This is a genomic window from uncultured Bacteroides sp., assembly GCF_949298305.1.
Lineage (GTDB): Bacteria > Bacteroidota > Bacteroidia > Bacteroidales > Bacteroidaceae > Bacteroides.
On sequence record NZ_CASFWU010000027.1, the window covers coordinates 1 to 44357 of the forward strand.

Below are 44357 nucleotides of genomic sequence, written 5' to 3' on the forward strand. Positions count from 1 at the left end.
ATACTAATAAACATTAATTTATTTACTAACAATTAAAAACTAAAATTATGGAAATGGAAAAGTTTTATGTAGCTCCGGAAGTGGAAGTTCTGGAGGTAGAAATTGAAAGGGGCTTCGCAGGAAGCAGCACCGATGGCTCGGTAGGTGATATTGAAATCCCTGATGACTTCTAAATAGTAATTATAAATTAAGCATTTATATGAAATCGAAAAAGTTACTTTTAGCGTTGGCTTTGCCTATGGCATTTGCCGCTTGCTCTAACGAAGAGCTTATTGAAAATGGAACAGCTCCTTCTAACAATAATTTAGTGGAGCTTGGTGATAATTTTGTTTTGAGTGTACAAGGCGCTGCTGGGACTACTAGAGGCGTTTGGGAAGTAGATGGAAACTTGAAATGGAGCTGGATTCCTGAAATACTTGCTGATGGAACTGGTGCCAATAGTATGTTAGGAAAATTGAATGTAGCGACTGACGAAATTGGTCTTTGCTGGACTGGTGAATTACCTGATGGAACAGGAAGCATTAGCAGTAACGTATATACCAATTATCAGTTCTTACATGACGGATGGTTGGCTGAAGGTGAGGATGCAGTAGAGTTTGACAATTGTACACAAGCATTAAAAAACGGTGCATTATATTCTAATATTAACGTTGGTTCGTTAAATAATAAATCTGCTTTGAGCGAGATTAAGGCTCAATTGAAAGATGCAAGCAATTATGTAAATGGTCAACCACTGAATTTGAACACTGGTATTTTTAAAACTAGCAACAAGGCTATTTTTGGTGGTAGCTATATAGCTTACTATCCATACAATGAAAACTTTGTTGATGCTGGTTCTTTGCCCGTTGTTTCAAAAGTTGTGTTTGACAATGTTAAAGAAGGAAATGTTTCAGCAGCGCATGTAGCTAAAAATTCAGTTTTAGTAGGTTACGCAAAAAATTTGATAGGTGGTAGCCAAGCTTCCAAATTCAGTATGGATCCTCTTTCTGGAATTATCAGTTTACAGATTAAAGGGACAAGCAAGGAGATTGAAAAAATAGCTTTGTGGAGTGAAGATGGATTTGTTACAAGTGTAAATCTGGATGCAAGTAAGATTAAGAATAATGGTGCTGCTGCAGGTGAAGCATTATATGTATCGGGAAGCAAACAAACAAACGCAACAATCGTTGCTGACCTTAAAGATAATGTAACCCTTTCAGATGCAGCCGTTAAAAGGTTCTATTTCCCCGTATTGCCTACAACAGTTAATAATCTGAAAGTTGTGCTTTATGCAAGTGATAATAGTGTTGCTGTAATTGAAGCAGGTAACTATACAATTGGTGCAGCTGAAGGTGTTAAAGTCGCTGTTAATGCAAAAGCAACAGATTTTGTAGCTAATGCAAAGGTTGCTGTTGATAATGATAGCTTTAATGCTGCTATTGCTAATGAGGGAACAGCAAAGGATCCGATAAAGGTAACAGTTATCGGCGATATAACATTAACTGCTGATGCAACAATTCCTGCATATGTTACAGTAGAAGGTGATAAAATCATCGTTCCGGAAGGTAAGACATTGACTTTGGCTGATAACTCTACTATTAAATCTGATGTAGTAGTGGAAGGTAAAGGATGCTGTAGCGCAGCTAGCGTAAAGGGTGGTATCCTTGCTGTAGAAGGTGCTACAATTGGTGGTAATGTAACTGTTGAAGCAGGTGAGGCTACTCCTGTTGCTGCTGGAACAATCAATTTCACCAAATCTGGGGCAATTGTTGCTAATACAGCAGTGATTGAAACTGTAGGACAAGTTAACTTTACAACTAATGCAAAAGATGTTGTTATCAATGGTACATTGACATTATCAGAGGATGCAGTTGCAGAGGTTGCTGAAGGTGCTGTTGTTGCTGTTAAAGGTGGTACAATCAACAATAATGGAACATTCGAAGTGAAAGGCGACTTCAGTATGCTTGATGCTTCAGGCTCTACTGTTGCTGAGGCTGGCGAGAACTTTGTAAACAATGGAACATTTATCGATAATGTAGGTGCTATCGTAGGTGGTGCTACTCAATATATGGTATTCGGTGAAAAGGGAGATTATATTTGTAAAGTAGATGGTGTTGAACGTATGAATGAAGCATATGAAAACAAAACTGCTTGTAGTACAATTGAAATCATTTCTAACTCTAGAATCACATATACATTTGATAAGATTAAACAACATCATGAGAAAGATGTAAATATTGTGGTTTCAGGTTCTAATGTAACTTTTGAGCCTGCAAAAGCAATTACTATCGGTAACTTAACAGTTAGTAAGAATAAGTACTATGAACTTTATATCAAAACATCTAATACGACTAACACTATCACAGTAAACGGTGATATTACAATCGGGGCTGTATTCTACACAGAAACAGATGTTCGTAATATGAAGGCTAAAAATTTGACTGTTGTTGAAGGCGGTAAGGCCACATTTAAGAATCGTGATAAATCTCAAGATAAGACTTTGGAAGTAAGTGGAACTATCGAAGTACAGAAAGGCGGTACTTTCACTATTAAACCTGCTGAAGTTGGTCAAAATACTGCTTATGTAACTTGTACAAAACTTATCGAGGGCGGTACCTTCAACGGTAAACCTATCGTTGTTAGAAACTAAATATTTGTGCTTTTAGGTTTCTTTTAAAAGTACTGAAATTAATAAATTATTCAGGCTTCCGATATAATCTTTATCGGGAGCCTGTTTTTATTCTAATAAAAGAGAGAATGTATAAAGTTGTTTTAAAATCAATTATTATTGTAAGTAGCTTGTGGATTACTTCTTGCAACTATCAAACTAAAAAGAAAGATCCCAATATATATAAAGGAGAAATACAATTTACAGATACGATCTGTCAATTAGGTACTTTTACACTAACTGCTGACTCTGTTTACACCAACGAATTTATTTTTCAAAACACTGGTCATGTACCTGTAGCCATCCTTAATGTAGTTCCATCTTGCAAATGTATAACAGTTCACTATACTCAAGGAGTAATACAGCCAGGGAAAACCGGAAAAATAAACGTAACATTTGATGGAAAGCAAGCTGCTCCTGGTTATTTCAATAAAAGTGTGAGAGTTAGAATAAATGCTAATCGCGTTTATACATTACGGATGACAGGAACTATAAGTAAATAAAGATCATGAAGGTTGACTATCATGAAATAAGCTAATATGGCTATTTAAAGTATAGGCGATTACTGGTATTCATAAGCTAAAACCATATATTCATTTTTCCAGTTAGCAAAAAACTTTTCCCCAGTTAGGAAAAAATCTTCGTCTAATCATCTAATTGAAAAACACTGTTTTCTGATTGATTCTCTACTCACTACCTTTTTATACTTTTGTTGCCGTATACCGCACATATGAGATGTTTCGACTCCGCTTTGCTCTGCTCAACATGACAAAAAAAGTGGTGTACTGGCCAATAATAAATTTTTGAATGGATGAGTACGGCTTTCTTCTTAAATAACCGCATTCTGCGGTTTCGTCTGTTCGGAGGACATCCGTATGGATGCACGTCAGGCAGCAGGTTACGACATTGCGCAGCAGGAATTGGGAATATTGTTTGCTGCGTTAATAATACGGAGGGCTGAAAACTTACGCTGAAACAAACAAAAAAACTGTACCGGAACCAGCCCCTTCTTCTTCCCTCTACTGGGGGAAGCGATCAGGGGACCTGTTCCGGTACAGTCTTTTATAGCAATGGCTGTGTGTCAGCGGTGGGGTGGGTTAGTCTACCCACTTGCCGTTCATCCAGTCGCAAGCCTTTTTGATGTCTTCCAGTGAAGCGTAAGACAGGTTGGCGTCTACCTTGTTGCCTGTGGCGGCAGCGAAGATGTCGTTGGTGTAGATGCCTTTTTCGCTGTTCACGTTGTTGCTGATGGTGGTGTTGGTGATGCTGGAAGTGCCGTTGACCAGTGCGTTTTCTGTTTCAGCGCTTTCTACCGTCAGTGCCTTGCCTTTGCCGCAGATCTGTGCGTTGTCTATTGTCACCTGAGTACCGCGACGCAGACGTACACCTTGTTTCGAACCGCCGTTACCTACCAGAATCAGGTTTTTCAGCGTGGGGTGAGCCACCGGAGTAGCTTCGTAATTGTTTTCGTTGTTGTCGGCTTCGATCAGGCAGTCGCAGTCGTAACCCAATGTGGCTTCGGCTTCCTGATAGGCTACGATGTCGGTAGCCGTACCGTTCCAGCCTTCAGTCCAGTCGAAAGAGTCGTCGCTGCAGCTGATGACTACCATGTTGCTGACGTTGACCGATCCGCCGAAGAACTCGAAACCGTCGTCCGAACCCTGATAGGCTACACAGTGGTCAACCGTTGTTCCGCTGCCTACACCGTAGAAGCTGATACCGTTGGCTTCGTGCTCTTCGTCGAAGGCATAACCGGTGTATTCCAGACGTACGTATTGCAGAACGCCCGAGTTGTCTTTGTCGTCGCTGCCACCGTATTCGGCACCGCCAATTTCAGAACTTCCTTTGCCGCCTTCAGCATTGGTATGAGCGCGTCCGCAGATGTGGATACCGCCCCATGCGCCGGCCGACTGTTTTTCGGCAGTCATTACGATCGGTGCGTCGGCTGTACCGGTAGCGTTGATTTTGGCTCCCTGCTTGATGAGGATGTAGTCTACGTTGTCATCGTATTTGGAGATGATCTTCACACCTGCCTGAATGTGCAGCGTAGCTCCGGCTTCTACCGTATAGGCACCGCTCAGGTAGTAAGTGTTGCCGGCTCCCAGCGTGATGTCGTTGGTGATGGTGCCTTGCAGGGTGCTTTCGTTGGCCAGTACGTTGTCGCTTAGGGACATTTGGCAATGATGTCTTCGTACGAAGTGTAGGGGTTGGCCTGATTGGCTTTGTTGCCGTCGGCTTCAAATTCGGCATTGGTATAGATGCCTTCTTTGCTGGTCAGGATGCCACTGATGCTTACGTTGCTCATGCTCGATGTTCCGTTGACCAATGCGTTTTCTGTTTCAGCGCTTTCTACGTAGATAGCGTTTTGCTTGCCGTAGATTTCGGCATTTTCGATGGTTACCTGAGTACCGCGGCGCAGGTGTACACCTTTACCGGCTGCACCGTTACCTACAAGGATGAGGTTCTTCAGCGTAGGATGAGCTACGGGAGTGGCGCTGTAGTTGTTTTCGTTGTTGTCGGCTTCGATCAGGCAGTCGCAGGCATAGCCCAGTGTTTCTTCGGCTTCCTGAATGGCGATGAGGTCGGTAGCCGTACCGTTCCAGCCTTCGGTCCAGTCGAAAGAGTCGTCGCTACAGCTGGTGACAACCATGTTGCTGACGTTGACCGATCCGCCGAAGAACTCGAAACCGTCGTCCGATCCTTGGTAAGCCTGGCAGTGGTCAACCGTTGTTCCGCTACCCACGCCGTAGAAGCTGATACCGTTGGCTTCGTGCTCCTCGTCGAAAGCATAGCCGGTGTATTCCAGACGTACGTATTGCAGAACACCCGAGTTGTCTTTGTCGTCGTTGCCACCGTATTCGGCACCTCCAATTTCAGAGCTTCCCTTGCCGCCTTCGGCATTGGTGTGGGCGCGTCCGCAGATGTGGATACCGCCCCAGGCACCCGATTCTTCTTTTTCGGAAGTCATGATGATGGGAGCCGATGCCGTACCTTTGGCGTTGATTTTGGCTCCTTGCTTTATCAGGATGTAGTCTACATTGTCATCGTAAACGGCTACAATCTTTACACCCGGTTCGATGTTCAGGGTAGCGCCTTCTTCTACGGTGTAGGCACCGCTCAGCTTGTAGGTGTTGCCCGACTTCAGGGTTACGTCTTCGGTGATTGTACCGCTCAGCGTAGTGCCGTCGGCTATTCCGCCGTCGTTGTTTGTTGTTTCGTCATCGCTGCATGATGCACCGAGAAGTGCCATGCCGGCCAAAAGGGCCATTGAAAACAATTTTCTGCTCATAATTTAAGTTTTAAGTTTAGTGTTTTGCTGACAAGGAACAAGGCTTCAGACCACGAGGCTTACCCTGTCCTCTTGTCAACTATTGGATTATTACTCTTTATTTTATTGGGTTTACTTTAAACAAGTCTGTTTCCTATGAGTTTCTTTATAGTTACTATCACTTTGGTTTGTCATCCTGAACGAAGTGAAGGGTCTGTTATCACATAGCCTTCGAAAGAGATCCTTCACTACGTTCAGGATGACAGAATGATAACTATGTTATGTACTAAGACAAAAAGTGTACTTTTTAAAGCGGACTCAGTTATTTTCTTATTAACTTGTCCCCTCGTCAACTTGTCAACTTGTTAACTCAAAAATTATAGCTGACGCCCACTTCGAAACCCGTACCTTCCTTGAAGCGTTCCACTTCGATGTATTCGCCCGTCTTGGGCACTTCCTGCTTGAAGACTACGGCGCGGTTCAGCAGGTCGGTCACCTGAAGCTTGGCGCTGAAGTGGCGGCTGAAGCTGTAGCTGGCGTTGAAGTTCAGCGTGTGGACAGCCATCTGGTCGATGTCGCCCAGCTGTGACACGCCGACGGCATGGATGCGCTTGCCCTGCAGGTTGTAGAGGAGCGACAGGTTGAGCTGGCGTTCTTCGCCGAAGCGGGGCGAGTAGGTGAGGTCGGCATTCAGCAGGATGGGCGAGGCGCCTTGCAGCGAACGGTCCTTGTTGGTGTAGGCGCCGCCTTCGGGCAGCTTCACGTTGGTGTACATGTAGGAGACGTTGGCTCCCAGCCGCAGGTCGCGTACCAGCTGTTTGCGCAGTTCCACTTCCACACCGGCAGCCATGCCCTGGTCGGCATTCTGGAAGGAGTGCATCGTGGCACCGCCTTGCAGCTTCTGGATGCGTTCGATGGGTTTGTCGAGGAACTTATAGTAGACCGTTGCCGAAAGCATGTCGCCGTTTTGTGCAAAGCGTTCGTAGCGCAGGTCGAAGTTGTAGTTGTAGCCGTTCTGCAACTCTTCGTTACCGCGTATCTGGGCCGAGCCATAGGATTCCTGGTAGAGGAAGGGAGCCATTTCGATGAACGAGGGGCGCGTCACGGTGCGCGACAGCGACATGCGCAGGTTGTTCCGCTCGTCCATGGAGTATTTCAGGTTGACGGTGGGGAAGAGGTCGTTCTTGTTCAGGTCGCGGCGGCGCTGGTACTTCTGGTCGCCCTCGATGGCATATTCTACCCACTGCCGGGTCATTTCGTAGCGCAGGCCGACGTTGACAAGCAGCGAGCTGAGCGGATAGAAGTCCGTCTGTGCGTAGGCGGCGTAGATGTCCATTCCGGCACGGTAGGTGTCGTGGGGTTGCATCTTGCGTTCGATGACGATGCTGCCGTTCTCCACGTTCGCCTGGTTGAGGAAGCTGTCGGTGTCGTAGATATTGTCGATGACGGGGTTCAGCTTGTTGACGTTGTAGTAAAAGCGGGTACCCATGTAGTCGCGGTCCTTGTTCTTGTAGGCCAGACCCATTTGGACGGAGTTCTGTTCCGCCCAGTTGTAGCGCAGGTCGAGGTTGCCCACCCATTCCTGTTCGTTCAGTTCGCCGAAGTAGCGCATGGTTTCCTGCCGGTTCAGCTTGAAGAGTTGCAGGTTGCCGGCATCGTCCTTGGTGAACATCACCTGGCGGCGGTCGGGTTCTTCGCTGCCTGTCTTGCCGTAGGAGCCTGCCCAGTTCAGCTGCCAGCGGGTGCCGAACTCATGGTGTCCGTTCAGCTGGTGGTTTTGCAGGGTGTAGATGTGGGTGATGTCGTTGCTGCCCCACAGGTTGTGCCCTTCGGCATCCACACCCGCGCGGCTCTGGTAGGAGTCGCTGGCGTTGCGGGCATAGAAGAAGGTGTAGCCGATGCGGTCGTGCCGACGCAGGGTGTAGCCTACGGAGGCCAGGGCAGCCATCTTCAGCGTGGCGGTATATTCGTCGTAGGTGAAGTCGTTCTGTACGTTGCCCGTGGCTTCGAGCGTCTTATAGAAGGCGTCGTCCATGCGTTGCGTCTCGTTGCTGAGGCTCAGCGAGGCCAGCAGGCTCAGCGTCTGGTCGCCGATGCCGAAGTTGCGTCCGAAGCCCAGGTTGCCGCCGAATTCGGGCAGGGCCGTGCGCTTGTCCACGTCGAAGGTGGTGTGGAAGATGTTGTTCTTGGTGACGTACTCGTCGAAGTCCAGCAGCGGCATGTCGTATATCTTTTCGTCCAGCGAAGGAGTCTTGAACAGGGTTCCGTCGCGGTCCATCTGGTAGAAGTCGCGTCCCAGTGTGTTCAGTTGTCCGCCTACGTTGAAGCTGACGTTCAGGAACTCGTCCGTCACGTTCTCCTTGGTGCTGATGTCGATGTGCGCGCCGCTATAGTCGGCAAAGGCACTGGCGTCGTACACCTTGCTGACGGTGATGTTCTGCACCGTGCTCGAAGGGAAGAGGTCGAGCGGGATGAGTTTGTTGTCCGGGTTGGGCGAGGCGATGGGCAGTCCGTTCAGCGTGGTACTGCTGTATCGGTCGCCCAGTCCGCGCACGATGAGCTGGCCGGACTCGGCGATGGAGATGCCCGTTATCTGCTTCACGCCTTCCTGAACGTTGCCGATGCCTTTCAGGCTCATCTCTTTGGCGCCCAGGTTCTCGATGGCCAGTGTGGCCTTCTGGCGTTCTACCTGCAGGGCGCGTTCGCCTTCCAGGTTCTTCCTGGCTACCACCGATACTTCGCCCAGTGTCTGCGCGTCGGTTTCCATCTCGAAGTTCAGCACGGTTTCTCCGCTCACCTTCACCCGGCGGGCGTTGATGTCCACATAGCCCACGTAGCGCACCGTGAGGTCGTACGTGCCGTCGGGTACGTTGAGCGTGTAGCGGCCGTCCACGTCGGCCACGGCTCCGGTCGTGCTGCCTGCCACCTGCACGGTGGCTCCGGTCAGTGGTTCTTTGGTCTGTTTGTCGGTAACTGTTCCCTTGATAGTGCCTGCCAGGGCGGTCATGGCAGATAGGGTAAGGAATAAAATAAGGAAGAGGATTTTTCCCAAGTCAGCTTTCATACTCATCTTTTATTCGTTTCTTTTTTCCGCTGCAAAGGTGGGGAACCCGTGTTACAGGATTGATGCACAGCCGGTACATTCCTTTCTCAATTCTGTTACGAAGATGTTGCAGCCGGGACGGGCTTCTTTTTCTTCCCGCCGGGCCTGCATTTTCGGCTTCGGAAGGTTGGGCGGATGGAGGCAATTCGTTACATTTGCCGATGTCTAACCATCTGTTGATGTCCTATGCCTGTCCTGTATAATGAATTTCCCCTGTTCCTGAAACGGTACTTCCCCTATAAGGTGCAGAAGATTTCGCTCAATGCCGGCTTCACCTGTCCCAACCGCGACGGGACGAAGGGGTACGGCGGCTGTACCTATTGCAACAACCAGACGTTCAACCCCGACTACTGCCGCACGGAGAAGTCCGTGGCGCAGCAGCTGGCCGAAGGGAAACGCTTCTTCGCCCACAAATATCCCGAGATGAAGTATCTGGCCTACTTCCAGGCCTATACCAACACTTACGGCGGACTGGACGAACTGAAACGGAAGTACGAGGAGGCACTGGCGGTGGACGACGTGGTGGGGCTGGTCATCGGAACCCGCCCCGACTGCATGCCCGAACCGCTGCTCCGCTACCTGGAGGAGCTGAACCGCCGGACGTTCCTGCTGGTGGAGTACGGCATAGAGAGCACGGACGATGCCACCCTGCGCCGCATCAACCGCGGGCACACCTTCGGCGAGGCGGCCGAGGCCGTGGAGCGCACGGCGGCCTGCGGCATCCTGACGGGCGGCCACGTCATCCTGGGCCTGCCGGGCGAGACGCACGAGCACATTGTACGCCAGGCGGCCGCCGTCTCGTCACTGCCCCTGACCACGCTGAAGATGCACCAGCTGCAACTCATACGCGGCACGCGCATGGCCGCCGAGTACGAACAGCACCCCGAGGACTTCCACCTGTTCGACGTGGACGAGTACGTGGAACTGGTGGCGGACTACGTGCAGCACCTGCGCCCCGACCTCGTGCTGGAACGTTTTGTATCCCAGTCGCCCAAGGAACTGCTCATTGCGCCTGACTGGGGGCTGAAGAACTATGAATTCAACCACCGTTTGCAAAAAAGAATGAAAGAACTGGGCGCTTATCAGGGGAAGTTGTATGTAAATTAATAAAAATAACGTATTTTTGCGTCACGTATCACTAAATACATCGAAATGAATCAGAAAACATTGATTAAAGGAAAAGTACACTACGTGGGTGTGAACGACCGCAACAAGCACCTCTTTGAAGGCATGTGGCCTTTGCCATACGGCGTATCTTACAATTCTTACCTGATTGACGACGACATTGTGGCGCTGGTCGATACGGTGGATGCCTGCTTCTTCGAAAGCTATCTGCGCAAAATCCGCTGCGTCATCGGCGACCGCCCCATCCAATACCTCATCATCAACCACATGGAGCCCGACCACTCCGGTTCCATCCGACTCATCAAGCAATACTATCCTGACATCGTCATCGTGGGCAACAAGCAGACCTTCGGCATGATTGAAGGCTACTACGGCGTGACGGGCGACCGCTACGAGGTGAAGGACGAGTCTTTCCTCGACCTGGGCCACCACAAGCTGCGCTTCTACCTGACCCCCATGGTACACTGGCCCGAGACGATGATGACCTTCGACGAGACCGACGGCATCCTCTTCTCTGGCGACGCCTTCGGATGCTTCGGCACGCTGGACGGCGGCTTCCTCGACACACGCATCAACCTGGACCGCTACTGGGACGAGATGACGCGCTACTATGCCAACATCGTGGGCAAGTACGGAAACCCCGTGCAGAAGGCGCTGGCCAAGCTGGGCCATCTGCCCATTAACACCATCTGCTCCACGCACGGCCCCGTGTGGACCGAAAACATCCCCCGTGTGGTAGGCATCTACGACCGCCTGAGCCGCTACGAGGCCGAGGAGGGCGTGGTCATTGCCTACGGCAGCATGTACGGCAACACGGAGCAGATGGCCGAAGCCATTGCCGCCGAGCTGTCCGCACAGGGCATCCGCAACATCGTGATGCACAACGTCAGCAAGAGCCATCCGTCCTACATCCTGATGGACATCTTCAAATACCGCGGCCTCATTGTCGGCAGCCCCACCTACAGCAACCAGATTTATCCCGAAGTGGAGTCGCTCCTTTCCAAGATACTGGTGCGCGAGGTCAAGGGACGCTACCTGGGCTGGTTCGGCTCCTTCACCTGGGCCGGTGCAGCCGTGAAGCGCATGGCCGAGTTCGCCGAGAAGAGCAAACTGGAAATCGTGGGCGACCCCGTGGAGATGAAGCAGGCCATGAAGGACATCACCTACGAACAGTGCGAAAACCTGGCACGCGCCATGGCCGAACGGCTGAAGAAAGACAGGCAATAAGCGGCGCGTCTTTAGCGGTTAACGGTTAGTGGTTAGCGGCGTATATAGCGGTTAACGGTTAGTGGTTAGCGGTTAGTAACCGTCCGGATGGATATCAACCATTAACCATTAATCATTAATCATTAACCATTAACCATTATCCATTATCCATTAACCATTATTACTAACCTTATAAATTAATCAGACATGAGACTAATCATCCAGCCGGATTACCAATCCGTATCCAAGTGGGCAGCTCACTACGTAGCCGCCAAAATCAAGGCCGCCAACCCCACGGCCGAGAAACCGTTTGTACTGGGATGCCCCACAGGCTCATCGCCCCTGGGCATGTACAAGGAACTGATAGACCTGAACAAGAAGGGAATCGTCTCCTTCCAGAACGTTGTCACCTTCAACATGGACGAATACGTAGGCCTGCCCAAGGAACACCCCGAAAGCTACTATTCCTTCATGTGGAACAACTTCTTCAGCCACATTGACATCAAGCCGGAGAACACCAACATCCTCAACGGCAACGCTGCCGACCTCGATGCCGAGTGCGCCCGCTACGAGGAGAAAATCAAGTCATACGGAGGCATTGACCTCTTCATGGGAGGCATCGGTCCCGACGGACACATCGCCTTCAACGAGCCGGGTTCGTCGCTCTCCTCGCGCACCCGCCAGAAGACGCTGACTACGGACACCATCATTGCCAACTCGCGCTTCTTCGACAACGACGTGAACAAGGTGCCCAAGACGGCCCTCACCGTAGGTGTAGGCACCGTGCTCAGCGCACGCGAGGTGATGATTATCGTCAACGGACACAACAAGGCGCGCGCCCTCTACCACGCCGTCGAGGGACCCGTGATGCAGATGTGGACCATCAGCGCCCTGCAGATGCACGAGAAGGGCATCATCATTTGTGACGATGCCGCTACCGACGAACTGAAGGTAGGCACCTACCGCTACTTCAAGGACATCGAGGCCGACCACCTCGACCCGCAGTCGTTGCTGAAGTAAGTTCCTTGAACCATTGGAGGAGTTAAGGGAAGCTGTCGTTTCGCCTTGCTCCGTTCAGAAAGTGAAAGGCCGATACTCTTGCAGATGTGGATTTCCGAATCCGTACATCGGTAAGGGTGTCGGTCTTTCACTTTTTGCCTGTTTCTGCGGGTGACGGTTCCGAATCTGTCTGAAAAAGCATAGAGGAATGCCCGATGGGATATCTGCATTCCTGTTGGGGTGGATGCTTGCATTGTCCGCATTGGGTGTTTGCATTGTCCGCGCCCGATGCCTGCATGGCCTTTGCTCGATGCCTGCATGGCTCAATGGGAGTCGCCTGTGTCTGCATCCGGTCGGCAAGGCGGGACGGAAGTGCCGGAATTGGAAAAGAAAAGCCTTCACTCCTTCTTAAATTCGGTTCTTTTGAATCATCCTTCACCGTTTCACAAGTAGCTTTTGCCGTTGATACGCAGGGAGTTGCTGTGAACCTTTATGTTTCACCGTCTTGTGGGAGCGGATGCTCTGCATGGCTTTCGGACCGGGCTGTGAAAGGAACCGCCATGTAACATGGGGAAAAGTGAAATGTAACATGGAGAAAAGTGGAACCGCCCGACAGAAGAGGCATAGTATGTTTCACGCCGGTGCAGGACGGGAAGAAGCGAGGCGCAGGCGAAAGGAACGGATGACAGCGGGCGTGAAATGGATGTTTCACGGAAAACTGCTGACAACTAACGGCTTGCGTCGTTGTGAAGGCGTGAAGGGCTTATCCCTCATCCAGCCATCCTGCGCCCTGGCGTACGATTTCGGCTTCGCCTTGTGTGCAGTCTACGACGGTGGACTTCTCCGTGCCGCCGATGCCGCCGTCTATAATCAGGTCCACCGTGTCGCCCCACTTCTCGTCCATCAGTTCGGGGTCTGTGCCGTACTCCAGGTCTTCGTCCTCGTCCAGGGGCAGGGTGGTGGTCATGATGGGGGCGTCCAGCAGGCGGGCAATCTCCTGGATGATGGGGTTGTCAGGCATACGGATGCCCACCTCCTTGCGGTTGCGGAAGATTTTGGGCAGGCGGGTGGTTCCGTTCAGGATGAAGGTGAAGGGGCCGGGCAGGTTGCGCTTCATCAGCTTGAAGGTGGTGTTGTCCACCTTGGCATACTCGCTGATGCTGCTCAGGTCGTAGCAGATGATGGAGAGGTTGTTCTTGCGCGGGTCGATGCCTTTCAACTGGCAGATGCGCTCGATGGCGCGTTCCTTCAGGCCGTGGCAGCCGATGGCGTACATGGTGTCGGTGGGGTAGATGAGGAGGCCGCCGTCGTTCAGCAGGTCGATCACCCGTTGCAGGTCGGCGGGGCTGTTGTTCTTGTTGTAGAGTTTCAGGAGCATGGCAATGGTATTAGTTCCTGCAAATGTAGTAAAAAATGTCCGCTTCCGTTTTATTCCTTCCGCATTTCCTTCTCCAGTTTCTTGATTTTCTTCCACGCTTCCTTGAACTTGGGGCAGAGGGTGACGGCTTTCTCGTAGTTGCGCATGGCGGCCTCGCACATGTCGTGCTTCAGGCATTCGTCGCCCATGGTGATGTATTCGCGGGCGTACTTCACCAGGGCCTTCTCCTTCTGCTGCGCGGCGGCGCGGAGGGCGCGGTTCTCGTCGCGCAGGCGGTTGATGACGTTCAGCTTGCGGCGGATGAGGCGCTGGGCGGCGGGGCGCTCGATGTCGTAGCGGGAGTGGATGGCCTTGAAGAACTCGCTGAGGAAGGTGTCGAAGTCGCCCTGGTCGAAGGCGCGGGCGGCCGCCGCATACTGCACGTCGGCCTGTGCCTGCTTCAGGGCGCGGTCTATGGACTGGCGGTTGTTGAAGCGTTGGGCGAACTGGACGATTTCGGGCCGTACGAAGATGTCGGCGCGGCCGATGGGCTTCTTCAGGCTGATGCCTTCCAGCGAGGTGCAGCGGCTCAGGGCTACGTAGGCTTGTCCGCCGGCAAAGACGCCGCCGGTGAAGTCGATGACCACGCGGCTGAAGGTCAGTCCCTGGCTCTTGTGGACGGTGATGGCCCAGGCCAGGCGCACGGGGAACTGGGTGAAGGTGCCCAGCTCTTCCTCTTCAATCTCTTTCTTTTCTTCGTTGTAGGTGTAGCGGATGTTGCGCCACGACTCGCGCTTCACGTCGCAGGCGCGGCCGTCGTCGGTGGTGATGTAGAGCGTCTCGCCGTCCAGGTCGAAGCCGCTCACCACGCCGATGGTGCCGTTCACCCAGCGTCGTTCGTAATCGTTCTTGATGAAGATGACCTGTGCGCCGGGCTTCAGCACCAGCTCCTGCGGGGTGGGCAGGCTGCTTTCGGGGAAATCGCCCCGTATCTCGCCGCGGAAGGTCTCGGGCTCGCCGGGCAGTTCCCTGAGGCGGCGCTCATTGATGTAGTCCACGTTGTCGCGGCGGGTGGCCAGGGTGATGTAGAGGTCATCGCCGTCTGTCTTCTCCATGCCGGTGCCGTAGCGGGTGTTGAGCAGTTGCAGGTCGGCGGCTCCGGCGGTGTTGTTGCGGATGTGGTCCAGCACGCCGATGAACTTCGGGTCGCTCTGCCGGTAGACCTTCTGCAACTCGACGGACACCAGCTCTATCTGGCTGAACACGCGGGCCGAGAAGAAGTAGGGGCTGGGGTAGAAGCGGTTCAGAATCTCGCGCTCGTCGCTCTTCACCACCGGTTCCAGCTGGAATACGTCGCCCACCAGCAGCACCTGCTTGCCGCCGAAGGGCTCGCGCAGGTTGTGGCTGTAGACGCGCAGGATGCGGTCGACGGCGTCGATGATGTCGGCCCGGACCATGGAAATCTCGTCGATGATGACCAGCTCCAGCTTCTCCAGCAGCTTGCGGTGGGGCTTGGTGTACTTGAAGAACTCGTGGATGCGTCCCTTCTGGAGGCTCAGGTTGGGGTCATCGGGCAGCAGGGGATGGAAGGGCAGCTTGAAGAAGCTGTGCAGGGTGCTTCCGCCGGCGTTGATGGCGGCGATGCCCGTGGGTGCCAGTACCACGTGCTTCTTGCGCACGTTGTCGCAGACGTAGCGCAGGAAGGTCGACTTGCCCGTGCCGGCCTTCCCCGTCAGGAAGAGCGACTGGCGGGTGTACTTCACGAGGTTCAGTGCGTCCTGAAACTCACGGTTGCTGGTGTCGGGGATGAAGGAGGGCAAGTTGTTAATGGTGAATGATTAATGGTTAATGGTGAATGGTAAATGGTGAATGATTAATGGGTTGCTAATGGTTAGTGGTCGGTGGTGAATGATTAAAGATTGGCAGTCAGTGGCCACTATCCATCCGGATGGGCATTCACCATTCACCATTTACCATTCACCATTAACCATTGTTGAATTCCTTCCGCCACCCCGTCCTCGTCCACCGAGGTGGTGACGTAGTCGGCGGCGGCTTTTACGTGGTCGGCGGCGTTGCCCATGGCGATGCCGATGCCGGCGTGGCGCAGCATGGGGATGTCGTTGCCGCCGTCGCCGAAGGCCAGGGTGTCTTCCAGGCGGATGCCGAAGTGGCGGATGATTTCATCCATGCCCCGCTGCTTGGTGTTGCCCAAGGCGGTGACGTCGGTGAAGGCGGGATGCCAACGGCCTATCTCGCAGTGGGGGATGTGCGGCCGCACTTCCGCCTCCTGTGCCTCGTCGATGAAGGGTGTCAGTTGGAAGACCTCCTTTCCACGGATGGCCTCTTCGGTCGTCAGGGTGGGGATGGGGGTGGTCACCTTCAGGTGCTGGTGGAAGATGGCGTCCACCCGCTCGTCCGGCTGGCAGGCGCAGATGTCATGCTCGCCTACTACGATGCAGGGAATGCTCCGCGTGGTGCAGTAGGCGGTCAGGGTGCGCACGTCTGTCTCGGGGATGGGGCTCTTGTAGATGACCTCGTCGCCCACGAAGCAGTAGGCGCCGTTCATGGTGATGTAGCCGTCTATCAGTCCCCGCTCCTGCAAGGCACCGAGGTTATTGATGATGATGCGCGGCCGTCCCGTGGCGATGAAGATGCGGTGTCCCGCAGCCTTGGCGGCCGTGAGCGCACGGACAGCCGAGGCGGGTATTTCGTGGGTGTGGAAGCTGACCAGCGTTCCGTCAATATCGAAAAACAGGGCTTTCGTCATAGTGTATGTCTTAGTTCGGGGCACAAATGTAGCGATTTTGGATGGAATAAGCTAATTCAAGTTTCGGGTTTACCGAAACTTGCAGAAATTAAAGGAGTTAAAAGGAGTTATCGCCCACCAGGGTGGGCTCAGGAGTTAAAGGCCAATAGACGAGATAATGAAGAATGAGGAATGAAGAATGAGGAATGAAGAATGAAGAATTAAAAATGAAAAATGAAAAATTAAGAATGAGGAATGAAGAACTTCTGCGCTCCATTAACCGTTCATCATTAACCATTAACCATTACCAAACTATCGGCTTTAATTTCTAACAAAGCACAGCGAAGTGGTAACTTCTATGACTTCTTAACTTCCAAAGGAATATTAAACCCGAAACTTAGGTTAGGAAAGAGTACTGTGATTGGCCGGGGATACTTGCGGGTGAAACCGGGAAAGGGTTATAGCAGTCCTAATCTGAACGATACTCGGAAGTTCTACTTGTTTTATCCGATTTGTCAGACATCGTCTGACAAATTGAGTCGGTCGCATATCTGTGAGCTGATAACCATTGACGGATCTTGGAGAAGAAACGGCATAACGGGTTCGACTCGGGATGCACTGAAGCGTTTGGTTGATGGGATATTGGCGGGGGACAGGTGAATAGGAAACGGGTCGTCCGCCAGTAGTTTTCCCTCCCTCCCCCTCTATGCAATGGCAAAGATATTTCGTACCTTTGCCGTCCCTAACCATAAAACTAGTTATTGTATGAACAGACATTCTTTGAAAGACTGGCTGGTGGCCGTGAGGCCCTGGTCGTTTCCCGCTTCGGCCATGCCTGTGGCGGTGACGTTGGCCTACCTCTACTGGGCCGGCAGTGATGTGAATTGGGTGAACGGTGTGTGGGCGCTGCTCAACATCGTGGTGTTTCATGCCGCAGGCAATACGTGGAGCGACTACTTCGACTACAAGCACCGGGTGGACCGCGAGGACACCCACGGCGTGCGCACGCTGACGGGCGGCCAGTTCCGTCCCGAGGAGATATACCGCCTGTCGCTCTCGCTGCTCGTGGTGGCGGTGCTGGGCGGCGTGGGGCTGCTGCTGCGCACGGGACTTCCTTTGTTATACATCGGCATCGGCGGGGCGGCCTGCACGCTGCTCTATCCGACGCTGAAGTATCGCGCCCTGGGCGATGTGGTCATCTTCCTGGCCTACGCCCTGCTGCCCATGCTGGGCACGGCCTATGTGGCCACGGGCGTGGTGGACTGGGAGACGATGTGGGCGGGCGTGCCCGTGGGGCTCATCACGGTGGCCATCCTGCACGCCAACAATACGCGCGACATGCAGACCGACGTGCGTGCCGACATCCGTACCCTGGCCATGACCCTGGGCGGACGGGCTTCCATGTACCTCTACTGCGCCGAGGTGCTCTTCCCCTTCGGCTGGGTGGCCGGCTGTGCGGCGGGCGGCGTGTTCCCCTGGTGGACGCTGCTGGTGCTGGTGGCACTGGCGCCTGCCTTGGGCAATGTGCGCCTCATGGCCCGTTATCCCGTTGTGGGCATGGAGGGCATCTCCCGCCTGGACGAGCTGACGGCCAAGCTCCAGCTGATGTTCAGCCTGCTCCTTGTAGTGTCGTTCGTAGTGGCCCGTCTGTTGTCATGAAGCGGCTGGTGTTTACCCTCGTGCTGGCCGCCGTGCTGTGGACGGTGATGTTCTCGCCCCTGACGGCGCCTCACGTCAGCTTCTGGTGGATGATGACCGCCTCGGCCCTGACGCTCTCCCTCCTGTCCACGTGGTTCAACCCCGGCTGGTGGAGGCAGGTGCGCTGGAGCGCGGGCGACGTCTGCCTGGGCGTGGCTATTGCCGCCGCCCTGTGGGGCGTGTTCTGGACGGGCGACAAGGTCTCTTCCTGGCTCTTCGACTTCGCCCGTCCGCAGGTCAACCTGATATACGGCATGAAGGAGGGCGAGTCGCCCTGGCTGCTTTCCGTCCTGATGCTGTTTCTGATAGGCCCGGCCGAGGAAATCTACTGGCGCGGCTACGTGCAGCGCACGCTCTCCGCCCGCTGGGGAGCCAATGCGGGCTTCGTGGTGGCCACGGCGCTCTATGCGCTGGTGCATGCCGGTTCGTGCAACTTCATGCTCGTGATGGCGGCGCTGGTGGCGGGTGTGGTGTGGGGCGGCCTCTACCGCTTCTTCCCCCAGCACATGGCGGCCATCATCGTGTCCCATGCCGTGTGGGACGTGGCGGTGTTCGTCTGGTTCCCCATCTGAACTATGAGCTACAAGCTGCGTGTGACGAGCTACGAGTTGCCTTACTCCTTGATTACAACCTATGAATCAACTTGCGAAACTTAAATCCATAAAGATATGACTTACAATTTTGACGAACTGATTGACCGCCGCGGCACCGACTCGGTGAAGTGGGACGGTATGAAGAATGTGTGGGGGCGGAACGACCTGACGGCCCTGTGGGTGGCCGACATGGACTTCCGCACACCGCCCTTTGTGATGGAGGCCCTGCGCCGCCGGCTGGAGCACGAGGTGCTGGGCTATACGATGGCCTGCGAGGGCTGGGACACGGCCATCTGTAGCTGGTTGCAGAAACGCCATCGGTGGAACGTGAAGACTGACTGGCTGACCTTCGTGCCGGGCATTGTGCGGGCACAGGCCTTCGCCCTGCTCTGCTTCACGCAGCCGGGCGACCGCGTGCTGGTGATGCCCCCCGTCTACCATCCCTTCTTCCTTGTCACCGAGCGGCTGAAGCGCCGGGTGGTGCGCTCGCCCCTCGACCTGCGCGACGGGCACTATCACATCGACTTCGACCGCCTGCGCCGCGACGTGCAGGGCTGCCGGGCACTCATCCTCTGCAATCCGCACAACCCCGGCGGACGTGTCTGGACGGAGGACGAACTGCGCCGCGTGGCCGACATCTGCCGGGAGAGCGGCACGCTGGTCATCTCCGACGAGATACATGCCGACCTCACCCTGCCGCCCTACCGCCATCGTCCCTTTGCCACGGTGAGCGAGGCGGCTGCCGCGAACTCCATCACCTTCATGGCACCCAGCAAGACATTCAACATGCCCGGCCTGCAAAGCTCCTTCGCCATCGTGCCGGACGACGGCCTGCGTGCCCGCTTCCGGGAGTTCATGGAGGCCGGCGAGTTCTGCGAAGGGCATCTCCTGGCCTACATCGGCTGCAAGGCCGCCTATGAACAGGGCGAGGAGTGGCTGGAGCAACTGCTGGCCTACATCGGGGGCAACATCGACTTCACCGAGGCCTACTTGCGCGAGCACATCCCCTCCATCGGCATGATACGCCCGCAGGCTTCCTACCTCATCTTCCTCGACTGCCGTCGCCTGGGCCTGTCGCAGGACGGGCTGGAACATCTCTTTGCCGACCGTGCCCGCCTGGCCCTGAACACCGGCACCACCTTCGGCGAACCCGGACGGGGCTTCATGCGGCTCAACGTGGGCTGTCCCCGTGCGCAGCTGGAGCAGGCGCTGAAGCAGCTGGCCGAGGCTGTGAACAGCCGCTGAAGAGGCATTCCGTAGCGTTCTGCAAGGGGACGGACTGACGAGTACACAAGGCATCTGCCCGTGTCTCCGTCGGCCCGTCCCCTTGTTTTGGGGGATGCTTGTACGGTCCGCGCAGGATGCTTGCACGGTCCGCGCAGGATGCTTGCATGGTCCGCGCGGGATGCTTGCATGGTCCAGGCGGGATGCAAGCGCCCTTCACGGGCCGTACAGATACCTACTTCCTGCCATCTTCCTTCCCATTATACCCTCTTTTGGGTATTGTTACCTTTTTTAACTACCTCTACCTTTGCGGCATCAGAAATTTATAAAAAATAAACGAAATGATACGAAAGGTTGGAGCAATGTCCCTCGGCCTGATGCTCTGTGCAGGAGCACTTTACGGCGGAAACGGGACGGAACCGGAACAGGAGGCCGCACGCACGGCCCGGCTGAAAAGCATCGAGAAAGTGGAGCACACCCCCGAGGCGGCTCCGAAGAAGAGCAGGCTGACCCTCGGCGGATATGGCGAGGCGGTCTACAGCCGCAACTTCTACAGTGACAACTACCTGCGCTACGACAGTCCGCAGAACTACAAGAACGACACGCACGGCCGCTTCGACCTTCCCCATGTGGTCATCATGCTGGGCTACGACTTCGGCAAGGGCTGGACCATGGGCACCGAAATAGAGTTTGAGCACGGCGGCACGGAGAGCGCCGTCGAGATTGAGGAACACGAGGGCGGCGAGTACGAGGCCGAAGTGGAGCGCGGCGGCGAAGTGGCCCTCGAGCAGTTCTGGATTCAGAAGTCCTTCTGTCCGCAGTTCAACATCAAGCTGGGGCACATGGTGGTGCCTGTCGGCATGACCAACGCCCACCACCTGCCCACCGAGTTCTTCGGCGTCTACCGCCCCGAGGGCGAGAACACCATTCTGCCCTGCACGTGGCACGAGACGGGCGTCAGCCTCTGGGGACGTGCCGGCCAGTGGCGCTACGAGGTCATGCTGCTGCCCGGTCTGGACTCCGACCGCTTCGGCAGCAAGGACTGGGTGAAGGGCGGAGCGGGCAGCCCCTACGAGTTCAAGATAGCCAACGCCATGGCCGGCGCCTTCCGTGTGGACAACTACTCGGTGAAGGGGTTGCGCCTCTCGCTCAGCGGCTATGCGGGCAACTCCTTCAGCAACACCCTGAAGCAGGCCACCAATGCCGTCTACGATGACGTGAAGGGTACGGTGCTCATCGGTTCGTTCGACTTCTGCTACGATGCCCACAACTGGGTGGCGCGCGGCAACTTCGACTACGGCCACCTGTCCGATGCCGACCTCATCACCCGCTACAACCAGAGCTTCTCCAAAGACTCCCCATCGCCCAAGCAGCCGGTGGCCTCGGACGCCATTGCCACGGGTGTGGAGGCAGGCTATGACTTCCTCTCCCTCTTCCGCAAGGGGGGCGACAAGGAGCAGCGCCTCTACCTCTTCGGCCGCTACGAGTACTACGACTCCATGTACAAGACCGCCAAGGCCGTGACCCACTATACGGAGTATGGCCGCCAGCGCCTGGCCGTGGGTCTGAACTACTATCCCATGAAAGAGATTGTGGTCAAGGGCGAATATTCCATCGGCCTGCTCAAGAGCCGGTTCAACAACGAACCCGCCATCTCGCTGGGCGTGGCCTATGCGGGGTTCTTCAACCTGTGATGCAGGTCTTTCCCCCGCTTATTGCTTGATAGTTTGAATACATTCTATAATAACCCCAAAACATAAGACACAATGAAAACGTATCTGAAATTTCCGCTCTATCTGGCTCTGGGAGCCATGATGGGCATGAACCTGGCGGCTTGCAGCGATGACGACGAGCCGGAAGTAGAAACCGGACTGACCGCCCAGGAAGAGGCACTGAAGGCTGTTGTTTCCGACTTTGCAGACAAGACCGTCATCCCCACTTATCAGGGCATGGCCGATGCCGCCATGCAGCTGCACGGCCTGTGCATCGACATCCGCTCGAAGAAGCAGGCGGGTACGCTGACCACCGCCGACGTGGAGGCCGCCTGCCAGGCCTGGAAGCTGGCACGCGACTATTGGGAGAAGAGCGAGGCTTGGCTGTTCGGCCCTGCGGGCGACTATAACGTAGACCCCCACATCGACTCCTGGCCGTTGGACAAAACGGGCATGGACGCCCTGCTGAACAACCCCGCCCAGATGGCGCAGATGGACGACGAAGGCAACTATGTGGGCAACTACCTGGGCTATGCCCTCCAGGGCTTCCACGCCATCGAGTACCTGCTTTTCGAACTGACCAACACCAATGCCAGCGGAAACGCTACAGCCAGTTCGACCAGCGTGGCTCATAACCTGAACTATACCACCGAGCAGCTGAACTACCTCGTCGGGCTGGCAGGCGACCTGCGCAACCAGTGCATCCTGCTGGAGGCCTGCTGGGCAGGAACGGAGAACGTTTCGGCCGAGAAGCAGCAGATTCTGACCGACACCGAGCTGGACAAGGGCAAGAACTTCGGCCAGAACATCAAGAACGCCGGGGCGGCGGGCAGCGAGTACAAGAACTACCTGGACGTGGTTTACGACATGATAACCTCCGGCATACAGAACATAGCCAACGAGGTGGGCAACATCAAGATTGGCAACCCCACGGGCAAGGGCCTGCCTTCGGGCGGCATGGAGTACGACCCCAGCTACATCGAGTCACCCTACAGCCTGAACTCCATCCGCGACTTCCAGGGCAACGTCATCAGCATCCGCAACGCCTACCAGGGCTCGCCTTCGGTAGACGGCACCATCCAGACGGCTACCCACACCCTGAGCTCGTACATCGCCACGGTCAACGCCGACCTGGACAAGCGGGTGAAGGCAGCCATTCAGGACGCCTACGACAAGATAAGCCTGATGGGCGAGCCCTTTGCCTACACCTGCGGAGCAAAGGAGTATGACCCAATCAACCAGGATGCCATCAACGCCTGCAACGTGATGAACGACATCTTCAACGAGGTGAAGACGGTGTTGCAGGCCAACCATTGATTATTCTTGCGAGTTAGTGTCGAGGCACACAGACGGCACAGACGGGGAAAGATGCCCACAGATAGAAAAGACGTCCTTCCGATGGGATAAGAAAGATAACTGTGACAATCTGTACTCTCTGCGTTATCTGTGTGCCCTATCTGCTTACTTAATTCATATATTTTACGCTATGATGAAAAAGACCTATTTCTATGCAGCTGCATTGCTGGCCATGAGCCTGACGGCTTGTAGCGACGACGACGTGAAGGGCGGTGAACCCACGCCCGGAATGCCCGCCGAGCTGCCCGACTGGTACTACACGGGCGGCGAACTTGGCACCACCTCCAACACCACTTCCACGGCCTTCGAGGACCCCACACCCGTGGTCGAGGCCAGCGCCACCATGAACGCCGCCTTCAACCGCGGCGAACAGTTCTTTGAGAAACCCTTCACGGCCAACTTTGACGGCATGCGTCACGGCCTGGGGCCGCTCTACATCCGCTCTTCGTGCATCCACTGCCATCCCGGCTACGGACACGGCAAGAGTCAGAACAACGGCACGTTCAACACCAACGAGATAGGCAACGGCTACCTGCTCGTGGTCTATAATCCCGAGACCGAGGCCTATGTCTCCTGGCTGGCGGGCATGCCGCAGACCCAGGCCGTGGCTCCCTTCAAGGCCCCGCTGGACGAGACGCAGATCCGCATCACCTGGCACGAATACACCGACGCCTTCGGCAACAAGTTCCCCGACGGCGAGACCTACCGCCTCCGCTATCCCGAAGTGGACATTCCCAAGAGCGCCATCTACGTGGCCAACCGTGGCTACGACGTGGGCGAGTACGAAGTGCGCCTGGAGTCCACCATCGGCATCTACGGTACGGGCCTGCTCGATGCCATCAGCGACGCCGACCTCAAGGCCGAGTATGCCAAGCAGGAGCAGGACGGCTACTTCAAGCTGAACGAGACTATTTTCAAGAACGGCGAGTGGGTGAAGCAGTATGCCAATACCGCCCAGGGAGGCGACGGCACCCTCTATCCCCTGCGCTACACCTACGCCCTGAGCCGTGGCCCCCTGCAGGACGCGGCGGGTGCCAACGCCTTCTGGAACATTACCAACGTCACCCGCAGCGACCGCCGCTTCCACTACCTCGACGCGGCAGGCTCGTACGCCCTGTATGCCTCGCAGGACCCTGACATCCAGGCGGGCTTCCCCGACTACATTGCCCGGGTGTCCACGCCCGAGGAACATCCCGAATGGTTCACGGACAATGTGGAGGACAACATCTACAACTACCTGACGTCGAAGAACCTGCCCGTTGAGGTGAGCGACCAGGACTACATCGACCTCATGGTGTGGCACCGCGGTCTGGCCGTGCCTGCCGCCCGCAACGTGGACGATGAGGCCGTGCTTCGCGGCAAGGAACTCTTCGCGGAGATGGGCTGCACGTACTGCCACAAGCCCACGTGGACAACGGGCGACGACGAGATACGCGACCCCGCCCGCTTCTTCACAGGCGACAAGGCCGCACAGCTGCCCCGCTATCCGCACCAGAAGATTTGGCCCTACACCGACATGGTGCAGCACAAACTGCACATGGTGAACGACATCCGCACGGGCTGGTGCCGCACCACGCCGCTCTGGGGACGCGGCCTGCACCAGCGCTGCACGGGGGCCGAGTATGCCGACCGCCTGCACGACTGCCGCGCACGCACTACGCTGGAAGCCATTATGTGGCACGGCACGAGCGAGCAGAGTGATGCCTACTACACCATCAAGAAATTCCGCGAACTCTCGAAGGAGGACCGCGATGCGGTGGTGAAGTTCCTCGACTCCATCTGATTGCCTGCCGGATGTAGGTATGGCACACGGATGACACCGATTGGACAGATAACCACAGATAAGAATTCTTTCCGGAGAAATAATCTGTGTGCATCTGTCCAATCTGTGTCATCTGTGTGCCATGCTTCGTTTTCTGATTTTATCCCAAACATTCTTTTTGGTTATGAAAAGTAACTTTTTACGAAACCTTTCTTTCGGCCTGCTGGGCCTGCTTATTCTTGTATTGATGGCCGCCACGTGTGTGGAGAAGGTATGGGGCACTTCCTTTGTTGTGCGCCACGTCTATGGCTCGGTCTGGTTTGCCGCCTGTTGGGCAGTGGTGGCCGTTGCGGGTGTGTCCTGGCTGCTGCGCTGTCGGGTACAGCACCGGTGGAGGGTCTTTCTGCTTCACGCCGCCCTGGTGATCATCCTGCTGGGGGCGTTGGTCACCCACGTCTGGGGCGTGCAGGGTAGCGTACATTTGCGTCAGGGCGAGGCAGCCGAGGCCTTCACCACGACCGACGGACGTACGGTGTCCCTTCCTTTCAGCCTCATGCTGGAGGAGTTCCGGGTGGAGTACTATGCCGGCACGTCGGCACCCAGCGATTTCGTGAGCCGCATTGTCCTGGACGGTGAGCACCGGGCCGAGGTATCCATGAACCACATTGCCAGCTACGGTTCCTACCGCTTCTACCAGTCGCGCTACGATGCCGACGGGCAGGGCTCTACCTTGTCCGTGGCTTGTGACCCCTGGGGCATCGGCATCACCTACACGGGCTATGGTCTGCTGCTCGTCTCCTGCCTGCTCTTCGTGGCCGACCGCCGCGGCACTTTCCGCCGGTTGCTCAACCATCCTTCGCTGCGGGCGGCCGGGGTGGCGGCCCTGCTGCTGTCCGCTTCCTCCGTGCAGGCGGAGGAAGGGCTGCCCCGGACGCTTCCCCGCGGCACGGCCGATGCCTTCGGACGCCTCTACGTCTACTACAACGACCGTGTCTGTCCTCTCCAGACGCTGGCCAAGGACTTCACCGTGAAGCTCTGCGGCAAACCCACGTACCGGGGGCTTACGGCCGAGCAGGTACTGACGGGCTGGTTCTTCTACTACGACGACTGGAAGACGGTGCCGTGCATCCGGGTGAAGGGCGCCGGTGTGCAGCGCCTGCTGGGCATCGGGGGCGGGTACGCCTCGTTGCAGGACTTCTTTGGCCCCGATGGCTACAAGCTCGATGCCGATGTCCTGTCCGGCATGGCAACGGCCGATGCCAAGGGGGTGAGTGAGGCGAACGAGAAGTTCAGTCTGGTGAGTGCCGTGGCTACGGGAGCCTTGTGGCGCATCTTTCCCTGTCCGTTGGCGGATGACAGCCTCCGCCTGTCGTGGTACTCGCTGGCCGACCGTCTGCCGAAGGGACTTCCCCGCGAACAGGAGGCTCTGATGAGGAGCGGCATGAACTACGTGGCCGAGCAGGTGGCGCGCAAGGACTATGTCCGGGTGGAGGAACTGGTGGAGAAGATACGCCGCTACCAACGGCGCGAGGGTGGGGCACTGCTGCCCACCGACCTGCGCTTCGCTGCCGAGCGGTGGTACAACCGCCTGAACGACAGCCTGCCCCTGGCTGTGGCTTTCGTTGTGCTGGGACTCCTGTCCTTTGTTTATTGTGTGCGCTGCCTCCTGCTTCGCCGGCGGGTTGCGGGATGGGTGGAACGGGGGCTGTCCGTCCTGATGGGGGCGGGCCTGCTCTGGGTGCTGGGGCTGATGGTACTGCGCGGCGTGGTGAGCGGCCATCTGCCCATGTCCAACGGACACGAGACCATGCAGCTGCTGGCCCTCTGTGCCGCCGTGCTCACCCTCGTCTTCCGCCGCCGTCTGCCGCTGGCCCTGCCTTTCGGTTTTCTGGTGTGTGGGCTGGCCCTGATGGTGTCCATGCTGGGCGAGCGCAATCCGCAGGTGGGGCCGCTGATGCCCGTGCTGGCCTCGCCCCTGCTTTGCGTGCATGTGGCGGTGATTATGCTGGCCTATTCCCTGCTGGCCTTCCTGATGCTGAACGGTGTGGCCGCCCTCGTCCTGCAGGCTTCGCGAAGGGATTGCACCGCGCAGGTGGAGCGGTTGCACACGGTAGGCCGCCTGCTGCTCTATCCGGCTGTGTTCCTGCTGGCGGCGGGCATCTTTGTGGGAGCGGTGTGGGCCAATGTGTCGTGGGGACGCTATTGGGGCTGGGACCCCAAGGAGGTGTGGGCGCTGGTCACGCTGCTGGTCTATGCCCTGGCACTGCATCCCGCCTCACTGCCCTGCTTCCGCCGTCCGTTGTTCTTCCATGCCTACGTGGCCGGCGCCTTCTGCTGCGTGCTGATTACCTACTTCGGTGTCAACTTCCTGTTGGGGGGAATGCACAGCTATGCTTAGAAACTCAAGGAAAATCCGAGACTTGATCGATTTTTAATTTGACAAAATAATTTTATATACGATGGCGAAGCTTTCCAATCTTCGTGCTGAATGTTGCCTACTATCGTGTCGAATGTTGCCTACCTTCAGTCCGAATGTTGCCTACTATCGGAAGTTTTCTTATGAATGATGATGGTTTGAATGTTTAATGCATTGAAATTCAGATTACTGTATAATTTTGGCTGGAAGGATGTCGTTTGTGTGATTTTTTCTTAGCATAACGGACATGTCGGAATGTATTCCTGCACCTGATTTGCATGAATCATTCACTCCTTAACATCCTGATTGCCGACGCAGAATTTGCTTTTGCGACTTGAGTTGGAGAGTACCTATATCCGGCAAGGGAACTGCTTATTATACCTAATTTATGCGATTGTGGCATCCGTTCCGAAGCCGTATCTTTGCACCATCAGATTTAAAAATGAATTAGTTAGTCATAATTACGTAACCACTTTTATTAAGGTAAAACGAATCCCCGCTTCCCGATGTGATATCGCGAGGCGGGGATTTCCTTGTTTGTCCACTGCGGTCACGGAATGAACGGACGCGGATTCACGCAGACAGCCGCAGATGATGAATGGTATAATCTGCGCAAATCTGCGTGAATCCGCGTTCTATTCCTTTTTCCCGCCTGTTCTCCGGTTACAGCTTCTCCTTGATGTCGCTCAGCTCCACCAGCTTGTTGACGATGGCATAGATGGTGAGGCCTGCCGACGAATGAATTTGCAGCTTGCGGGCGATGTTGCGGCGGTGGGTGATGACGGTGTGGATACTGAGGAAGAGCTGTTCGGCGATGGCCTTATTCGTCATGCCTTTCACGATGCAGGTCACTATCTCCTTTTCGCGCTGGCTCAGGGTGTCGGCCTCGCTTTCCTTCTCCTCGTCGCTCTCCTCGTCGGTGCGCATCAGGCCGTTCAGCTTGGCGGCTATGATGTCCAGGTCGTCGCAGATGGAGAAGCGCTCGTCGTATTCCTTCAGCACGTTGTTGTTGGTCACCGACGAGAGCAGGGCCACGTACTTTACCCCCTCCAGCCGCGGATGTTGCCCTTTGAAGGCGGGCAGGTTGAACCATCCGTCGAAGGCGGGGTTGATGATGACCATGTCCGGGCGGTGCAGGTTGGCGTAGTTGCCCAGCGCTTCGGTCGAGGTCACTTCCACCGGATGCACGTCCAGGTTGGGGATGCGCTTCAGCACGGCCGACACGCCGCTGCGGATGATGACCGACGTGTCGGCAACCACTATTTTCAGCGACAGCTTATTGTTCATCTTTCAGTCTCCTTTCTATTTGGGCTACGGCGGGCACAAACAGGTAGTCTTCCACCATGCAGTGGGACGCAAGGTCTTGCTCGCAGTTGAATATGTCGAACAGAACGGCGTTCAGCAGGTTGTTGTTCTCCTTTTCGGGATAATATTTGATGATGATGTTCTTCAGTTCCGTCAGCTTGCGGTCTATCTGGTTGTGGTGGCTGGCGAAGGTGGCGATGTTGTAGTCTGTCGAGAGTTTGCCCTCCATCAGCTCCTCCACGTAAGTGAACACGGAGCTGTTCTCGTACTCCATGTGGCGGCGCACTTCCCTGGCATACTCGTCGAAGTACTTCAGGATGGCGAAGGCTACGCCGTTGGCTTCCGAACAGTCGATGGCCTCGATGAGCTTGCGGCGGATGGCGGGCAGGTTGAAGTCGAGGAAATACGTGTGCGCCCGCTTCAGGTAGTCCATCAGTGCAGCCACCGAGAAGTCCTCCTCGGGCGTGCAGTAGCCATACTGCTCTTCGCTGATGAAGTTGGCCACAGCCAGAAACGTCTTGTAGTCCACCCCCTGCGCCTGGCAGACGTCCTTCACCGTCCGGTCGCCGAAGCCCAGCGACAGGCCGAAGCGGCTCATCACCATCAGCAGGGAGTAGTTGTCACAGATGAGGTCGCTCATCTTGTCTGTGGCGCGGTATTTATGCGGTTCGTTCATAGGCGTAAATGCTTGTTTTAGTGTATCGCTGCCATCTGGCAGACATCATGTTATACTCGGGCGCAAATTAACGGTTTTTTGGCAGACGGTGCAATCCCTATTTGTAGGTATTTTGTGGAGAATATAAGAAGTCAGAGAGAATTGGTAGCCCAAATATTGGCTACTTAAAACCTAAATTCTCATACAGTTATTCATCACAGAGTTCCACGGAGTAATTCGCATGCACACCGTAGAGACGCAAAATTTTGCGTCTCTACACATCGCTGTCATCTCCACCGAATACATAGAGTATCACAGATTAAGGAGATTGTAAATCCGTGTTAGTGTCTGAATGATTCTGCTTGTCCAACCTCTTTCCCTAAGCAAACTAAATCTTTTAGTTCTTATTAACGAGAAAAATTAGTTTATGAACTATTTTATTTCGTTATTTGCGGATGAAAGAGCAATGAGCTACAAGCTACAAGTTACGAGCTACAAGTTACGAGCTACAAGTTACGAGCTACAAGTTACGAGCTACAAGTTACGAGCTACAAGTTACGAGCTACAAGCTACGAGCTACAAGCTACGATGCGAGTTTGCAGCCCGTCACTTACTCGTAGCTCGTAGCTAAAAACTAAAAGATATGAAAGCACTGACCACAAAAGAAGAAGAAATCATGGGCTTTTTCTGGGAGAAGGGCCCGCTGTTCGTGAAGGAGATGCTGGCTTTCTACGACGAGCCGAAGCCACACTTCAATACCTTGTCTACCATTGTGCGCGGGCTGGAGGAGAAAGGCTATCTGGCGCACAAGGCATACGGCAACACCTATCAGTATTACGCCACCGTGAGCCGCGACGACTTCAGCCGCCGCACGCTGCGCAGCGTCATCAGCAAGTACTTCAACAACTCCTACCTGGGCGCCGTCTCCTCGCTGGTGAAGGAGGAGGACATCTCGCTGAAAGAGCTGAAGGAACTGATTGCCGAGGTGGAAAGAGGGGGAGGCAGTGGACAAGTTGACAAGTAAACGAGGCTACGAGGCATGTACCTTGCCTCCCTTGTCCACTATCCCTTGTCAACTTGTCCATTCGCTTCCTTGTCTACTCGTTCACTCGTTTACTCGTCAACTAACATAAAAATATGGGAACCTTTTTAGTCTACATACTCAAGTCCGCTGCCTGTCTGGCGGTATTCTACCTGTTCTACAAACTGCTGATGAGTCGCGACACGTTTCATCGGTTCAACCGCTTTGCCCTGTTGGGGTTGCTGGTGCTCTCGTCCGTGCTGCCGCTGGTGGAGGTCAGTGTGAACGAGCCGGTGGGAGTGCAGGAAACGATGCTTACGCTGGAACAGCTGCTTCTGCTGGCCGATGTGGAGGAAGGGCAGGAGACAGTCGTGGCACAGCCTGCCACGGCACTGTGGGTACGTGTGGCGTTGCTGGTCTATCTGGCAGGGATTGTTTTCTTTGCCGTACGCAATTTGTGGTCGCTCGGCAGGCTGGGCGCGTTGTTGCGCCGGGGCCGGTTGGAGCGGGTGTCGGACTACCTGCCGGGTCGTGGGGAGCAGGTAAGGCTGGTGGTACACGACCGCGACATCGCCCCTTTCAGTTGGATGCGCTACATCGTCCTGTCGCGCAAGGACCTCGAAGAGAACGGCCGCGAGATATTGATTCACGAGCTGGCACACATCCGCAACCGCCACTCGTGGGACCTGCTGCTGGCCGACCTCTGCATCTTCGTGCAATGGTTCAACCCCGCCGCGTGGCTGCTGAAGCAGGAACTGCAGACCATCCACGAGTACGAGGCGGACGACACCGTGCTGCGCGAGGGCGTGAATGCCAAAGATTATCAGATGTTATTAATAAAAAAAGCTGTCGGCACAAGGCTCTACTCTATGGCCAACAGCTTTAATCACAGTTCACTTAAAAAACGTATCACTATGATGTTAAAAGAAAAGGGGTGAAGTACCTCTACGTACTCCCGCTGGCGGCACTGGCTGTGTCGGCCTTTGCCCGTCCCGAAGTGTCGGCCGTGGCCGACGAGCTTTCAAGCGCCAAAGTTAATGATTTGGCCGAAATGGTGAAAACAAATCTGCCGGAAAGTGTGGTCGAAGCAGTGAAAGACACGCTGCCGCCGGGCGTAACCCATGTGCCTCAGGAAGTGAAAGACGACCTGAAAGGTTCGCCCGTCTTTGAAGTGGTGGAGCAGATGCCCGAGTTCCCCGACGGAGGCATGGCCGGGCTGATGGAGTATTTCAAGAAGAACATGCGTTATCCCGAAGCGGCCAGGAAGGCAGGTACGCAGGGACGCGTTACGGTTCAGTTTATAGTGGATAAAGACGGAAGCATCAGCGGCGCGAGGGTGTTGCGCGGCGTCGACCCGGCACTCGATGCCGAAGCCATTCGCCTGGTGAACGCCATGCCCAAGTGGAAGCCGGGCATGCAGAAGGGGAAGGCGGTGACGGTGAAATATACCGTTCCTGTACTATTCAGGCTGGATGAGCTCGATGAGAAAGTCCGCCAAAAGAACCTGACCCTTATTATGAAAGGGACAAGTGCTGCCGACTATGCGGACGTGCTGATACTGGTGGACGGACGGGAGGTAACTCCTGAAATACTTCAGGCTCTCAATCCCGAGCGCATCCAGTCCTTCAGCGTACTGAAGGAGCCCTCCGATATTATAGCGAAGTACACGACGGACAAGAGCAAGAAGAGCGTCATGCTGGTCACGTTGAAGAAGGACGAGTCGAAACCCTTGGCAGGCACAGTGTCCACCATCCGCGTGTCGGACAGCGCCCGGAAGGCGCAGGTGGTGATTGACGGCAAAATGGCAGACGAGGCTACCTTTAAGTCCTTGTCGTCTGACCAGATTGAATCCATTATTGTGTTGAAGCCTGAGACGGCTACGGCTCTCTTTGGCGAGGAGGGCAAAGACGGCATTCTCTACATCTTCACCAAATCTGCTGCCGGCGTGAAGGACGGCGAAGTGAAAGTCCGTGGCCTGGTATTGGACCCGCAGGGCGAGCCCGTCATCGGCGCTTCGATTCTGATTGAAGGGACGGACAAAGGCACCGTGACCGATGTGGACGGCATGTTCTCGTTGCCTGCTCCCGGCGATGCCACATTCAAGGTGACCTATATCGGCATGAAGGAGGCCAGCGTGAAGGTTCAGCCCATCGTGCTGGTGCGGCTGGAGGCGGAGTGATGACAGCGGTAAGTGGTAAGCGGTAAGTGGTAAGCGGTAAGTGGTTAGCGGTAAGTGGTTAGCGGTTAGCTATTAGCGGTAAGTGGTTAACGGTTAGCAAGACTATCGGCTTAACTCCTTAACTTCTTAACTCCTCATCTCCTCATCTCCTTAATTCCTTAATTCCCAATGAAACTACACTCTCTCTTATTGACTCTGACACTGATGCTTGTCGGGGCGGGGCTGGTCTCCGCCCAGACGGCACAGCGGACTACGTGGTACGTGGTGGACGGCCTCTTCTTCGAGGGCATGCCGCCTACGATGGGCTACGGAAAGGCCGCCGGCATCTATGTACATACGGATGAGGCCGGGCACGAGGCTATCGAGCTCCGGTTGCGCCGCGGCGCCTCGCTGCCGGCCGACGTGAAACCTTATGCCACCCCCTCTGACTCCGTGCCGGGCTACGAAGCCTTGCAGATGAGCATCCGCGGCGGCGAGGGAAAACGTCTGCCCCTGTCGGCCTTGGAGACCCTGAAGCCCGACGAGTGGATAGGCAAACCCTTCCCCGAATTCTGCGTGAGGGACACCACGGGGCGCGAGTGGACGCGCGCCGACATCGCAGGCCGTCCGCTGGTCTTGAACTTCTGGTACACGGGCTGCGGGCCCTGCCTGCGCGAGATGCCCGTACTGGCCTCGTGGACGGTGAAGCATCCGCAGGCCCTTTACCTGGCCACGACGTTCGACCCTCTGCGCTCCGTCTCGCGCGTGGTGCAGAAGCGCGGCTTCACCTTCGTCCACATCGTCGACGAGATGTTCTTCTTCAAGCTGTTCGGCGTCAACGGCATGCCCGTCACCATCCTGGTGGACAGCCGCGGCGTCATCCGCTGCATGGAGCAGGGCAGCAGCCCCGTGAAGCTTCGGTATCTGGAGGACAGGCTGGCGGAGCTGTGTCTGTCAAAGTGACACTTTGATTTCCCAAGCCCGCGAGAATCGCTTGTTTCGGACGCGAGGCGGGCTTGGTGGAAAAAAACGGAGCGCAAACGACCTATCCATCTTACACATAGCAGGATAGCGAAATCCTTACATTTGAAATAGAACGGAAACCGCCTCCGGAAGCGGCAAAAACGGAGGCGGAAGCTTCCCGACAGGCTCTTCGGAATGGATTTTTGTCTGCTTTCTTTACCTGACAAGCCTTTTTGCACCTTCCCGCAAGCAATCCGGAGGCGGGAAACAAGCATTGTCCGCACTCGGAGCAAGCATTGTCCGCGTTCGGAACAAGCATTCCGGAACCGTAATGCAAGCGTCCCGCCCCCGTTTTCCTTCCTTTTTTCCCTCTTTCTCCTTCCCGTTTGGCGATTATGCAGAAAGTGTGTGTCGGCGGAATGTGGTAATTGCTTTCATTATGTTCTTCTATTTTGTTTTCGGCTGACACTCTGTAAGGTACTGCCTGTCGTTCACATGGTATTCTGATGAATTGCTTGTCGGCATCAGACAAAGAAGGGGGCGTGTCAGCCTTTACATGTTCCGCCTATTCTCCAACCGGCGTTTCATTCTTTACTTAAGTTTCGGATTTAATATTTCTCTGGTAGTTAAGTAGTTAAGAAGTTAAGGAGTTAAGCCAATACATTGTGAGCTGTTTGTTTTTCTATTGGCTTTGGCGATAACTCCTTCTAAGTCCTTTAACTCCTGCAAGTTTGGCTTCGCCGATTTTCAATTCGGTAAAACCGAAACTTAAATTCTTCATCGCAGATTACATACCTTGTAGAGGGTGTGTCAAAACAAAGGCATCTGCAACTCTCCTCCTTCAGGAAGGAGGAGTACCCGAAGGGGGAGGTGGCAGGGAAAATATAAAGTGTTGGTATACAGTATGCCGTAAGGCCTACCACCCCGCCCGTTGGGCACCCCTCCTTCCTGAAGGAGGGGAGTCAGATACCTTCACTTAGTTTCTGCACGCCCTCCCGTCGTTTCTTCGTATATGTATATAAGGCGGACGCACCGTGGTGCGTCCCTACGACGTAAATCGAGAAACAAAGCTGTGTGGTTGTTGGTACGTGGATTGTGCGGATTCATGCGGACTGTTATCGTTTACGTTTGTTCACGTGGGCGTAGTCCGTGTAGGGGCGGGGTCGGCCCGCCCTGTGTGCGACAAGGGAGAATGATGTATGCGGATTGTAGGGACGCACCACGGTGCGTCCGCTCTCATCCACCCGCTTTGTTTTTTGGCAGGAATTACGTGGATAACACGAAGAATACCAATAACTCAAGTTTCGAGTTTGCCGGATTGAAAATCGGCGAAGCCAAACTTGCAGAGGTTAAAGGAGTTATCGCCCATCAGGATGGGCTTAGGAGTTAAAGTCCAATAGAAGGCGGGGCAGATTTTCATCTAATCCTCCTTAAGACCGTATTTCGCGCCGTAAATCCGCAGCGCTTCATGGACTTCCTTCTCTCCTAATACTTCTATCATCTCCTGAAGCTCGTATTCCCGGTTGTTCCCTTCAAGTGCGGCAAGGCACATGACGCGCGACTCCATATCGCGGTATTCGGGCAAATCGAGGAAGATACCCCTCGTAAGCTGACCACGCAGCTTCCATGCCGTTACAGGCTGCCGGAACGAGGTTGCGCCGTAGAACATGCAGGTCATGTCTTTGACCTTCGACACGTCCCAGCGGTCGAGCGGCTGGTTGAAACTCGTCGCGTCGTCGAACATCTGCACCATATTCTCCACGCTCGATACGTTCCAATCGTTCAACGACTGGTTGAAGCCCGCGGCTTTGCAGAACATCTTGTTCATGTCCTTCACCTTCGAGACGTTCCAGCGTTCAATCGGCTGGTTGAAACTGTACGCCCAGGCGAACATGGAATCCATGCAACGGACGTTCGAGACATCCCAAAGCTCAAGCGGCTGGTTGAAGGCAGGGGCTTCGCAAAACATGTACGACATATCCTCCACCTTTGAGACGTCCCAGTCTCCTATGGGATGGTTGAAGTATTTCGCCACGCAAAACATGCCCTTCATTGTGGTCACGTTCGAGGTGTCCCACGTTTCAAGGCCGTCGAAGTTTTTGCGCGTTGAGTCTTTAAAAAGCTCCGTCATGTCCGTTATCAGCGAAGTGTCGATGTCGCCGAGGTGAATGCTCTTGTCGCTCACCAGTTCCTTCAGTTCCTGCAATGAACAGGGCTTGTATGTTTTAGCCATAATTGCTTATTAATATTTTGTCAATGCCAATTTGGGACAGTGCACCATCGGTTAACTGAACAGTGTACCCATAAAGAGATGTCCAAAGGAATAAAAGAAAGCCGAATATATCAACAGAATGAACTGCATTTTGAGTTACTTTAACTCGAAAGGACTGTCCGTGTCTAAAGGTAAACGATTCCTTCATTTGACACATTCCCGTCTCTCTGGTGCAGAAGCCTGAAAACTCCGTTTCCCGCTTTGCGCTTCTCCCGATTTGCATTATCTTTTGATAAGATAGGATGCGGTTCGGCATAGCCAATCCGGAAAACTTTGTTTTCCATTTGTCTCTACACTCACCTTGTATTATCTTTGTCCTCCATGAACATAAACAATCGTTTGAACATGAAAAACATCCTGCTATTGACTGCTCTGCTGGCCGCCTGGCTGACGCCCGCGCTGGCTTGCACCTCGGCCGTGGCCGACGAACTTTCAGACGCTAACGTCAACGATTGGGTGGCAAGTCTGAAAACAAATCGGCCGGGAACTGCCTTCGTAGCGGCGGAGGACACGTTGCCGCCGGGCAAAGCCCGTGTTCCTCGGGAAGTGACGAACGGCCCGGACGGTTCGCCCGCCTTCGAGGTGGTGGAGCAGATGCCCGAATATTCAGACGGTGGTATGGAGGGGCTGATGAGGTATTTCAAGGAGGGCTTTGTATATCCCGTCGAATTGGATGGAATGGCTCTGGTGGGGCATATCGCTGTCCGGTTTGTTGTCCGGGAGGACGGTAGCATCAGCGATGCCAGGGTGTTGCACGGAGTCCATCCCTTGCTCGATGCCGAGGCTCTGCGCCTGGTGAACGCCATGCCCAAGTGGAAGCCGGGTATGCAGGATGGAAAGCCGGTGGCGGTGAGGTACACTGCGCCTGTCGTCTGGCAACATAGCAGGAATTATAAGTATTCTTCTGCCTACGTTCGGCTCGTCATTTCTGATACGGCTTCCTATTCGAAGGACCTGTTGATATTGGTGGACGGCAAGGACGTGTCTCCCGAAATCCTTCGGACCCTCAATCCCGACCGCATTCAGACTGTCTACGTACTGAATGAACCGTCCGCAGTGGCGAGGTACACGACGGACAAGAGCAAGAGAGGGGTGATGCTGGTCACGTTGAAGAAGTGAAACGGCTTCCCCGTCGGTTATTCGTATCTGTGTATGCAAGGCGGACGCACCGTGGTGCGTCCCTACGACGTTACCGGGGCAACCAATCTGTGCGGTTGTCGGTCGCGTTTGTTCACGGGGCGTAGTCCGTGTAGGGGCGGGGTCGGCCCGCCCGAAAGCATCCACACGTAGGGACGCACCACGGTGCGTCCGCCGGGTTGAGAGCGATGTCCCACAGTTGGCATCGTTTGAACGGACAATCGCGGTATATTATTGGAGGGGCGATGTGAAGCCGGTTGCTGAGCCTGCGAGTGTCAAGGCTGAAAGAGATTGGCCTCTTGTTAATTTTAGGCACGGAACTACATCCAATGTTTTTTTAGAGACATCAATGCCGACAAACCATTTCTTTTCCATATTTTTGCACCATTAAATATCTATAGGTTAACCATAAGTTGAACTCTCTAAATCCTTTATTAGGCCATCGACCTACAATTCTACTTGGGACGGTTCAACTGAAAAGAAAAGGAGGACTAGTTCCGCGCATAGGGCTTCTGCCTGGATTACACGTTAGGTCACCTCCTTTTCTTGGTTAACTTTTATTCACTACAAAGATAATATTTCAGCCTTTATTGTTCATAGTGCAAATCTAAAGGATTACGCGGAAATTCGTAGTCTAATCTTTTGATAAGATAGGATGCGGTTCGACATAGCCAATCCGGAAAACTTTGCTTTCCATTTGTCTCTACACTCACCTTGTACTATCTTTGTCCTCCATGAACATAAACAACCGTTTGAACATGAAAAATATCCTGCTATTGACTGCCCTGCTGGCCGCCTGGCTGACGCCCGCGCTGGCCTGTACTTCGGCCGTGGTGTCGGGCCGGGCCACTCCCGACGGCCGCCCCCTGTTGTGGAAACACCGCGATACGGACTTCCTGAAGAACCATGTAGAGTACGTCCGCGGCGAGCGGTACGACTTCATCGCCGTGGTGAACAGCGACGACTTCCGCCTGAAGCGCGAGGCTTGGATAGGCGCCAACGCGGCGGGTTTCGCGCTGATGAACACGCAGAGCTATAACCTGGTGGACGTGAAGGACGGCGAGGAGCGCGGCGAGGCCAACGGGCGCGCCATCTACCGTGCGCTGGAACTCTGTGCCACGGTGGACGACTTCCGCCATTACCTCGACACCCTCAGCAAGCCGAGCGGGATTGAGGCCAACTTCGGCGTGATAGACGCGCAGGGTGGGGCGGTGATGTTCGAGGTGGATTACTATACGTATAAGGAATTCGACGCCAACGACCCGGCGGTGGCGCCCGCGGGCTATGTGGCGCGTACCAATTTCTCTGTGTCGGGACAGTACGGGCCGGGCGCGGGCGTGGTACGCTACCAGGAGGCCGTGCGCGTGCTCGACGGGCTGGCCGGAGAGCAGGCCGTCACGCCCCGGAGCATCTTCAACGGCCTGTCCCGCTCGTTCCACAACTGTCTGCTGGGCATCGACTTGCGCCAACCGCCCTTCACGGGGCCGGAGGCTTCGGGCTGGTTTGCCGACCAGGACTTCATTCCCCGCAGCAGTACCTCCTGCTCCGTCGTGGTGCAGGGCGTCAAACCGGGCGAGGCTGCCGGGCTGACCACAATGTGGACCCTGCTGGGCTATCCGCCTACGGGCGTGGCTGTCCCCCTGTGGGTGGACGAGGCGTTGCCCCGCATGGTGGCGATGGACAAGACGCTGGGCACGTCGCCCCTCTCCGCCGCTTCCCTGCGGCTGAAGGACCGGGTGTTTTCACTGGACTGGGGTATGGGCAGTGAGCGTTACATGCACTGGTCTATCCTCTATAATGCCGAGGGCAACGGCTACATGCAGCGCCTGGCACCCGTAGAGGAAGAGAACTTCCGCCTGACGGAGCCTGTATTGGAAGGCTGGCGGCGCAAAGGGCAGACGGACAGGGAAGAGATGCAGGCACTGTACCGCAGGTTGGACAGGCCGGTGTTGTGGGAGAGTTGCGGAGATTAGGTCGGCCGTCAGTTCCTGTAATATCTTTCGTGCTAATAACGTTGTTAGTAATAAAGATATTTTCCCTGACGGATGATGTCAGCCTATTTGTGAACGGAGGTACGCCAGTATCTCCGTTTCCTGTTCGGGGTGGAACCAGCGGATGTCGGTGTCGCGTTTGAACCAGGTCATCTGCTTGCGGGAGTAGATACGGGAGTTTTGCTTGATTTTCTCCACGGCGAAGTCCAGTGTCCATTCGCCGTCCAGGTACTTGAAGAGTTCCTTGTAGCCCACGGTGTTCAGTGAATTGTAGTCCTTGTGCGGATAGACGCGGCGGGCTTCTTCCAGCAGGCCGTCGGCCATCATCTGGTCCACGCGGCGGTTGATGCGGTCGTAGAGTTCCTCACGGTCGCGGGTCAGGCCCACCTTGACGATGCGGAAGGGGCGCGGCTTGGTCTGCCGGGTGCGGAAGGAGGTGTAGGTTCGGCCCGTCATGTAACAGATTTCGAGGGCGTGGATGACGCGTTTGGGGTTTTTCGGGTCTACTATCTGATAGTATTCGGGGTCGAGCAGGCGGAGTTCGGCGCAGAGGCGGTCGAGGCCTTCTTCCTCGTAGCGGCGGAGCATGAGCGAGCGCGTCTCGTTGTCCACGGTGGGGATGTCGTCGATGCCCTTGCACACGGCATCCACGTACATCATGGAGCCGCCTGTCAGCACAACGACTTGCTTTTCCTTGAACAATTCGTCCAGCAGTTTCAGAACCTCGGCCTCGTACTGGGCGGCGCTGTAGTAGTCGGTCAGGCCCAATGTGCCCACCATGTAGTGCTTCACCCGCTGTAGCTGTTCGGGCGTGGGTGCTGCGGTACCAATCTTCAGGTCGGCATAGAGCTGGCGTGAGTCGGCCGACACGATGCACGTGTCGAATGCTTCGGCCAGTCGCAGGCTGAGTTCTGTCTTGCCTACGCCGGTGGGGCCTATGAGAACGAGGAGAGTCAATGGAAATGAAGAATGAAGAATGAAGAATGAAGAGTGAATAATGAAGAATTTGAGGCTATGGGACGAATTCTTCATTCATCCGCAAAGCGGAAATTCTTCATTCTTCATTTATTTAGTATCTGTCTTCGTCGTAGGGATTGCCGCCGCTGCCTTCGTCAAAGCCTTCGAAGCCGTCTTTGTCGAAGTCTTCCATGTCGAAGTCCTGGTCGCCGTAGAAGTTCTCGTCCAGGTCGAGGGCGGCGCTGTTCTTGGCCTCGAACTCATTGAAGTCAACAGTCTGTTTGGGCGCTTCGCCTTCGCTCTTGGTGCATTTGGCTCCCTTCATGTTCTTGCCGGTGATGATTTCGCTGAGTTCGATGAAGAAGCAGCGTTCGGTCATGTAGTCGAATACGTAGAGCAGCTTCTGCTTTTCGTCCTCCACCAGTTCGCTGATGGGTGTTTCCTTCATCACCCAGCTGTCTATTTCCGGATTGTCGTCCATCTCTTCCAGGGTTACTTCCTTCTCTTTTTCCCAGTCTTCGTCGCAGATGAAGAACGAGGTCATCTGGTCGTCGGTATATCCGGTAGCCTTCAGGATTGCTTCGTGGAAGTCGTAGAAGGTGGCTTCCGGGTCTATCTGTATTTCTCTGACGAAGTCGTCCGCCTCGTCGGAGATGATGGTAAATCTGTATATCATGGTTGCTTGTTATTTTCCTCCGGGGATGATGCCTCGGGTTGAGTTCTTGATGAATTCTACGATGTAAGTTATCTCAGGGGTCATTTCCATCTCCTCTTCAATCTTCTTCAGGGCGTCCGTGGTGTTCAGGCCGCTCTGGTAGATGATGCGGTAGGCGTTGTGGATGGACTCGATGGTTTCGTTGGAGAAACCGCGGCGGCGCAGGCCCACAATGTTGAGGCCGGCGTAGCAGATGGGCTCGCGTCCGGCAATGATGTAAGGAGGTATGTCTTTGCTGAAGCGGCATCCGCCCTGTATCATGCCATATCCGCCCACGCGGCAGAACTGGTGCATCAGTACGTTGGCGCTGATGATGGAGTTGTCGTCGATGACGATTTCACCGGCCATCTTGGTGGAGTTGCCTATGATGCATCCGTTGCCGATGGTAGCGTCATGTGCCACGTGTACCCCTTCCATCAGCAGGTTGTTGCTGCCCACGATGGTACGGCCTTTGGCGGCTGTGCCACGGTTGATGGTTACATTCTCGCGGATGGTGTTGTTGTCGCCAATTTCGGCAGTTGACTCTTCGCCCCTGAACTTCAGGTCCTGGGGAATGGCACCGATGACTGCGCCGGGGAAGATGGTGTTTCCGTTGCCGATGCGGCTGCCGTACAGAATGTTGGCATTGGCCATAATCCTGTTGTTGTCGCCGATGACCACATTCTTGTCAATGAAGACAAAGGGGGCAATTTCCACATTCTCGCCTATTTTCGCTTCGGGATGGATGTATGCTAAGGGACTGATCATAATATGAATGAAGAATTAAGAATGAAGAATGAAGAATTCAGAGGCTGCGCAGCGGAATGCGTCCCAAGGAAATTCTTCATTCTTCATTCTTCATTATTAATTTATTTGTTCTTTACTATCTGTGCCATGAACTCGGCTTCGCACACCACCTTTTCGCCGACGAAGATATAGCCTTTCATGGTGGATACACCGCGGCGGATGGGGGCCATCAGCTCTACGCGGAATATCAGCGTGTCGCCGGGCACCACTTTTTGGCGGAACTTTACGCCGTCTATCTTCATGAAATAGGTGGAGTAGCGTTCGGGCTCGTCGACGGAGTTGAGTACCAGCAGGCCGCCCGTCTGGGCCATGGCTTCTATCTGCAGTACACCCGGCATCACCGGTTCCTGCGGGAAGTGGCCTTGGAAGAAGGGCTCGTTGGAGGTGACGTTCTTTACGCCCACGATGTAGTTGGCGCCTATTTCGATAACCTTGTCCACCAGCTGCATGGGGTAGCGGTGGGGCAGGAGTTCGCGGATGCGGTTCACGTCCATGATGGGAGCGCGGTTGCAGTCGTAGGTCGGTGCCTGAATCTCGTGCAGGCGGATTTCCTTGCGCATCTGGCGGGCAAACTTGTTGTTGATGGTGTGGCCCGGACGGGTAGCGATGATACGTCCCTTGATGGGTTTGCCTATCAGGGCCATGTCGCCGATGACGTCGAGCAGCTTGTGGCGGGCACATTCGTTGGGCCATACCAGCGGCTTGTGGTTGATGTAGCCCAGGTGCTTGGCGTCCATGTGGGGTACGCCCATCACGTCGGCCAGTTTGTCGAAGTTCTCCTGCGACATCTCGCGTTCGTAGATGACAATGGCGTTGTCCAGGTCGCCTCCCTTGATGAGGCCTGCCTGGAGCAGGGGTTCGATTTCACGCACAAAGACGAAGGTGCGGCTGGCGGCCACTTCGTCCTTGAACTTGCCCATGTCTTCCAGTGTGGCAAACTGGTTGGGGAGTATGTTGGAATCGTATGAAACCAGAACGTTCAGGCTGAAGCTCTCGTCGGGCAGGACGATGATGGACGAGCCCGTCTTTTCGTCGCGGAACTCTATCTTGGACTTGATGATATAGAAATCCTTTACGGCATTCTGCTCCACGGTGCCCACCCGTTCTATTTCGTTGACATAATATTGGGCGCTGCCGTCCAGTATGGGGAACTCGGGTCCGTCCACCTGGATGAGACAATTGTCTATCCCCAGGGCGTAGAGGGCGGCCATTCCATGTTCGATGGTGCTTACCTTGACACCGTTCTTGGACAGCACGGTGCCACGGGTCGTTTCTGTCACGTTGTCTGCCACGGCTTCGATAACAGGTTGCCCCTCCAAGTCGGTACGTTGGATTTTATACCCGTGATTGTCCGGGGCAGGATTGAAAGTAACGGTCAGATTAAGTCCCGTATGAAGACCTTTTCCACTGAGTGAAAAGCTTTCTTTCAGAGTCTTTTGTTTCAACATTTGTTACTTGTTTATTTGTTGTTTCAATTCGTTCAGTTCCTTGCGGAGCGCGTTTAGTTCCATGTACATGTCAGGCAATTTGCGGAAGACAGCCTGTGACTTGAAGTAGGGCTTCTGTTCCATGGGCGGCGTACCTATCAGCTGGCTGCCCTCCTTCAGGCTGCCGGGTACGCCCGACTGTGCGCCGAGGTTTACCTTATTGCCAATATGTATATGTCCTGCTATGCCTACCTGACCACCGAACATGCACCATTCGCCCACCTTCGTAGAGCCGGCAATGCCCACTTGGGCTGCCATCACTGTGTGCGAACCGATTTCGTCGTTGTGGGCTATCTGTACCAGATTGTCCAACTTGACGCCGCTGTGTACGACGGTGGCTCCCATGGTGGCACGGTCTACGCATGTGTTGGCGCCTATCTCTACATTGTCCTCCAGAATGGTGATGCCTATCTGGGGAATCTTTTCATAGCCTTCGGGGGTGGGGGCAAAGCCGAAACCGTCGGCACCGATGACGCATCCGGCGTGCAGGATGCAGCTGTTGCCCACGCGGCAGTCGTGATAGACGGTGACGTTGGCATACAGGATGCAGTTGTCGCCCACTTTGGCGCCGCTTCCTACGGTGACGTGCGGGTGAATGACAGTATTGTCTCCGATGACCGCATGGTCTTCAATGCAGGCGAAGGGAGCGATGTAGACATCTTTGCCAATGCGGGCTGTTTCGGCCACGTATGCCTGCGGTGAGATGCCTGTGTGCTTGGGCTTGCTCTGCTCGTAGAGGGTGAGCAGTTTGGCGAGGCTTTCGTAGGCGTTGTCCACTTTGATCAGGGTGGCCTTCACTTCGTGCTCGGGCTCGAAGTCTTTGTTTACCAGAATGATGCTGGCCTTTGACTCATAGATGTAGGGAGTGTATTTGGGATTGGACAAGAAGGATATGGCACCGGGAATCCCTTCTTCGATTTTGGCGAAGGTGTGTACGGTTGCGTTCTCGTCTCCTACAATCTCTCCTTGTATGTAGGCCGCTATTTGTTTGGCTGAAAATTCCATGTTTTTTCTCGCTAAATGGTTTTCAAAACACAAATAACGGACTTTTTTTTTATATTTCCTTGTTCTTGGATGAATATTTTATACTTACGCGTGAGACCGGTAGTAGCATAAGTAGTATTTTTTTACCTTCTTGGACAGCAACGAGATGTTGAGCATGTCCGACGCATCGGCGATGTTGCGGATGGTGTCGTCCTTGTAGACAATGTCTATGCTGTCGTCGGCTGGGTTGTACATGTTTTTTTCGATGCTGGGGGTGGAGACAAAGTATCGGGCTTCTTCGGGCGAGATGTCCAGCCGACGGCTGATTTGCAGGGCCAGTTCCTTCTTCCTGTCCTCGCTGACGGGCTCGGTGGAGATTTCCACCTTGAAGAGACGGCGCTCCGTCATGCCCCGGCTCAGGGTGGAGAGCACCTTGTCCCGATGGTCGCACCATACCTTGAGTGACGTCCAGATGTCGTTGTCGTCCAGTCGGATGAATTGCTCCAGACACTCGGAGTCGGCATAGAAGCGTGTACGGTCGACATCGTTGTAGAGGAAGAAGCGCAGGGCAGGCGAGGCAAAGAGGTCTTCGCCCGCGGCGGCCAGTTCCTTGGCACGCAGCAGAGTGGCGATAAGCATCCGTTCGTAGGCCACGGAGGCCTTGTGCAGGTACACCTGCCAGTACATCAGGCGGCGGGCCATGAGGAAATTCTC

32 protein-coding genes and 2 pseudogenes are annotated in these 44357 nt (G+C 54.8%); 18 read left to right on the forward strand and 16 right to left on the reverse strand.

From position 1 onward, the window contains the following. Positions 1-47 precede the first annotated feature (47 nt). The 3 genes from Q1Y74_RS05310 to Q1Y74_RS05320 all read left to right on the forward strand — a co-directional run bounded on the left by Q1Y74_RS05310 (position 48) and on the right by Q1Y74_RS05320 (position 3150). On the forward strand, positions 48-173 hold the full coding sequence (locus Q1Y74_RS05310) for a hypothetical protein (protein WP_300812688.1): 126 nt from the start codon (positions 48-50) through the stop codon (positions 171-173). A gap of 26 nt (positions 174-199) precedes the next feature. Beyond that, positions 200-2629, forward strand: coding sequence for a hypothetical protein (locus Q1Y74_RS05315; protein ID WP_300812689.1), 2430 nt, complete (start codon positions 200-202; stop codon positions 2627-2629). A gap of 107 nt (positions 2630-2736) precedes the next feature. Then, complete coding sequence (locus Q1Y74_RS05320; protein WP_300812690.1) at positions 2737-3150, forward strand: DUF1573 domain-containing protein; 414 nt, start codon at positions 2737-2739, stop codon at positions 3148-3150. A 594-nt stretch (positions 3151-3744) separates the two neighbouring features. Here the strand turns inward: Q1Y74_RS05320 and Q1Y74_RS05325 are convergent. The 3 genes from Q1Y74_RS05325 to Q1Y74_RS05335 all read right to left on the reverse strand — a co-directional run bounded on the left by Q1Y74_RS05325 (position 3745) and on the right by Q1Y74_RS05335 (position 8985). Continuing rightward, positions 3745-4821: a hypothetical protein gene (locus Q1Y74_RS05325; RefSeq protein ID WP_300812691.1), complete on the reverse strand. Its 1077-nt coding sequence runs from the start codon at positions 4819-4821 to the stop codon at positions 3745-3747. Then, complete coding sequence (locus Q1Y74_RS05330; protein WP_300812693.1) at positions 4812-5936, reverse strand: hypothetical protein; 1125 nt, start codon at positions 5934-5936, stop codon at positions 4812-4814. The genes Q1Y74_RS05325 and Q1Y74_RS05330 overlap by 10 nt, the downstream gene beginning before the upstream one ends. Before the next feature lie 349 nt (positions 5937-6285). Continuing rightward, on the reverse strand, positions 6286-8985 hold the full coding sequence (locus tag Q1Y74_RS05335; RefSeq protein ID WP_300812694.1) for a TonB-dependent receptor: 2700 nt from the start codon (positions 8983-8985) through the stop codon (positions 6286-6288). A gap of 219 nt (positions 8986-9204) precedes the next feature. On the opposite strand from Q1Y74_RS05335, the gene Q1Y74_RS05340 reads away from it, so the two are divergent. From Q1Y74_RS05340 to nagB, 3 genes are all read left to right on the forward strand, one after another. Continuing rightward, positions 9205-10125: a TIGR01212 family radical SAM protein gene (locus Q1Y74_RS05340; protein WP_300812695.1), complete on the forward strand. Its 921-nt coding sequence runs from the start codon at positions 9205-9207 to the stop codon at positions 10123-10125. A gap of 45 nt (positions 10126-10170) precedes the next feature. Then, positions 10171-11370: an FprA family A-type flavoprotein gene (locus Q1Y74_RS05345; RefSeq protein ID WP_300812696.1), complete on the forward strand. Its 1200-nt coding sequence runs from the start codon at positions 10171-10173 to the stop codon at positions 11368-11370. A 186-nt stretch (positions 11371-11556) separates the two neighbouring features. Then, a complete protein-coding gene (gene nagB, locus Q1Y74_RS05350) occupies positions 11557-12369 on the forward strand; it encodes a glucosamine-6-phosphate deaminase (protein WP_300812697.1) in 813 nt (270 codons plus the stop codon). Between the two features lie 742 nt (positions 12370-13111). On the opposite strand, the gene Q1Y74_RS05355 is transcribed toward nagB, so the two are convergent. The 3 genes from Q1Y74_RS05355 to Q1Y74_RS05365 all read right to left on the reverse strand — a co-directional run bounded on the left by Q1Y74_RS05355 (position 13112) and on the right by Q1Y74_RS05365 (position 16472). Beyond that, a complete protein-coding gene (locus Q1Y74_RS05355) occupies positions 13112-13726 on the reverse strand; it encodes an L-threonylcarbamoyladenylate synthase (protein ID WP_300812698.1) in 615 nt (204 codons plus the stop codon). A gap of 50 nt (positions 13727-13776) precedes the next feature. Further along, complete coding sequence (locus Q1Y74_RS05360; protein ID WP_300812699.1) at positions 13777-15525, reverse strand: AAA family ATPase; 1749 nt, start codon at positions 15523-15525, stop codon at positions 13777-13779. 143 nt (positions 15526-15668) lie between these two features. Continuing rightward, positions 15669-16472, reverse strand: coding sequence for a Cof-type HAD-IIB family hydrolase (locus tag Q1Y74_RS05365; RefSeq protein ID WP_300812700.1), 804 nt, complete (start codon positions 16470-16472; stop codon positions 15669-15671). Between the two features lie 744 nt (positions 16473-17216). Between Q1Y74_RS05365 and Q1Y74_RS05370 the strand changes: the two genes are divergently transcribed. From Q1Y74_RS05370 to ccsA, 7 genes are all read left to right on the forward strand, one after another. Continuing rightward, on the forward strand, positions 17217-18110 hold the full coding sequence (locus Q1Y74_RS05370) for a prenyltransferase (protein WP_300812701.1): 894 nt from the start codon (positions 17217-17219) through the stop codon (positions 18108-18110). After that, positions 18107-18721 carry a CPBP family intramembrane glutamic endopeptidase gene (locus tag Q1Y74_RS05375; protein ID WP_300812702.1) on the forward strand — a complete coding sequence of 205 codons (615 nt, stop codon included), beginning with the start codon at positions 18107-18109 and terminating at the stop codon, positions 18719-18721. Before Q1Y74_RS05370 ends, Q1Y74_RS05375 begins: the two co-directional genes overlap by 4 nt. Positions 18722-18817: 96 nt before the next feature. Continuing rightward, the gene (locus Q1Y74_RS05380; RefSeq protein WP_300812703.1) at positions 18818-19987 is read left to right on the forward strand and encodes a MalY/PatB family protein; all 1170 of its coding nucleotides are present in this window, start codon (positions 18818-18820) and stop codon (positions 19985-19987) included. A gap of 320 nt (positions 19988-20307) precedes the next feature. Next, positions 20308-21660, forward strand: coding sequence for a hypothetical protein (locus Q1Y74_RS05385; protein ID WP_300812704.1), 1353 nt, complete (start codon positions 20308-20310; stop codon positions 21658-21660). A gap of 72 nt (positions 21661-21732) precedes the next feature. Continuing rightward, the gene (locus Q1Y74_RS05390) at positions 21733-22995 is read left to right on the forward strand and encodes an imelysin family protein (protein ID WP_300812705.1); all 1263 of its coding nucleotides are present in this window, start codon (positions 21733-21735) and stop codon (positions 22993-22995) included. A gap of 169 nt (positions 22996-23164) precedes the next feature. After that, positions 23165-24817, forward strand: coding sequence for a di-heme oxidoredictase family protein (locus Q1Y74_RS05395; protein ID WP_300812707.1), 1653 nt, complete (start codon positions 23165-23167; stop codon positions 24815-24817). A 163-nt stretch (positions 24818-24980) separates the two neighbouring features. Then, positions 24981-27194, forward strand: a complete 2214-nt coding sequence (gene ccsA, locus Q1Y74_RS05400) for a cytochrome c biogenesis protein CcsA (RefSeq protein ID WP_300812708.1) — start codon at positions 24981-24983, stop codon at positions 27192-27194. A 681-nt stretch (positions 27195-27875) separates the two neighbouring features. Here ccsA and Q1Y74_RS05405 read toward each other — a convergent pair. Both Q1Y74_RS05405 and Q1Y74_RS05410 read right to left on the reverse strand, forming a co-directional pair. Beyond that, complete coding sequence (locus tag Q1Y74_RS05405) at positions 27876-28499, reverse strand: response regulator transcription factor (protein WP_300812710.1); 624 nt, start codon at positions 28497-28499, stop codon at positions 27876-27878. Further along, complete coding sequence (locus tag Q1Y74_RS05410) at positions 28489-29193, reverse strand: hemerythrin domain-containing protein (RefSeq protein WP_300812711.1); 705 nt, start codon at positions 29191-29193, stop codon at positions 28489-28491. Before Q1Y74_RS05410 ends, Q1Y74_RS05405 begins: the two co-directional genes overlap by 11 nt. A gap of 622 nt (positions 29194-29815) precedes the next feature. Here Q1Y74_RS05410 and Q1Y74_RS05415 point away from each other — a divergent pair. From Q1Y74_RS05415 to Q1Y74_RS05425, 3 genes and pseudogenes are all read left to right on the forward strand, one after another. After that, on the forward strand, positions 29816-30196 hold the full coding sequence (locus Q1Y74_RS05415; RefSeq protein WP_300812712.1) for a BlaI/MecI/CopY family transcriptional regulator: 381 nt from the start codon (positions 29816-29818) through the stop codon (positions 30194-30196). A 113-nt stretch (positions 30197-30309) separates the two neighbouring features. Next, positions 30310-32372: pseudogene (locus Q1Y74_RS05420) on the forward strand (TonB family protein). Between the two features lie 168 nt (positions 32373-32540). Beyond that, the gene (locus tag Q1Y74_RS05425; RefSeq protein ID WP_300812713.1) at positions 32541-33314 is read left to right on the forward strand and encodes a TlpA disulfide reductase family protein; all 774 of its coding nucleotides are present in this window, start codon (positions 32541-32543) and stop codon (positions 33312-33314) included. Positions 33315-34734: 1420 nt separating this feature from the next. Here Q1Y74_RS05425 and Q1Y74_RS05430 read toward each other — a convergent pair. Continuing rightward, positions 34735-35547, reverse strand: a complete 813-nt coding sequence (locus Q1Y74_RS05430; RefSeq protein ID WP_300812714.1) for a BspA family leucine-rich repeat surface protein — start codon at positions 35545-35547, stop codon at positions 34735-34737. A gap of 384 nt (positions 35548-35931) precedes the next feature. Here Q1Y74_RS05430 and Q1Y74_RS05435 point away from each other — a divergent pair, with 384 nt between their 5' ends. Continuing rightward, a complete protein-coding gene (locus tag Q1Y74_RS05435) occupies positions 35932-36705 on the forward strand; it encodes an energy transducer TonB (protein ID WP_300812715.1) in 774 nt (257 codons plus the stop codon). A 249-nt stretch (positions 36706-36954) separates the two neighbouring features. On the opposite strand, the gene Q1Y74_RS05440 is transcribed toward Q1Y74_RS05435, so the two are convergent. Continuing rightward, positions 36955-37098, reverse strand: coding sequence for a hypothetical protein (locus tag Q1Y74_RS05440; protein WP_300812716.1), 144 nt, complete (start codon positions 37096-37098; stop codon positions 36955-36957). A gap of 383 nt (positions 37099-37481) precedes the next feature. On the opposite strand from Q1Y74_RS05440, the gene Q1Y74_RS05445 reads away from it, so the two are divergent. Beyond that, positions 37482-38696, forward strand: coding sequence for a hypothetical protein (locus Q1Y74_RS05445; RefSeq protein ID WP_300812717.1), 1215 nt, complete (start codon positions 37482-37484; stop codon positions 38694-38696). 78 nt (positions 38697-38774) lie between these two features. Here Q1Y74_RS05445 and miaA read toward each other — a convergent pair whose 3' ends face one another. The 6 genes and pseudogenes from miaA to Q1Y74_RS05475 form a co-directional block, all read right to left on the reverse strand. Beyond that, on the reverse strand, positions 38775-39671 hold the full coding sequence (gene miaA / locus Q1Y74_RS05450) for a tRNA (adenosine(37)-N6)-dimethylallyltransferase MiaA (RefSeq protein ID WP_300812718.1): 897 nt from the start codon (positions 39669-39671) through the stop codon (positions 38775-38777). 112 nt (positions 39672-39783) lie between these two features. Next, on the reverse strand, positions 39784-40347 hold the full coding sequence (locus Q1Y74_RS05455; protein ID WP_300812719.1) for a hypothetical protein: 564 nt from the start codon (positions 40345-40347) through the stop codon (positions 39784-39786). Between the two features lie 9 nt (positions 40348-40356). Then, positions 40357-41133 (reverse strand): acyl-ACP--UDP-N-acetylglucosamine O-acyltransferase, encoded by a 777-nt coding sequence (lpxA, locus tag Q1Y74_RS05460; protein ID WP_300812720.1) that lies wholly within the window; start codon positions 41131-41133, stop codon positions 40357-40359. Between the two features lie 101 nt (positions 41134-41234). Continuing rightward, a complete protein-coding gene (locus Q1Y74_RS05465; protein ID WP_300812721.1) occupies positions 41235-42620 on the reverse strand; it encodes a bifunctional UDP-3-O-[3-hydroxymyristoyl] N-acetylglucosamine deacetylase/3-hydroxyacyl-ACP dehydratase in 1386 nt (461 codons plus the stop codon). A 3-nt stretch (positions 42621-42623) separates the two neighbouring features. Continuing rightward, positions 42624-43664, reverse strand: a complete 1041-nt coding sequence (lpxD, locus tag Q1Y74_RS05470; RefSeq protein ID WP_300812722.1) for a UDP-3-O-(3-hydroxymyristoyl)glucosamine N-acyltransferase — start codon at positions 43662-43664, stop codon at positions 42624-42626. 84 nt (positions 43665-43748) lie between these two features. Continuing rightward, a pseudogene (locus Q1Y74_RS05475) lies at positions 43749-44357 on the reverse strand (phosphohydrolase); the annotation flags it as partial.

Excerpts from the sequence above, each read along its gene's own strand:
- Q1Y74_RS05310 (WP_300812688.1), top strand. The coding sequence starts at position 48 with ATGGAAATGGAAAAGTTTTATGTAGCTCCGGAAGTGGAAGTTCTGGAG.
- Q1Y74_RS05315 (WP_300812689.1), top strand. The coding sequence starts at position 200 with ATGAAATCGAAAAAGTTACTTTTAGCGTTGGCTTTGCCTATGGCATTT.
- Q1Y74_RS05320 (WP_300812690.1), top strand. The coding sequence starts at position 2,737 with ATGTATAAAGTTGTTTTAAAATCAATTATTATTGTAAGTAGCTTGTGG.
- Q1Y74_RS05325 (WP_300812691.1), bottom strand. The coding sequence starts at position 4,821 with ATGTCCCTAAGCGACAACGTACTGGCCAACGAAAGCACCCTGCAAGGC.
- Q1Y74_RS05330 (WP_300812693.1), bottom strand. The coding sequence starts at position 5,936 with ATGAGCAGAAAATTGTTTTCAATGGCCCTTTTGGCCGGCATGGCACTT.
- Q1Y74_RS05335 (WP_300812694.1), bottom strand. The coding sequence starts at position 8,985 with ATGAGTATGAAAGCTGACTTGGGAAAAATCCTCTTCCTTATTTTATTC.
- Q1Y74_RS05340 (WP_300812695.1), top strand. The coding sequence starts at position 9,205 with ATGCCTGTCCTGTATAATGAATTTCCCCTGTTCCTGAAACGGTACTTC.
- Q1Y74_RS05345 (WP_300812696.1), top strand. The coding sequence starts at position 10,171 with ATGAATCAGAAAACATTGATTAAAGGAAAAGTACACTACGTGGGTGTG.
- nagB (WP_300812697.1), top strand. The coding sequence starts at position 11,557 with ATGAGACTAATCATCCAGCCGGATTACCAATCCGTATCCAAGTGGGCA.
- Q1Y74_RS05355 (WP_300812698.1), bottom strand. The coding sequence starts at position 13,726 with ATGCTCCTGAAACTCTACAACAAGAACAACAGCCCCGCCGACCTGCAA.
- Q1Y74_RS05365 (WP_300812700.1), bottom strand. The coding sequence starts at position 16,472 with ATGACGAAAGCCCTGTTTTTCGATATTGACGGAACGCTGGTCAGCTTC.
- Q1Y74_RS05370 (WP_300812701.1), top strand. The coding sequence starts at position 17,217 with ATGAACAGACATTCTTTGAAAGACTGGCTGGTGGCCGTGAGGCCCTGG.
- Q1Y74_RS05375 (WP_300812702.1), top strand. The coding sequence starts at position 18,107 with ATGAAGCGGCTGGTGTTTACCCTCGTGCTGGCCGCCGTGCTGTGGACG.
- Q1Y74_RS05380 (WP_300812703.1), top strand. The coding sequence starts at position 18,818 with ATGACTTACAATTTTGACGAACTGATTGACCGCCGCGGCACCGACTCG.
- Q1Y74_RS05385 (WP_300812704.1), top strand. The coding sequence starts at position 20,308 with ATGATACGAAAGGTTGGAGCAATGTCCCTCGGCCTGATGCTCTGTGCA.
- Q1Y74_RS05390 (WP_300812705.1), top strand. The coding sequence starts at position 21,733 with ATGAAAACGTATCTGAAATTTCCGCTCTATCTGGCTCTGGGAGCCATG.
- Q1Y74_RS05395 (WP_300812707.1), top strand. The coding sequence starts at position 23,165 with ATGATGAAAAAGACCTATTTCTATGCAGCTGCATTGCTGGCCATGAGC.
- ccsA (WP_300812708.1), top strand. The coding sequence starts at position 24,981 with ATGAAAAGTAACTTTTTACGAAACCTTTCTTTCGGCCTGCTGGGCCTG.
- Q1Y74_RS05405 (WP_300812710.1), bottom strand. The coding sequence starts at position 28,499 with ATGAACAATAAGCTGTCGCTGAAAATAGTGGTTGCCGACACGTCGGTC.
- Q1Y74_RS05410 (WP_300812711.1), bottom strand. The coding sequence starts at position 29,193 with ATGAACGAACCGCATAAATACCGCGCCACAGACAAGATGAGCGACCTC.
- Q1Y74_RS05415 (WP_300812712.1), top strand. The coding sequence starts at position 29,816 with ATGAAAGCACTGACCACAAAAGAAGAAGAAATCATGGGCTTTTTCTGG.
- Q1Y74_RS05425 (WP_300812713.1), top strand. The coding sequence starts at position 32,541 with ATGAAACTACACTCTCTCTTATTGACTCTGACACTGATGCTTGTCGGG.
- Q1Y74_RS05430 (WP_300812714.1), bottom strand. The coding sequence starts at position 35,547 with ATGGCTAAAACATACAAGCCCTGTTCATTGCAGGAACTGAAGGAACTG.
- Q1Y74_RS05435 (WP_300812715.1), top strand. The coding sequence starts at position 35,932 with ATGAAAAACATCCTGCTATTGACTGCTCTGCTGGCCGCCTGGCTGACG.
- Q1Y74_RS05440 (WP_300812716.1), bottom strand. The coding sequence starts at position 37,098 with ATGGAAAAGAAATGGTTTGTCGGCATTGATGTCTCTAAAAAAACATTG.
- Q1Y74_RS05445 (WP_300812717.1), top strand. The coding sequence starts at position 37,482 with ATGAAAAATATCCTGCTATTGACTGCCCTGCTGGCCGCCTGGCTGACG.
- Q1Y74_RS05455 (WP_300812719.1), bottom strand. The coding sequence starts at position 40,347 with ATGATATACAGATTTACCATCATCTCCGACGAGGCGGACGACTTCGTC.
- lpxA (WP_300812720.1), bottom strand. The coding sequence starts at position 41,133 with ATGATCAGTCCCTTAGCATACATCCATCCCGAAGCGAAAATAGGCGAG.
- Q1Y74_RS05465 (WP_300812721.1), bottom strand. The coding sequence starts at position 42,620 with ATGTTGAAACAAAAGACTCTGAAAGAAAGCTTTTCACTCAGTGGAAAA.
- lpxD (WP_300812722.1), bottom strand. The coding sequence starts at position 43,664 with ATGGAATTTTCAGCCAAACAAATAGCGGCCTACATACAAGGAGAGATT.